The sequence below is a fragment of the Kribbella sp. NPDC050124 genome, assembly GCF_044460355.1.
Classification (GTDB): domain Bacteria; phylum Actinomycetota; class Actinomycetes; order Propionibacteriales; family Kribbellaceae; genus Kribbella.
In genome coordinates this window covers 55,472-109,262 of record NZ_JBITJU010000012.1, presented here as the reverse complement: position 1 = coordinate 109,262, position 53,791 = coordinate 55,472, and the positions used below count along the sequence as shown (strand labels likewise).

Genomic DNA, 53,791 nt, shown 5'->3' with positions numbered 1-53,791 from the left:
GGTTCCACCGCACGCGCCTCGGGGTTGCGGTCAGCCGGGCGTATGCCGTCGCGGCGACGCCGCGGCTGGCGCCGCAGCTCTTCGAGAACGGGCGGGCCGACGATCTCGGCGCGTTCACGCAGCCGATCCTGGAGGGGGACGTCGCGGCCGCGCGGGCGCTGGCGCTCGCGATCGGGGCCCGGCTCAACCAACGCGACGACGCGGTGCTGACCGCACTCGTCGGCGCCGGTCGCGGCGGCGTCGGTCCGGCCGCGGGCCGGATGGTGCTGGGCGTCACGCCGGGGTTCGCGACGCTGCCGGACGCCGAGCAGGAGGCCGCCGTCCGGGCGTTCGCGCAGGACCTCGAGACCGGCTTCGCGGCGCGCGACCTGTCCGGGGCCAGGGCCCGCGAACTGACCGCGGAGGTCGAGAACCGGCGCCAGGACATCGCCGGTGGCGCGGGCGCGGTCGACACGGCGCACCGGCTGGCCGCCACCGAGATCCAGAAGTTGCACGGGTTCCTGGACCAGCTGAACGAGTGGCATCCGGCCCGGCAGGAGCGGGCGCAGAAGATCGCCGGCGTGCAGCGGCCCGAGTCGGTCCACCAGCTGGTGGAGCGCATCGAGCGAGAGGTCGGTGAACTGACCGGCGCTCCGCAGTCGCGATGGGACAAGCGGGAAGAGTCGCTCCAGCTCACCGAGGAGCAGGAGCAGGCCCTGGCCAGGCTGACCGAAGCCAACTCCCTCCGGCCGGAGGAAGTGACGGCTGCCCGCGGCGCGTTCCGCCAGGCTGCCTCGGAACTGGCCCGCATGGCAGTCCCGGGCGAGTACGACTCGCGGTACGAGCAGGCGGCCGTGAGCGTCGCGCCGCGGTTCCTCACGCTCGAACAGGCCGTCAGTACGGCGTTTGCCGAGGACAACGTCAACGAGATCGTCAGCCGGACCCTCCCGGCCACGCTCGCGACCCAGCTCCAGGTGCCGCGGGATGCCCGCGAGGACGGGCTCGCGGCTGCCGCGCGCGGGCTCGCCAGTGCCATCGACTCGGCCAACCGGCGGCCGGCCGGCGAGACCCTCCGGCTGATGGCCGGTCAGGGCCGGGCCGGGATGGCGATGGTGGCGGCGGAACGAATCGCGGCCGCGGTCCCGAACCCCGAGCGGCAGGTCTCGGTCGCGATGATCGCCGACACGATCGACCAGAGCTTCGACGACCTGCCGCCGGTCCGGGACGCACGGGCGTACGGCGAGGATGTCGCCCGGCTGGCCCAGTCCATGGCCGGGACCTTCGCCGAGGAGGCAGTCGAGGTCGCGGCGCCGGAGCGCCTGCAACCGGCGGCCGAGCGGCCCGCGAACATTCGTCAGCTGATGGAGCGCATCAAAGGCAGCGTCGGCGAGCTGACCAACGCGCCGGACTCCCTGGCGACCGACGAGTTCGCGCTGATGCCGCGCGACGGTGTCGCCCCGTCTGCCGAGGGCACGCTGTACATCGACCAGAAAGCTGATCTCGCGATGGTGCAGCTGACCGACGGGGCGGACCTGCCGCTCGTGGCAGCCCTGCGGGACTCCTCGGGCAACCTCACGTACGCGCAACTGGCGGACGCGTACGACGGGATCACCGCGGCCACCGCGTCGTACGCACAGTGGGCGGTGCCCGCCGGGCATACGCGGGAGGACGAGGCACGGGCCGAGGCGGATCCGCAGTACGACGCGCTCGCGGCGTCGGTGCGGAACGCCTTCGTCGAGGACAACCGCGACGAGATCATCGACAGCGTGCTGCCGCCCGACCTCGCGGAGCAGGTGAAGTCGGCCGCGCCGTCGTACGTCGACCAGGCCTGGGCGCCGGTGGCGCGTGGACTCGCGCAATCCATCGACGAGGCCACCGAGGCGGCGCCTGGTACGACGCTCCGGCAGTTGGCGGGGCAGCCCCGGGCCGGGATCGCCTCGGCCGCGGCGGAGGCGCTGGTGGCCGACACCGACATCCCGGAGCCGGACCAGCCGGCCGCCGTACGCGAAGCCGCCGATCGGATCGGCCAGGCGTTCCGCAATCTGCCGATGCAGCTCGAGGCCTGGCAGGAGGACGGTAGGACGGGTGACGACCTGGCGGACAAGTCGTTCGAGTACGGACAAGAGCTGGGCATGGAGGCCAACGACCTGGTCCGCGATCGCGAGGACGGCATGTTCACGATCGCGGCGCAGGCCGATCCGCATCTGCGGTTCGCCAACGACCCGGCGGCGCCGCGTCCGGGCAGCGTCAAGGCGCCGGCGGCCGCTCCGGACGCGAACCGCGCGAGCGGAACTGCCGAGTCCAGGCCCCGCGGTCTGGGCGAGCGGGGCTGATCAAGCCGGGCCGACGGCGAAGATCTTGGTCAGGCGGGCGGCCAGCGCGAGGTCGCCGCGGACCGAGAGGCGTTGTTTGAGGACCGCCAGGACGGGGTCCTCGATGCCGGTGACGACGCGCAGCAGCGTGGCCGGGTCGGTGCGGATCGAGATGTCGGCACCGTCCGGCCGGTCGTCGAGCAGCTGGCAGCGGCCGTCGCTGACCCGGATCCAGAACTCGTCCACGTCGGCTGCGACACCGTTCCCGCCGGCCCCCGTGATCTGCCAGGCGACGACTGCGTCGAACCCGGCAGCCCGGGCGGGTCGGAGGTACTCCGGCATCCGGCGAAAGATCTCGCGCAACGCGACCTCCCGCACGCCCCCGATGAGCCGATGCCGAAGCTCCCGCTCCGACGTCCGGTCGACCAGCCGGGCGAGTTCGATCGCGTCGAGCGAGGTCAGGCCGTCGGACTCCAGCCAGCCCGCGCTGCCTCGATCGGTCATGACGACCTCCCCGAAGGTGTGGAGACCCGGGACCGTAGGCGCATCCCGGTCCGGGTTCCTACCAGACCGTAGGAATTTCCTACGATCTGGTAGGTTTGTCAAGTGGTGGAGGACTCCGAACCGCGCCGCCGGGCGGCCCATCTGGGCCCGGAGCGCCGGCGGCCGATGATCCTGGACGCCGCCCTGCAGGTCTTCTCCGAGAAGGGCTACGCCGGTACGACGATGCAGTCGGTGGCCGACGCCGCCGGGGTGACCAAGCCGGTCGTCTACGCCTCCTTCGGCAACCGCGACGAGCTCCTGCTGGCCCTGCTCGCCCGCGAGGAACAGCACCTGGTCGCCTCGATCGTCGCCGCGCTGCCGGCCGATCCCGGTGTCGGCACTCCCGAGGAGCACGTCCTCGACGGCCTGACCGCCTTCCTGACCACCGCCGCGCAGCACCCGCAGTCCTGGCGGATCGTCTTCGGAGCCCAGTACGGCGCCGCGCCGGTGGTCGCCGATCGAGTGCGAGCCGCCCGGGCGTTCCTGGTCGAGGGCCTGCGGCTGACCCTGATGCAGTCGCTGCCCGGCGTCACGGACCCGGACGCGAACCTGCCGGTCCTGGCGGAGATGCTCGCGTCGATGACCGAGGCGTGCGCCCGGATGCTCGTCGTGGACGGCACCGAACGGACCCCGGCCGAGCTGGCGAAAGTGGTTTCGCGGGTCGTCGGAGGCGGGTTCGGCAACGTCTGACCCGCCGTACTGGCAGGTAGCTCCGGATGGGGTCACGATCAGGCTTCCAGCAGGCGGACCGAGCGGCGCGGGCGTGCGCCCGCCGATAGGGTGGGCGAACGTGACCGAGACCGGTAGTGAGACCCGTACCCGCGCACGGTTCGAGGTGCCCGAAGAACTCCGGGCCGACGTGCGCCTGCTCGGCGAGATCCTCGGCAAGGTGCTCGTCGAGTACGCCGGTCAGCCGCTGCTCGACGACGTCGAGAAACTCCGCGAGCTCACCATCGCCGGTGACGGCGCGGCGGCCGAGCAGTTGGTCGCGTCCTGGCCGCACGAGCGGGCCGAGGACGTGGCGCGGGCTTTCACCTGCTACTTCCACCTGACCAACCTGAGCGAAGAGCTGCACCGCGCCCGGGTGCTGCGCGAGCGCGACCGGGCGGGGAACGCTCCGGTGGTGTCGGAGCTGGCTCAGGCGGTCGAGAAGATCTCGGTGGAGAGCGGCGAGCAGCAGGCCCGGGCGCTGCTGAACGGGCTGGAGTTCCGCCCGGTGCTGACCGCGCACCCGACCGAGGCCCGGCGGCGCGCCGTACTGGCGACGATCCGGCGGATCTCGTCGCTGCTGGAGGAGCGGTCCGACCCGCGCGCCGGCGACAGCGAGCTGGCCGAGAGCCAGCGCCGCCTGATCGAGCAGGTCGACATCCTCTGGCGCACGTCGCAGCTGCGGACCAGCCGCCCGTCGCCGCTGGACGAGGTGCGGTCCGCGATGGCGGTGTTCGAGGAGACCCTGTTCGACGTCGTCGGCAACGTGTACCGCCGGCTCGACGACGCGCTGGCCGGTGACGCCGCCGGGACGAAGCAGCCGGTGGTGGCGCCGTTCGTCCGGCTCGGCTCGTGGATCGGCGGCGACCGCGACGGCAACCCGAACGTCACCGCCGCGATCACCCGCGAGGCCATGCAGATCCAGGCCGACCACGTGCTGCGGGCGCTCGAGCGGGCCACCGACGAGCTCGGCCGGGCGATGACCCTGGACGCGGCGACCACGCCGCCATCCGCGCCGGTCCGCCGCATCCTGGAGGACGCCCGCGCGGTCAACCCGGACCTGATCGCCGACATCGAGACCCGCTCGCCCGCCGAACCACACCGTCAGCTCCTGCTGCTTGCTGCCCGTCGGCTGGCGGCTACGCGCGCCCGGGACGCCGACTTCGGCTACCCGCGGGCCGCCGACTTCCTGCACGAGCTGAAGGTGCTGCAGGACTCGCTGGTGACCGCAGGCGCGCCGCGGCAGGCGTTCGGCGAGCTACAACAGCTCATCTGGCAGGTGAACTCGTTCGGCTTCCATTTGGCCGAGCTGGAGGTCCGCCAGCACTCCTCGGTGCACACCAAGGCACTGGAAGAGGTGCTGGGCGGCGGTGAGCTGTCCGACCAGACCGAAGAGGTGCTCGCGACGCTTCGGGTGATCGGCCAGATCCAGCAGCGCTTCGGCCCCGAGGCCTGCCGCCGGTACGTCGTCTCGTTCACCCGCAATGCCGGTGACCTCGCCGCTGTCTACGAGCTGGCCGACGCGGCTATGGACGGTCGGCCGATCGAGCTGGACGTCGTACCGCTGTTCGAGACCGGTGAGGACCTGCAGAACTCGGTGGAGGTGCTGGACAACGCGATCCAGCTCACCCGGGTCCGGCACCGGCTCACTGCGAACGACCGGCGCTTCGAGGTCATGCTCGGCTACTCCGACTCCGCCAAGGACGTCGGACCGGTGTCGGCGACCCTGGCTCTGTACGACGCGCAGGCGCGAATCACCGCGTGGGCACAGCGCAACGCGATCCGCCTGACCCTGTTCCACGGCCGCGGTGGTGCTCTTGGTCGTGGCGGTGGTCCTGCGAATCGCGCCGTACTGGCGCAGGCTCCTGGGTCGGTGTCCGGGCGCTTCAAGCTCACTGAGCAGGGCGAGGCGATCCCTGCTCGCTACGGCAATGCGGCGATTGCCCAGCGGCATATCGAGCAGGTGACTGCGGCGACGCTGCTGGCGTCCACTCCGGCTGTCGAGGAGCGGGCGGCTGCTGCGGCCAACCGGTTCTCGGTGGTGGAGAAGACCCTCGACGAGGCCGCGCGTACGGCGTACCACCGGCTGGTGAAGGCAGACGGCTTCGCGGAGTGGTTCGGCCGGGTGACTCCGCTGGAGGAGCTGGGTCAGCTGCCGCTCGGATCGCGTCCTGCGCGTCGTGGTGTGGCGGTGTCGTCGCTGGAGGACCTGCGGGCGATCCCGTGGGTGTTCGCGTGGTCGCAGGCCCGTGTGAACGCACCGGGCTGGTACGGCCTCGGTACGGCGCTGGCCGCCGTCGGGGATGTCGCCGTACTGCGGGACGCGAACCAGAACTGGCCGCTGTTCCAGGTGATGCTGGAGAACGCGGAGATGTCGCTGGCCAAGACGGACCGGCGCATCCTCGGCCGCTACCTGGAGCTGGGCGACCGGTCGGACCTGACGCAGCTGATGCTCGACGAGCACGCGCTGACGACCGAGTGGGTGCTCAAGGTGCTCGACCAGGACCGCCTACTGGCCGGACGGCGCGTCCTCGGCCGTGCGGTCGAGCTGCGCAACCCGTACGTCGACGCACTGAGCTACCTGCAGTTGCGTGCACTGCGGACGCTGCGCACAGACGACTCGCTGGACGAGGAGCAGATCGTTCGGACCCGGCGGCTGCTGTTGCTGACCGTCTCTGGTGTTGCCGCCGGTCTGCAGAACACCGGCTGATGTTCAGCGACCTGGAACGGCCGCCGCTCGACGCACGCTTCCTGAGCGGGCGGCTGATACGACCCGGCTCGCTCTGGACGCAGATCGACGTACTGGCCGAGACGGAGTCGACGAACGCGGTCGTGGCCGCTGCTGCGGCTGCGGGTGCTCCTGAGGGGCTGGTGGTCACTGCGGAGCACCAGTCGTCGGGTCGCGGGCGGCTGGGGCGTACGTGGACCACTCCGCCGCGGTCTGCCCTGCTGACATCGATCCTGCTGCGTCCGACGGCTGTTCCCGCGGCGCGGTGGCCGTGGCTCGGGTTGCTGGTGCCGTTGGCGGTGGCGGCCGCCGTACGACGGGTGGGGGAGATCCCGGCTCAGGTGAAGTGGCCGAACGACGTACTGGTCGAGGACCGCAAGCTGGCGGGCATCCTGCTCGAGCGTGTCGACGGACCGGCGGCGGTGGTGGGCATCGGGCTCAACGTGACCCTGCGCGAGTCGGAGAAGCCCCATCCTGCTGCTACGTCGCTGGCGCTGGAGCATGCTGCGACTACTGATCGAGTGACTGTGCTTGCCGCCGTACTGCGAGAGCTTGCGACTCGCTATCAGGCCTGGCGTGATGCCGATGGTGACCCGGAGACGATCCTGCCGGAGTACCGCGAGCACTCCGCGACGCTCGGGCGCCAGGTGCGCGTGGAGCTGCCGGACGGAACGTTCCTGGAGGGCAGAGCGCGCGACCTGGCCGACGACGGGCGGCTGATCGTCGACACCCCCGACGGCGTACGACCACTCGCCGCCGGGGACGTGACGCACCTGCGTACTAGCTCGTGAAGATCTTCGCTGCGGTGATCAGCGTCTGGATGATGCCGTAGCCGAGCAGCACGGCGACCAGCAGCCAGGAGATCACCAGGCGTGGGGTCTGGTTCATTTAGCCGCCTCCATCGTCGGCTCGGATCGTTCGTGGAACCGGGTGGCGACCGGGCGGATCAGCAGGTTCGCGACGAAGCCGACGGCCAGCACACCGACCATCGTGAACAGCGCCGGCCGGTACGCCTCGGCCGTCAACGTGCCCGGTTTCCCTTCCCGGTCGAGGAATCCGTTGATGATCAACGGCCCGGCGATCCCGGCCGCGGACCACGCGGTCAGCAGCCGGCCGTGGATCGCGCCGACCTGATACGTCCCGAACAGATCCCGCAGGTACGCCGGAACCGTCGCGAACCCGCCGCCGTAGAACGACAGGATGACCGCCGCGAGCAGGACGAAGATCACCGTGCTGTTGTGGCCGACCGTGGCCAGCAGGAAGTAGGCGATGATGCCGACGCCCAGGCACATCGCGTAGATCGGCTTGCGGCCGATCACGTCCGACGTACTCGACCAGCCGAACCGGCCGGCCATGTTGAAGATCGACAGCAACCCGACGAACCCGGCGGCCGCGGCGACCGCGACCGTGGACTTGCCGTCCGCGCCGCGGAAGAAGTCCTGGATCATCGGGCTGGCCTGCTCCAGGATGCCGATGCCCGTGGTGACGTTGCAGAACAGCACCACCCACAGGCACCAGAACTGCGGGGTCTTGATCGCGCTCGCGGCCGACACGTGGTTCGTGGTGACGAGCGCCTTCTGCTGCACCGTCGCCGGGTCGAAGCCGTCCGGCCGCCAGTCGTCGACCGGCACCCGGATGTTGAACACCCCGAACATCATGATCACGAAGTAGCCGATGCCCAGCGTCAGGAACAACGCGACCAGCGCCCCGCCGCCGGCCACCGACGCACTGTTGCCGGGGTCGTAGTTGTCGTCGTACAGGCTGAGCAGTTGTCGTGACAGCGGGCTGGCGACGAGCGCGCCGCCGCCGAAGCCCATGATGGCCAGGCCGGTGGCCAGACCGGGGCGGTCTGGTCGCGTACGCCTGGCCGATGCACAGGTGAACGGCGAGCGCAGCCGGCGGGATCAGCCAGCGGCTGTAGCCCGGCGGAGCAACGGTGTGCTCCCGGTCGAGTACCGACAGAATGGCCATCACGGCTCCTTCTCTGCCCCAGTAGTTACTCCTCGCGCATACTGGCGCACTGTATGCATTTTGTGAAGAGTTAAACCACTGGGCGGAAAGGCTGTGGTGCCGGGACGGGACAAGCGAACCCGGGAACTGTGACACTGGGACCATGGCGATCTCGGCGAAGTTGTTGGGTGAGGACGAGTACGTCGTCGTCAGCACCCGGACGCACTGGAAGGCGCTGATCTTCCCGGTGTTCGTGCTGCTCGTGGTGGCGGGCGTGGGTGGCTTCGTGGCCGCGATCGTGCCGTCCGGCAGCCTCCAGACGCCGGCCCGGATCGCGGTCCTCGCGGTCGGCGTGGTGGTGCTGCTGACATTCGCCGCGAAACCGTTCCTGAACTGGTTCTTCTCCACCTACACGCTGACCAACCGCCGTCTGATCACCCGGCACGGCATCCTCACCCGGACCGGCCGCGACATCCCGCTGATGCGGATCAACGACGTCTCCTACGAGCACGGCCTGATCGACCGCATCCTCGGCTGCGGCACCCTGCACATCGAGTCCGCCGGCGAACGCGGTCAGGTGGTCCTGCCCGACGTACCGCACGTGGAGCACGTCCACCTGCAGATGTCCGACCTCCTCTTCGGCGGCCCCGAAGGCCGCCCCGGCGACGGCATCCTCGACAACGAAGAGCCCCCGGAACACATGCGCCGCCGCCCGAACCCCGAGCCTGACTCCGAAACCCTCTTCAGCTCAGACGACAACGACCGCCGCTGACCTCGACTCAGCCGGGCACGTCCATACGCTGTGTGCCGATCACCGAGAGCAGTCGTAGCGCCTCCTCCGCCGGAGAGCCGGGCTCGGCCGTGTAGATCACGACTCGTTGGTCCTGGTCGGTGATGTCGAGGACATCGCAGTTGACGGTGATGGGACCGATGGTCGGGTGGTTGACGGTCTTGCGCAGCGCCGGCCCGGGGTGCACGTCGTGGTCGGCCCACAGCCGGGTGAACTCCGCGCTGCCGGCGAGGAGGTCGCCCACCAGGGTGGCTACCTCGGGGTCTCCCGGATAGCGGGCGGCTGTGGCGCGCAGGTCCCGGGCCGCGGCGCGGGCGAACGCCTCCGGATCGGAGAGGCTGTACGGCAGCTCCCGCGACTGGGGTGCGAGGAAGGCAGCGCGCAGAAGGTTGCGCTCGTGCCGGGTCAGAGCGGAGAAGTCCGCCAGGAGGGCGGTCGCCAGGTCGTTCCAGGCGATCACCTCATAGGTCGCGGACAGCACGATCGCCGCGGCGTGCGGCAGCCGCCGCAGAAGGTCGAGGATGCTCTGCCGTACCTCGCGTGGGGGCCCTGCCGGTTGTGCGCGCGGGGCGCCGGCGAGCTCATGCAGGTGGTTGCTCTCGGCATCTGACAGGCGAAGGGCCCGGGCCAGACCGGCGAGTACCTCACGCGACGGACGCGGGCCACGGGCCTGCTCCAGCCGCGTGTAGTACTCGGTGGAGATGAACGCCAGCTGCGCCACCTCCTCGCGGCGCAACCCCGGAGTACGGCGGCGCCGCCCGGCGGGCAGCCCCACGTCGTCAGGGGCGATGCGTTCGCGCCTGCTGCGCAGGAAGTCGGCCAGCTCTCGTCTGTCCACGTCCCCAGTGTGCGCAGGTGCCGCCGCGCCATCCAGGTACGACTTGTGCCTGGATCGGCCCTGAGCCCGAATGCAGGCTCGCTGCCATGGACATTCCACCGATCACCGATGCCCCCACACCCGTCGCTCATGGCCTACTGGCCGGCAAGGTCGCCTTCATCACCGGTGCCGGCCGGGGCATCGGCGCCGCCGCGGCGCGGCTGTTCGCCCAGGAAGGCGCGCGGGTCCTGCTGGCGGCCCGGACGGAGGCACAGCTCAAGGCCGTGACCGAGGAGGTCCGGGCAGCCGGTGGCACCGCCGACTACGCGGTCTGCGACCTGGCCGACGGGTCCAGCATCCGTGCCGCCGTCGAGCGCGCCGTCAACCTGTACGGACGCCTCGACGTCGCATTCAACAACGGCGCGACCGCTGTGCCGCCCAGTCCCATGGACCAGTCGACCGAGGTCGACTTCGACCACCTGTACGCCGTGAACCTCAAGGGCACGTGGGCGGCGATGGTCGCCCAGATCGCAGCCATCCGGGCAACCGCCGGCACGGGTGCCATCGTCAACAACTCATCCGTCGGCAGCCTCAGAGGCAACGCCCCGCTGCCCGCCTACGGCGCGATGAAGCGGGCGGTCAACAGTCTCACCGAGTCGGCGGCGATCACCTACGGCCCGGAGGGCATCCGGGTCAACGCCATCGCTCCTGGCACCACGTTGACCGACATGGTCCGCGGCTGGGAGGAGCTGTCACCCGGTGTCCTCGACCAGCTCAACGCGCGCACCCCATTGCGTCGTGCAGCCGAGCCCGACGAAGTCGCCCAGGCCGCCGCCTGGCTCCTCAGCGACCGGGCGTCCTACGTCACCGGCACGATCCTCTCGATCGACGGCGGCCTCCAGGCGGCATGAGCCCGCGACGTGTGACAACTCATTCAGGAGGTCTCTCCGTGTTTGCTTGGCTGGGGCGCTTCGCCTACGTGCGCAGGCGCTTGATCCTCATCGCGGCAGCCGTGTTCGTGGTCTTCGGTGGCGCGTGGGGGATCGGGGTCTTCGGTTCGATGATCACCGACGGGTTGGAGCCACCGGACGCGGAGTCCGCCCGCGCCACCGTGCTGCTGGAGAACCACTTCGGGCACCAGCCGGGTGACCTGGACTCGGTGGCGGTCTACACCGACCCCACCGGCGAACTGACGGTCGACGACCCGGCCTTCGAACAGGCTGTGACAGCGGCGCTCAACCGGCTGCCGGAGTCCGAGGTCCTCTCCTCGACCAGTTACTGGAGCCCGCAGCTCACCGCGGAGGAGCGCGCCGCGTTCGTCTCCGAGGACCGGTCGTCCACGATCGTCACGATCACTTTGCAAGGTGCGGACACCACCGAACGCCTCGAGTCGTACGGCGAGATCGAGGGCCTGGTCCGTGCTGACGGCAGTCAACTGGAGACCTACACCGCTGGCGGGTCCACCAGCGTGTACCACCTCCAGGAGCAGGCCACCGAAAGCCTGGCCACCGCCCAGATGATCTCGCTGCCGATCCTGCTGGTCCTGCTGCTGATCACCTTCCGTGGCCTGGTGGCCGCCGCCCTCCCTGTCGGCCTGGGGATCCTGGCGATCATTGGCTCGATGGTGCTGCTGCGCTGCCTGACGTACGTCACGGACATCTCGATCTTCGCCATGGAGATCACCACGCTGCTCGGCCTCGGCCTGGCCATCGACTACGGGCTCTTCGTCGTCGGCCGGTTCCGCACCGAACTCGATCGCCATGGCGACGTGAGCGCAGCGCTCACGGCGACGATGAACACGGCCGGGCGCACGGTGGCCTTCTCCGGTCTGGTCGTCGTCATCGGACTCTGTGGGCTGCTGTTCTTCCCGCAGCCGATCTCCCACTCGTTCGGCTGGGCCGGCATCACGGTCGTCCTCTTCAACATCCTCGCTGCGCTCGTGCTGTTACCGGCCACGCTGGCGGTGCTCGGCCACCGGATCAACGCGCTCAGTCCTCGCAGGCTGCGTCGCCGGCCCGGCGCCGTCACCCGGGAGGACCGGGCGTGGGCCGCGCTGGCCCGCTCTGTCACCCGGCGGCCCCTCCCGTGGCTGGCCGGCGGCCTCTTGGCGCTCTTGGCCGCCGCGGCCCCACTGCTCGCGCTGGAGCCGGGCCTGACCAACCACCGTTACCTGCCCGAAGACAACGAGGCGCAGGTCGTTCCCGTGATCCTGGCCGAGGAGTTCGCCCCGGGCCATGCGGGCGAATCCCGGTTCGACATCGCAATCTCCGGCCCGGTGGAGGAGCAAGCCCTTTCGGACTACCTGCGAGCCGTAGACAGCGTGGAAGGGGCGTCCGATCCTGTCGTCCACCGCGCCGACGGCGAACTGACCTGGGTGACCGTCGACTTCCGGGGCGAGGTGGACGACGCCCACAACCTGCAGATGGTGCGTGACGTCCGGGCACTCGACGCCCCGGCCGGCGCCGACGAGGTCCTCGTCGGCGGTGACGGCACCCCGCCGACCAGCCTCGACAACAACGAGGCGACAACCGATGCACTGCCGTGGGCACTCGTCTTCGTCGGCCTGTCCACCCTGGTCGTGCTCGTCATCTGCTTCCGGTCGGTGATCGTGCCGCTCAAGGCCGTCGTCGTCGCCTTCCTCTCGCTGGGGGCCTCGCTCGGCCTCGTGATCTGGGGATTCCAGGAGGGCGGCTTCCAGGGCGTGCTGGACTTCCACCTGGTGGGCACGACCGACGTGTGGGGCCTGGCTGTCATCATCACCATCGCCTTCGGTCTGGTCACCGACTACGAGATGTTCCTGGTGAGCCGCATCCACGAGGAGTACCGGGCCACCGGTGACAACCGGCGCTCCATCCGGATCGGCCTGCAGAGCACCGGTTCCGTCATCACGCGCGCCGGACTGCTGATGGTCGTCGTGCTCGCCGCCATGGGCTTCGCCGCCACCTCGCTGTTCGTCATGACCATCGGGATCGGGCTGACGCTGGCAGTGGTGATCGACGCCACCGTGGTCCGCTCGATCATCGTGCCGGCCGCGATGCAGCTGATGGGGCGCGCCAACTGGTGGCCGGGGCGACGGCAAGACCGGCCGGACCACCGTCCGGCTCATCACCTCAACACACGAAGGGCATGAACATGAAACTCTCGCTACTGGCAATCCCCACTGCTCTGGCTACCACGATCGGTGCTGCGGTTTTCGCGGTGCAGGGTCCCCACAACGGGGTCGAGGCTACGACCAAGCAGAAGACGTACGCGCTTCTTGACGCCCTCGAGCGGCAGGACATGCCGGCGATCCGGTCGCTGATGGCCTCGTCGGTGACCTGGTCGAACCCGATGGCTCTCACCGGCGACAACGACAACGACGCCACTCGGCACGTCGGCGAGGACGCTGTGATCGGGTACTTCTCCGGGGAGCTGCAGGACCTGATCAAGACGGTCGACTTCGTTGACGAGCGCGTGACCGTCGACGGCCGAACGTCGATGGTGGAGGCGCGTGGCGACTTCGTCACCGCCACCGGTAGGCCCTATCGCAACGTCTACGTCTTCCGCTTCGACTGGCGCGACGGCGAACTCGTGGCCGGGGTCGAATACCTCAATCCCATGACAATCTGCTGGAGCTTCGAACTACCGCTCTGTACGCCACCGGCCTGAAACCTGACCCGATACCTGGCGTCCCAAGTGCTGCTATGTGTAGTGTGAAGTGTCACTACACGTTTCACAGTATGGGAGCCTGCCATGAGAGGTCGAGTCGGCGAGGTGGCGACGCGGGTCGCGCTGGTCGTCATGGGGCTGTTCACCGCGGTGCCGGTGCTGGCGTTGTTCCAGCCGGAGCAGCTCGAGAGCTACGGGATCGTCGATCCCGAGCCGATGGTGCTCACCCTTCTGCAGCATCGCGGCGTCTTTCAGTTGCTGGCGGGTGCGGCTTTGGTGTGGGCAGCGTTCCGGCGTGACGTGAGGCTGCCGATCGCGGCGGGGGTGATCTTGTCGAAGGGCGTCGCGCTGACGCTGACGTTCTCGCGTCCGGAGGCGCAGGAACAGGCCAGCGCGTTCATCCAGGGCTTCGACCTCGTCTCGATCGCGGTCCTGGTCGTGATCATCGCGACCACGGTCGTAGGCTCTCGCTCCGCCGTCCGGAGCCCGGCCGCGAACGTGGCGCCGTGAACCGCGGAAAGCCTCCCCGGCGCCGACGGGTTCGCCGGGTGGCGCTGACCGTGGTCATGGGGATCGCGCTCGTTCCATTGCTTGCCCTGGGCATCTTTCTCGTCGCCGTCTCGCCGCCGGTCGGGGACTTCCGGCCCCAGACCTGGAACCCCGGGCCGGCACTCGAGATCGCCGCGGACCTGCGATCGCCCGCCGTCGCCACACCGATCACCACCGATTCGCCGTACGGCCCGGAGGACATCGCGATCGATCGTGCCGGCGTCGTTCACCTCGGCGACCGGGACGGCAGCATCCGGCGGGTTCGTCCGGACGGCACCACCGAGCGATTCGCCGAAGTCGGTGGGCGTCCACTCGGTCTGGCGTTCGACGCGAAGCAGAACCTGATCGTCGCGAACCACGGCAAGGGCCTGCAATCCGTGGCCCCGGACGGCACCGTGACCCTGCTGGCCGACCAAGCCGCCGGTGAGCCGATCCTGTTCGCGAACGATCTCGTCATCGGATCGGATGGCGTCGTGTGGTTCACCGACTCGAGTTCGCGCTACAACACGACCACGCTCGGCGACGTGCCGTCGTACCTGATGCCCGATTTCATCGATGGGCGCCCAACCGGTCGACTGCTGAGCTACGACCTGGCCAGCGGCAGGATCGAGCAGGTTCTCGACGACCTGTATTTCCCGAACGGCGTCGCGCTCACCGCTGACGAGGACGCACTGTGGATCGCCGAGTCCACCCGCTACCGCATCCTGCGGTACGCGTTCGACGACCGCACGACGGAGGTGCTCGTCGACGGTCTGCCCGGCATCCCCGACGGCATGAACCTCGACGCCGACGGCTCGGTGCTCGTCGCGCTCTACGACCGTACGAGCGCCCTCGACTCGCTCGTCCTGCCGACGAGACTGGGCCGGGAGATCATGATCCGGTTGCCGAACTCGCTCTTCGTGAACGAGGAGGATCCGCTCACCGGTGCAGTGCTGGTTCTCGACCGGGCCGGCCACCCACGACACCTGCACACCGGCCTCGATCCGGCCGCGACGAACGTCGTACCCCATCAAGGACGGTGGTATCTCGGCGCCCTGCTCGGTCACCCCGTACGGTCGATGCCCGCACGACACACCTAGAGTGAGGCTCACTGTTACGTGTAGTCGCACTCGTCATCGAGTCGGCGGGAGATGCGAGGTCGAAGAGATGCGGATGACGGAACTCAGCCGGCGTTCCGGGGTGCCGATCCCCACCATCCGCTACTACATCCGGGAAGGCCTGTTGCCGGCGGGAGAGTTCACCAGCCCGAACCAGGCCACCTACGACGACTCGCACGTCCGGCGTCTCACCCTGATCCGCGCCATGGTGGAGGTGGGCGAGATGCCGATCGCGGCCGTCGGCAGGCTCTTCCGTCACCTGGAGACCAAGGAAGGAGACGAGTTCGCCACCCTCGGACTCGTCCAGTACTCCTTGGTGCGCGAGTTGTCCCCGTCCGACGGGTCAGAGGCGATGGCACAGGTACAGGACCTGCTCGACCGGCTCGGCTGGCAGGTGCGCGACCAGCACCCGGCCCGATCGGTCCTCGCCGCGACGATCCAGACGCTCGAGCGACTGGGGTACGACGACGTCCTCGGACTCCTCGATCGCTACGCGGCCGCGGCCCACGAGTTGGCCGAGGACGAGGTGGACCTCATGCTGGCCAGAGAAGGCCTGGACAACCGAGCCGGAGCCGTCGTGGTGACCGGGGTCCTCGGCGACGCGATGCTCGGCGCACTTCGGCGGATGGCCCAAGAGGACGTGACCGCAGCCAAGCTCCGGCCCGCCAGACGGAAGTCCGCCACCCCACGTCGCAAGCCGGCGAAGTAGGACGAACCTCCTCAGCCGAGGCCTTTCAGCAGTTGGCGGGCCATGACGATGCGCTGGACCTGGTTGGTGCCTTCGTAGATCTGGGTGATCTTGGCATCGCGCATCATGCGTTCGACCGGGTAGTCGTGGGTGTAGCCGTAGCCGCCGAGGAGTTGGACGGCGTCGGTGGTTACGGCCATCGCGACGTCGGAGGCGAAGCACTTGGCGGCGGCGCCGAAGTAGGTGAGGTCGGCGTCACCGCGTTCGGAGCGGGCGGCCGCGGCGTACGTCAGCTGGCGGGCCGCCTCGATCTTCATGCCCATGTCGGCGAGCATGAACTGCAGGCCCTGGAACTCCGCGATCGCCTGGCCGAACTGCTTGCGCTCCTTGACGTACCCGAGCGCGTAGTCGAGGGCGCCCTGGGCGATCCCGAGCGCCTGGGCGGCGATCGTGACCCGGGTGTGGTCCAGCGTCGCCATCGCCGTACTGAAACCGGTGCCTTCAGAGCCGATCATCCGGGAGGCGGGGATCCGGACGTTGTCGAAGTACACCTCGCGGGTCGGTGACCCCTTGATGCCGAGCTTCTTCTCCGGCGCACCGAAGGAGACCCCCTCGTCGGCCTTCTCCACCACGAACGCGCTGATCCCCTTGGACCGCGCGTCCGGGTCGGTGACCGCGAACACGGTGTAGTAGTCGCTGACGCCGGCGTTGGTGATCCACCGCTTCACGCCGTTCAGCACGTAGTGGTCCCCGTCGAGCACCGCCCGGGTCTTCATCGAGACGGCGTCCGAGCCGGCTTCGGGCTCCGACAGACAGTAGGAGAACATCGCGTCGCCCGCGGCCACCGGCGGCAGGTACTTCTGCTTGACCTCCTCGGAGGCGGACAGCAGCAGCGGCAGCGAGCCGAGCTTGTTGACGGCCGGGATCAGTGAGGTCGAGGCGCAGGCCCGGGCCACCTCCTCGATCACGATCACTGTGGCGAGTGCGTCCGCTCCGGCGCCGTCGTACTGCTCCGGGATGTGCGGGGCGTGGAAGTCGGACGCCTTCAGCGCGTCGTACGACGCCTTCGGGAACTCGGCCAGCTCGTCCACGTCACCGGCGTGCGGGGCGACCTTGGCGTCGCAGACGTCGCGGACCGCCGCCCGGATCGCCTGGTGCTCCTCGGACAGCGCGTACAGCTCGAAAGAGTTACTCACGAGTTGCACTGTACGACGAACAACCCGTGGGCGGAGGACGTCGTACGCCGAAAGTGACCAACAGCGCACGTGCCGGCCATGAGCCGGTCACCGGCCGATAACCACGATGGGTAGAGTCCCGGGCATGACTGACGCGACACCCCGACCACTGCGGATCGCCGTCATCGGCACCGGCTACCTCGGCTGCAACACCGCCGCCGGGATGGCCGAGTTCGGTTTCGACGTGATCGGAGTCGACATCGACGAGCACCGGCTGAAGCTGCTGAACGACGGCAAGGCCCCGCTGTACGAACCCGGGCTGGACCCGCTGCTGAAGAGGCACACCGACTCCGGGCGGCTGCGGTTCACCAGTGACTACCGGCAGATCGCGGACTGGGCGGACGTGCACTTCATCTGCGCCGGCACCCCTCAGCAGGAGGGCGCCGAGGCAGCCGACCTGTCCCAGGTCAACGGCGTCGTCAGCATGCTCGCCCCGCTGCTCACCCGGCCGACCCTGGTCGTCGGCCGCTCGACGGTCCCGGTCGGTACGGCGCAAGCCGTCGAGGACCGCTTCCACGCCGAGTCCCCGGCCGGTACGGCGGTCGAGGTCGCCTGGCAGCCCGAGTTCCTGCGCGAGGCGCACGGCGTCGACGACACGCTGCACCCGGACCGGCTGGTGTTCGGGGTCGAGACCGCGACCGCCGAGACCCGGCTGCGCGAGGTGTTCGCGATCCCGATCGCCGAGGGTTCGCCGGTGGTGGTCTGCAACCGGCCGACCGCGGAGCTGGTGAAGGGCGGCGCGAACGCGTTCCTGGCCACCAAGATCTCGTTCATCAACGCGCTCGCCGAAATGGCCGACGCGACCGGGGCCGACGTCACCCAGCTCGCGGACGCGCTCGGGTACGACAAGCGGATCGGCCGCGGCATGCTCAACGCCGGCCCCGGGTACGGCGGCGGCTGCCTGCCGAAGGACCTGCGCGCCTTCATGGCCCGCGCCGGTGAGCTCGGCGTCGAAGAGGTGATCACGCTGCTGCGCGAGGTGGACGACATCAACCACCACCGCCGGGCCCGGATCGTCGACCTGACGCACGAGGTGCTCGGCGCCGAGTGGGTCGGGCGGAACGTGACCGTCCTCGGCGCCGCCTTCAAGGCCGGTACGGACGACGTCCGCGACTCACCCGCCCTCGACATCGCCGGACGGATCCAGTTGCACGGCGCCAACGTCACGGTCTACGACCCGGAGGCGATGGACAACGCCCGCAAGGTCCGCCCGACGCTGCGGTACGCCTCGTCCGTCCTCGAGGCCTGCCAGGGTGCGCACGCCGTACTGCACCTGACCGAGTGGCCCGAGTTCCGCGAGCTGGACCCGGTGAGCCTGAAGCAGGTCGTCGACACCCCCGCGCTGGTCGACGCCCGGCTGCAGCTGGACTCGGTGCGCTGGCGTGCCGCCGGCTGGACCTACCGGGCCCCCGGCAAGCCTTAGTGCCCCGCGGACACTAGGTCCTACGCAACGGTCGCGCTGCGCAGGACGGGTCTCGTCAGCACGACGATGCCCGTCAGCGCGGCGGCGACCGAGATCCCCAGGCAGACGCCGGTGATGCCGACGCTGTTCAGGTCCGCGAGGGTGCCGAGGATCGGGTTCATCACCACGAGGGCCAGGCTCTGGCAGAGCACCACGACCGACTGCAGCCGGGACTGGTAATCCCGCTCGACCGAGTTCATCAGCAGCGGCAGCACGTGACCGGTGAACGTCCCGACGCCGATCCCGCTGAGCACACCGGCGGCGAAGGCCAGCGGCAGCGGGTCCAGGACCGCCAGGCCGAGCAGCCCCGCCGCAGCCACGAGCAGACCTAGCGCGGCGAAGATTCCCGGCCGCGGGAACGCTCCGCGCATCAGGATGCGCAGCGCGATCACCCCGACTCCCAGGCTTCGACTGGCCACCAGCAGGCCCGCGGTCTTCGCGTCCCACCCGTGTGACCGGGCCAGCAGCGGGAACAGCAGCGCGTCCAGCGGCATCAGCAGGCCGGCCGCCACCGTCATCGTGATCAGCAACGCCCGGGTGAGCGGCCGCCCGAACGCGACCTTGATCCCGGCCGCGATCGACCGGAGCATCCCGGTCGGCATCTGGCCGGGCGGAGCGATCGTCTTCCCGAGCAGGACCAGTACGACGATCATCACGCCGAAGGTCAGCGCGTCGAAGGCGGACGCGGCGGCGAGCCCGGCCCAGCTGACCAGCACACCGCCGACCGCCGTACCGCTGACGGCGAAGACGACACCGGTGACCTGGAAGCTGGCCAGTGCCCGCGGCACCTGCTCCGGCGGGACGAGCAGGCGCGGCATCGAGCGGGACGACGGCAGGAAGAACGCGTCGATCACGCCGACCACCAAGGCCAGTGCGAGCAGCAGCCAGATCGGCTCGCCGGCCGCAAGTGTGACCGGGACCAAGGCGGCCGTCACGACGAACATCGCCGTACAGCTGACCAAGAGCACGCGGGGTGCGCCGAACCGGTCGCCGACCGCGCCGCCGACCAGCAGCAGGGCGGCCCGGGGCGCTGCGGCGAGCAGCAGGACCAACCCGGCGACCCGGCCGCCGTGTTGGGTGGCCGACCATCCGATGGCGAACGTCATCGTCAGGTCGCCGAGCAAGGACACGGCGGCACCGAACAGCCAGATCCAGTACCGGACCGGGATGCGCTGCGTGTCCGATTCAGCGGGCGGAGTCACGATCCATGACCTTAGACGACGGCGGTTGGGATCTCACGACTACCCGGCTCGGCCTGGTGGAAAACAGGCTGTGATCAGCCTTTACGGAGTTGTTCGGCGCCATCACGGACCGTGCTCCCCTTGGCCCGGGCGAGGTCGGCCAGCGACTCCTGGAACGCGACCATCCGGTCGCGCAGTTTCTCGTCCGACGCGGCCAGGATCCGGACCGCGAGCAGGCCCGCGTTGCGGGCGTTCCCGATCGACACCGTGGCCACCGGGACCCCGGCCGGCATCTGCACGATCGACAGCAGCGAGTCCATCCCGTCCAGGTACTTCAGCGGCACCGGTACGCCGATCACCGGCAGCGGAGTCACCGACGCCAGCATGCCCGGCAGGTGCGCGGCACCGCCGGCGCCGGCGATCAGCACCTTCAGCCCGCGCTCGTGCGCCGACCGGCCGTACTCGATCATCTCGGCCGGCATCCGGTGCGCGGAGATGACGTCCGCCTCGAACGGCACGTCGAACTCCGTGCACACCTCGGCCGCCGCCTTCATCGTCGGCCAGTCCGAGTCCGACCCCATCACGATTCCCACACTCATGCCGCAGTCCTTACTCGTCGATGGTGCCGGTCAGGTACGCGGCCGCGTGCCGGGCGCGTTCACGGACGTCCTCGAGGTCGTCGCCGTACGCCGTGACGTGGCCGACCTTGCGTCCGGGCTTCACGGACTTGCCGTAGAAGTGCACCTTCAGCCCGGGATCGCGGGCCATGCAGTGCAGCAGCCCGCGGTGCATGTCCTCGACGTCACCGCCGAGCACGTTGACCATCACCGTGTACGGCGCTCGCGCGGCGGGCGACCCGAGTGGCAGGTCGAGCACGGCCCGGAGGTGGTTCTCGAACTGCGACGTCACGGCGCCGTCGATCGACCAGTGGCCGGTGTTGTGCGGGCGCATCGCCAGCTCGTTGACCAGCAGGCGGCCGTCGCGGGCCTCGAACATCTCGACCGCGAGGACGCCGACCACACCGAGCTCGCCGGCGATCTTCAGCGCGGTCTGCTGGGCCTGGGCGGCCTTGTCCGGGGCCAGACCGGGCGCGGGTGCGGTGACCTCGACGCAGATGCCGTCCTTCTGCACGGACTCGACGATCGGGTAGGCGACCGCCTGGCCGTGCGGCGACCGGGCCACGATCGCGGACAGCTCGCGGACGAAGTCGACCTTCTCCTCGGCGAGGATCGGCACGCCGCTGCCGAACGCGGCCGCGACCGTCTCGTCGTCGGGGCCGTCCGCGAACCAGACGCCCTTGCCGTCGTACCCGCCGCGGGTGGTCTTCAGGATCACCGGGAAGCCGCCGATCCGCTTGGCGAAGTCCTCGACGTCCGCGGGGGACTCCACCAGCTGGTGAGCGGGTGCGGGCGCGTCGAACGTGTCCAGCCGGCTGCGCATCACCGCCTTGTCCTGGGCGTGCACCAGGGCGTCCGGGCCCGGGAAGACCTTCACGCCCTCGGACTCCAGTGCGTGCAGCAGGTCGGTCGGGACGTGCTCGTGGTCGAACGTGACCACGTCGCACTCGGCGGCGAACCGCCGTACCGTCTCCGGGTCGCGGTAGTCGCCGACGGGCGCGTCGGCCACCGCCTGGGCGGCCGACACCGTGGGGCCCTCGGCAAGCACCCGGAGCTGGATGCCGAGCGCGATCGCGGTCTCCTGCGTCATCCGGGCCAGCTGGCCGCCGCCGACCATGCCGACGACCGGCGTACCGACGGGGAGGTCGTTGCGTTCGAACTTCACAGCCTGGAGCCTAATGTCCATACATCAGGCGGGTGGCAGCGGGCCGCAGTGACGCGCGGGGACGCGCGGGCGATTTCGGAGTCGGACCAGTCGCCGGGTACCGTGGGAAGCTGCCCTCCCCGTCGCGGTGTGATCACAGAAGGTTCCGGAGACCGTTGAAGCTCGTCACCACGCTGTACCGCCAGGTCGAGCACCTGGTGCACGAAGTGGCCAAGTTCGGTCTGGTCGGCCTGCTCGGCATGGCGGTGGACCTGCCCATCTACAACTGGCTGGTCTTCAACAACCCGCTGGTCATCGCCGACTCCGGAGTCGGCATGCTGCACCACAAGCCACTGACCGCGAAGGTCATCTCGGTCACGGCTGCCACCGTCGCGACGTACCTGGGCAACCGGCACTGGACCTGGCGGCACCGGGAGCGCTCCGGACTGCACCGTGAGTACGTGCTGTTCTTTGTGCTGAACGGGATCGGCCTGCTGATCGCGGCCGCCTGCCTCGGCTTCTCGCGCTACGTGCTGGACCTGCACAGCTGGCTGGCCGACAACATCTCCGCGAACGTGATCGGCCTCGGTCTCGGCACGCTGTTCCGGTTCTGGTCCTACCGCAAGTTCGTCTTCAAGGAAGAGATCGAGCTCGAGGAGGCCGAGCACACACCGGCCCCCGAGTCGCCGGCCGGACTCGATCCCGAGTCGACCGGCGACCTTCCCGCCGTCCGCTGATCACTCCCCGTTGAGCGGCGCGCCCGGGTCCTTCCAGCGGAAGTAGACGGGGTCGCCGAAGGTCACCGGGACTTTGCCGCGGGACTGGATGACCGTGGTGGTGCCGGTGGCGCGGCCGACGGCGTACAGATAGCCGCTCTGGGTGTCCTTGTCGATGCCGAGCAGCAGCGTGCCGTGCAGGCCGCACTTCTCCGCCAGCAACGCCTCGAACCCCTGCCAGGTCCGCCTGCGGACCTGCTTGACGACCGGCTTCATCGGGGCCGTGGTCGGGACGTGGATCGTGTAGAGCGCACCGCCGTGGGTGTTCGCGAGGAACGTGTCGTACGTCGCGGCCTTGCTGATCAAAACCATCGACTTGACCGCGGCGAAGCCTGGCGCGGACACCCGGTTCTGCCAGGCGCCGTTGACAATCGTCCAGCGGAAGAGCGTGCCGTCGCTGCGGAGAGCGTAGGTGTTCCGCCTGCTGATCCCGGCTTGGGTCGGTCCTTGATACTCGGCTTCCTCCAGCGCGACGTAGCCGGCCCAGCCGCCGCCGATCCGGGTCACGCCGCCGTTCACCGTGTTGTTCGCCGCATGGTATCCGAACCGGTAGAGCCCGTCGCCGATGACGACGTACCCGTTGGCGGAGATGCCGCCGAATCCGTCGCCCAGGACCTCGGCCGAACTGCTGAGCTTCACCTGGCCGGGCGTGAAGAACCCGGGCGCGAAGACGTCGCGACCGCTCGTGTCCGGCGGCAAGGTCGCGACGACCCCTTGCGACGTGTGGTCTCCGGTCGCGGTCACCGACCCGACTCCGATGGCACAACTCGCCGACTCCGCGGCTGTCGCCGTACCTGGTGACAGGATTCCTGCCACCAGCACCGCTGCTGTCCCGATCGCCTTGATCATCTCGCCACCACCCCTTCTACCGAGCTTGATGAACGCGGCAGACCGTTTGTTGCTAACGGGGCCAGAGCAGCGGCTGGATCGCGGGGTCGGTGTAGTCGGGTCCGTTGGTTTCCGGGTCGGTGCGGACGAGGGCGTCGTTGGGGTGGGACGCGCCGGGGCGCCAGCGGTTGGTGGTGGGCTGGAGGTGGATGGCCAGCGATCGGCGGGGCTCGGTGCCGCGGTTGGGGGAGCTGCCGTGGACGGTACGGCAGTGGTGGAAGCTGACCTGGCCACGGCGCATTCGTGGTGTGAAGGGTGTTGGGTCGAAATCCTGGGCAACGAGTGCCGCGTCGAGGGATGCAGTGTCCTGGGAGAAGAAGTCGAGACCCGTCACGTCCCACCGGTGACTGCCGGGCAGGAACGAGACCGCGCCGTTGACCTCGTCGACGTCGTGGAACCCGACCCAGGCGGTGAGCATGGTGTCCGCCGTACAGGACTGCCAGTACTGGCGATCCGTGTGCCACCCGACGCGCGCGGACCCGCCCGGTCGGTCGACCGGCTTCCGAAGGAGCTGGTCGTGCCACAGACGGATGCCGTCGGCACCGGACAGCGCGGCTGCCGTGGCGGCGATGGCCGGGTGCCGGACCAGCGCCGCCAACTCGTCGACCCGCAGCGACGCGTAGTCGTTCTTGCGCAGTACGTCGCCATCCGCCGGCTGCCATCCGCGAGTCACCGGAACGTCCGGCAGCGCGTGGTCGTGGTCGCCGGCGTAGAAGCGCTCCATCCCGCGCTCGGCCGCGTCGAGCACCTCAGCGGGCACGATCACCGGCGAAATCCAGTAGCCGTGCTCGCGGTAGAAGTCGATGTCATCAGATTCTGGCTGCATGTCTCGACCTTAGGGAGGACCTGGCCGCCGAGGCGTTGCCGATGTTCAGGCGACTGGACACAATCTTCAGGTGTCTCTGAGTCGACCGGACGGGCTGCGTGCGGGCTTCCACGCCGAAGTTCATGACCCGGTCAGCGGGCTCGTGCATGCGGGTGAGCAGTGGGTGCCGGAACGGTTCCTGATCGAGCCTCACGAGCACCCGGTCTGGGAGATCTACCTGCAGTTGCACGGCGTCACGCGGTGGGTCGCCGGTGGGGAGAGCTATCTGCTGCAGCCCGGGCACCTGTTCGCCGTACCTCCGAAGCTCGAGCATCACCTGGCCGGGCGGTCGGGCAACCATCACTTCTACTTCGCCGCGGTCGACCTCGATCCCGTCGTACGGCGGCACCCTTCGCTGGCCGTGGACTGGCCTGCGGTCGTGGTGCATCGCGAGGCGGGTGAGCTCGCGTATGCCTTCGCGCAACTCGTGCGCGAGCTGACCACGCGGTACGAGTACGCCGACACCGGCCTGAGTCTCGCGGTCGACCACCTGGTTCTCGCAGTCAACCGGGCGATGACGCCGACCGCCGCGCCGCAACTCGCGATCCACCCGGCGGTGCGGACCGTCAAACGCCTGCTGGATCAGGAGTTCGACCAACGCTGGACGCTCCGCCGGCTCGCCGATCGCGTCGGCCTCGCACCGTCGTACCTGGCCGAGCTCTTCACCGACCACCTCGGCCAGCCCCCGCACCGCTACCTCAACGAACGCCGCATCGACCGCGCCCGCCAACTCCTGGACAGCACCGACCTCACCATCACCACCATCGCCCATTCCCTCGGCTACAGCTCCAGCCAACACTTCGCCCGAACCTTCCGATCCCACACCGGTACCACCCCCACCGCCCACCGTCAGGGCACGCCGGCGGGCGGGGCGTCAGATGGTGGCGATCGCGGTGATGCCGATGGTGATGCCGACGATGTAGGTGCCTAGGGCCCCTATGTCGCGGAGTGGGCCGTGGGAGGCCATCGACTTCGACGTCAGCATGCCGACGGCGTGTGTGGTCCGGACGAAGAGGGCCGCGACGGCCAGTGCGTCGACGAGCCAGCTGTCGGTCAGCGTGGAGCAGACCAGCAGCAGGACGATCATGGTCGGGATGTACTCGGCCGCGTTGCCGTGGGCACGGATCGCGATCAGCAGCGGGTCGGCCGGATCGGTCGGCGCCTGGTTGCCGCCGCCGCGGATTGCGCGATGCCTGGTGACGTTCGCGCCGAGCAGGAAGATCAGGATGCCCATTAGGGCCATCGAAACAATCGTCAACGTGCTCATGCGAGGACTCCTTCGTACTGGGTGATCAGGCGGCTCACCATCGAGTGGCTGAGCCGGGTGCCGAGCAGGGCGTCGGTCTTGTGCATGCCGCCGGGACAGGTCACGTTGACCTCGATCAGCCGGCCGCCGATGACGTCGGCGCCGGCGATGGCCAGGCCGTGCTGGACCAGCAGTGGGCGAAGTGCGTCAGCGATCGCCCGATCGTCGTCGTCGATCGCGGCCGGTGCGACCGGCGGTCCGATCCGGAAGTCGTCGGCGCACGGCCGCCGCAGCACGGCGCCGGCGATCTCGCCGTCGAGCAGGAACAACCGCTTGTTGCCGTACTCAACGGCCGGCAGGTACTGCTGTGCGATCACCTGCCGGCGCCCGCCACGCGTCGCCGACTCCAGCAGCGTGGCTGCGGTCTGGTCGTCGTGGACGAGCCAGACATCCAGCCCGGCGAACCCGTCGACCGGCTTCACCACCGCCGTCCCGACTCGCTCGACGAACGATCGCAGTTCGCTGACCGACGTACCGACGTACGTCGGCGGGCACAGCTCGGGGAACCGCAGCGCGACGAGCTTCTCGTGGACCGCGCGGATCCCATCGGGCCTGTTGACCACGCGGGTGCCTGCCAGATCGAGCAGGTACGTCGTGTGCAGGTAGCGATCGTCGACCGGCGGATCGATCCGCAGGTGCACCACCTCGAAGCCGGCCACGTCGACGATCGCGAGCTCGACCTCGTCCCACCAGGTCGGGTCGACGCTCCAGCGGTGGTCGGCGCCACTCGGGTACCGCGGCCGCAGCCGGATCTGGTGGGCGCGGGCCTGCAGCCGGCCGTCCACGACGGCGAGCTCCTCCGGTTGGCAGCACCACACGTCGAGGCCGAGCTCCTGGCTCGCGTGCATCAGGCCGATCGTGGCGTCGATCTCGGCGTGCAGCCCGGCGAGCGGGTCGGTGACGAACAGGATGCCGTTCATGCGACGAGCTCCACTTCGGGAACAAGTTCGTGACCGCGAGCCGCGGTGGCGGCGTCACCGGCAGCGGCCGAGCGCCAGTGGTCAGCCAGGTGCGCACGCTCCGGCTCGAGTGCCCGCAATGCGGTGCGCCGGCGATCGTCGTCGTACACCAAACTCGTCAGTGCGCTGACCACCTCACCGATCGCATGTGGCTCCTGCACGTCGAGGAAACGGACCTCAAGGTACGTCGACCGCGGTCGGACCGGCGGGAACAGTGTGGTGAGGTGCTCGACCGGACCGCCCGTCGTGAAGACGGTGGCGCCGGCGGCGAAGTCGGTGTACGCCGCGACCGGGTCATCGCCGTACAGCAGGCGATCGTCGAATCCCGTCCGCGCCGGGTCTGTGTCGAGCCAGGTCGTGAGCCGCCCGTGCGGCCCGGAGCTGCGCGCGAACGCGGCGGCGAGGAACGGACCTGCGAGGTTGAGGACCCGCCATTGCTCGGCGCCGGCGCGGCCCGGCCACCAGTCGAGGCAGACCTGCGTGGACGCCGTACGACGCATCATTCGTCGCCCGGCGGGGCCGATCGAGTCGAAGTGCCGGTGCATCGCGACGTACCTCGGCGTGACGAGCTGCAGCGGGACCTCGTGCTCCGGCCGCGGGTCGACCGGAAGCGCGTAGATGCTGATGTGGTCCGCGGCGAGGTGACGCTGGAGGTCGTCGGTGAGCGTGCAGACCTGCGTGACCGGGTCGGTCGTGCACGGCAGGCTCAGCTCGAGCTGGCCGCCGGGCTCGAATCCGACGTACGGCGTGGCGGTCGCAGCCGCGGCCGCCTGCCGAACCCGTTCGATCGGTACGACGGCGCCGGTGGTGCTGTCCGCCACCAAGAACTCCTGCTCCACGGCGACCTGGACGGTCCGGCGACGGGCACGGGTGAACAGGCCGGCGACGATCGGGCGAAGCTCCTTGGGTTCCATGGATCCTCCTGATACTGTAAGGATGCCTGTCGAAATATTGAAAGGAATCCTTACGGATGTCAAGAGTCGAACTCGCCCGGCTCAGCCGTAAGCCGTTGATCGCCATCGTCGACCGGGCCAACCGGGCTTTGCAGGCGGACATGGTCCGGCAGGGGCACCAGGATGGTCATCCGGAGCTGAAGCTGGCTCACAACGCCGTCCTCGGGACGCTCAGCATCGACGGCTCGCGCGCGGCGGACATGGCCGTGCGAGCCGGGATCACGCGGCAGTCGATGGGCGAGGTGATCCGCGAGCTGGTGAGCCTCGGCATCCTCGAGATGCGTCCCGACCCCGAGGACGGGCGGGCCAAGCTGGTCACCTACAGCGAGCACGGCCGCGAGGTCGCCGCCGACGGGTACGCACACCTCCGCGACCTCGAGGAACGCTTCGAGGCGGAGTTCGGCCCCGAGGACTACGAGGTCGCGCGCGACGTCTTGTCCCGCGTTGCCGAGCTGCTCGACCACTGGGCTGCGGAGCGGTCTGAAGAGGCTGCGTCCGGATAAATGCCGCGAAAGTGTCCGCGGGCCGTGTGAGGATCTGAGGATGACCGAGCGGATCGCCGTACGACCGGCTGTGAGTGAGGACTACGAGGAGTTCCGGGCCTTGTTCGCCCGGGCGCTGATGTTCGACCTCCCGGCCGGCAATGACGTGGGCCGGGCCCTGTTCGAACCCGAGCGCGCACTCGTTGCGACCGATGGCGACGAGATCATCGGTACGACGCGCGCACTGACAAGGGATCTGTCCGTGCCGGGCGCGGTGGTGCCTGCCGCGCATGTCACCGGGGTCGGGGTGCGGGCGACGCACCGCCGGCGCGGGGTGATGTCCGAGCTGATCACCCGGCAGTTGCGCGAAGTGCCGGAGGCGATCGCGGTCCTGTGGGCCAGCGAGTCGGACATCTACGGCCGGTTCGGCTATGGACCGGCGGCTTGGGGCGTCTCGTACGAGGTTGATCTGCACCGGGTGGGACCGCCGGACGTGCGCGTGCGACCTGGGGAGTTCGGCCTGCTGGCTGCGGCGGATGCCGTCGAGCAGCTCGCGCCGCTGCTGAAGAGACTGCAGGAGCGACGGCCTGGCGTCTCCGGGCGATCCGAGCTCGGCTGGCAGCAACAGCTGCAGGACGAGCCGGAGTCACGCGGCGGGAAGACCTCCCGGCAGATCGTGGTGCACCGCGACGAGACCGGCGCCGTGGATGGGTACGCCTTGTGGCGCGGCAAGATGAACTGGGAACCGGTCGGGCCCTCGAACGAGGTCTCGGTCGAGGAAGTGGTCGCGATCGAGCCGGCCGCCTACCGGGCGCTGTGGCACTACCTGCTGACCCTCGACCTGGCCGCCAAGCTCGAGTACGGGCATGCCGCGGTCGACGAGCCGCTGCTGCAGCTCGTCACCACTCCGACCGCCCTGAACCGGCGGGTAAGCGAGTCCTTGTGGGTCCGCGTGACCGACGTACCCCGCGCGCTGGCCCAGCGCCGGTACGCCGCCCCCGTCGACCTGGTGTTCGAGGTGACCGACGACCTCATCCCCGCGAACGCCGGCCGCTTCCGCCTGACCGCCGACGGCCCGTCCACCCCCGCGAAGTGCCACCAGACCGACGACCCGGCCGACCTCACCCTGTCGGTTCGCGACCTCGGCGCGATCTACCTCGGCGGCCGCCCCCTCACCGAGTTCGCCGCCACCGGCCGAGTCACCGAACACCGCCCCGAAGCCCTCACCACCGCAACCACAGCCTTCACCTGGCCAACCCCACCGGTCAGCATCGAGATCTTCTGAGGGCGTTCAGGACGCCTTGGTGAAGCGCGGGAGTGCGGCCGCGCCGAGTGCCAAGGCGGCGATGATGGCGATCTGCACGGATTCGACGGTGGCGAAGGCGTGCGGCGTGTTCCGCTCGGCACCGCCCAGGTACAGCGTGCCGAGCGTCGCGCCACCGAGCGCCAGTCCGCTTTGCTGGAGAGTGATCAGTACGCCGCTGCCGACACCGCCGAGGTGGGTCGGCACATCGGCGAGCACACTGCGGAACAGGCCATCCACCGACGTAGTCAGGTTTCGTCTTGCGCCGGCGGCAGCGTGGGGTAGTCGAGGATGGGGTAGAGGCCGACGGTGAAGCCGTAGGTGGTGTCGCCGGAGCGGGGGAGTTGGTCGAAGGTGTGGATCAGGCGGTCGACCCCTTGCCAGAACTCGGCGGCGCGTTCCTCGGGGATGCGGGCGTGCCGGATGAAGGAGCGGAGTTGGCCGGCGTCGTAGGCGGAGGTCGACTCCTTGGCCGCGACCTCGAAGTCGTTGAAGTCCGGCGGCAGTTGTTCGCCGTCCGGTCCTGAGCGACCGAGTCCGACGTAGAACATGCGTGCCGCCCGGCCGTAGAAGCGTTCCTCGATCGCGCGCACCCGCCGGGTCCGGACCACCCGCAGGATGCCCGCGTCCGCCAGCACCTTCACGTGGTGCGCGACTGTGCTCTTCGGCCGTTTCACCGCAGCCGCGAGCTCGGTCACCGTCGCGGCGCGCTCGTGCAGCAGGCCGAGAATCGTCGTCCGCAGTGGGTCGCTGATCGCCCGGACCTGCTCGGCCGTGGTCAGCTCGATGGTGTCCTCGAGCTCGTAATCCGGCACCGGCCCCTTGATCGGCATGATCGGATCAGACTAACATCGCCAATCGTTCGAAATATTTGGATCATTGGAGCTGATCATGGCCGAGGTCGTGCTGTACCACCACGCGCAGGGACTCACCGGCGGCGTGCGGGCGTTCGCCGACGAGCTACGCCAGGCGGGCCACACCGTCCACCTGCCTGACCAGTACGACGGCCACACCTTCGCGACCCTGGAGGAGGGGCTGGAGTACGCCAAGAAGGTCGGCTTCGGCACGCTCCTGGAGCGCGGTGTCGCGGCCGCCGAGAGCCTGCCGGAAGCGCTCGTCTACGTGGGCTTCTCGCTCGGCGTGATGCCGGCGCAGCAGCTGGCCCAGACCCGTCCAGGCGCCAGGGGTGCGTTGTTCTACTACTCCTGCCTGCCCGTCGAGGAGTTCGGCAGCTGGCCGGACGGCGTCCCGGTGCAGATCCACGGCATGGACCAGGACCCGTTCTTCACCGAGGAGGGCGGCGACCTCGACGCCGCGCGCGCCCTCGTCGCGGCCACCGACCAGGCCGAGCTCTTCCTCTATCCCGGCAAGGAACACCTCTTCGCCGACTCGTCCCTCCCGTCGTACGACGAATCAGCTGCCGCCGTCCTCAGGCAGCGGACTTTGGTGTTCCTGGCCGGAATCGAGTGAGACAGGTGTCAGAGGGCGTGCAGCTTGGCGAACGGGGCGAGGACACGCATCAGCTTGCCACCACCGAAGTCGACGACGACCGCGTGGCCGCCGTCGACCGTGCTGATCCGGCCCAGGCCTTCCTTGTCGTGGGACACCCGCTGGCCGACCTCGAAGACTTTGATCGGGTCCGGCACGCGGGGTTTGAAGGGACTCGTGGACAGGTGACGACGCGTCGTCGCGCGAGATGAATCCATCAGGGTCCCAGTATGCGCCACATCCCGCCGCTGGGCGCCTTCTCCGTCAGGAAACCGCGGCTCGGGTGGTCTCGGCCTCGGATCGAGCCGGGGACTCCGCGGTGGACTTGCGGGTGGGGATGAAGGAGGCGACGGCCAGGGCGGCCAGGGCTGCGGCGGCGCCGATGATCAGGACGACGCGGAAGCCGTTCTGCGACGGGAGCGTGTAGCCGCCGAGGTTGATGGTGAGCTGAGCCAGGATGACACCGGCGACGGCGCTGGAGACCGAGGTGCCGATCGAGCGCATCAGGGTGTTCAGGCTGTTCGCGGCCGCGGTCTCCGACACCGGTACGGCGGCCATGATCAGCGCGGGCATGGCGCCGTACGCGAGACCGATGCCGGCGCCGATCAGGACGGAGACGAGGACGAGCTGCCAGACGGCGGACATCAGTACGACGCCGACGCCGTACCCGGCGGCGACCACCACGGCGCCCAGCATCAGGGTCACCTTCGGGCCGCGAGTCCGGGAGATCTTCGCCGACAGTGGTGCGGTGAGCAGCATGACCAGCCCGGACGGGCCCATCACCAGGCCGGCGCCGAGCATCGACTGGCCGAGCCCGAATCCAGTTGCCTTGGGCATCTGAAGGAGCTGTGGCAGGACCAGCGACATGGCGAACATCGCGAACCCGAACACCATCGACGCGAGGTTCGTCAGCAGCACCTGAGGACGGGCCGTGGTCCGCAGGTCGACCAGCGGCTCCGGCGTACGGCGTTCCCACCAGCCCCACGCCAGTAGCGCGACCACGGCCAACGTGAACAGGCCGAGCGTGCGCCCGCTGGTCCAGCCCCAGTCGGCGCCCTGTGAGATTGCCAGCAGCAACGAAATCAGACCGGCCGACAAACCGACCCCACCGAGTACGTCGAAGCGGCCGCCGGAGCGCACCGCGGACTCGGGGACGAAGCGCAGGACCAGGCCGAACACGACCATGCCGAGCGCGGCGGAGATCCAGAACAGCGTGTGCCAGTTGAAGTTCTCGGCCAGCAACGCGGCCGCGGGCAGACCCAGAGCGCCGCCGACTCCGAGGGACGCGCTCATCTGCGCGGTCGCCGTACCGAGCTTCTCGGGCGGCAACTCGTCGCGCATGATGCTGATGCCCAGCGGGATCACGCCGGCGGCGAGGCCTTGCAGCGCGCGGCCGACGATCATCGGGGTCAGCGAGTCGCTGAGGGCGGCGACGATCGAGCCGGTGACGAGCATGCCCAGGCTGAGCAGCAGCATCCGGCGCTTGCCGTACATGTCGCCGAGCCGGCCGACGATCGGCGTGGCCACGGCGGCTGCGAGCAGCGTGGCGGTGATCGCCCAGGCGGTCCCGGCGGCCGAGGCGTTCAGCAGTCTGGGCAATTCCGGGACGAGTGGGATCACCAGGGTCTGCATCAGCGCGACCGTGATGCCGGCCGACGCGAGCACCGGTACGACGGCATCGGTGCGCACAGGCGCTGGTGGCGCCTCCACCGATGAGGGGACTGCGGACATCACAAGCCTCCGAGTAGGACGAGTTGAATAGTTGGTTTATGCAACTAGACTGTAAGTCAGGCAGTTGACTTAAACAAGCCCACCGGGCAAGCTGGGATGACATCAACTCGGAGGTGATGTCCGATGACACACAGTGAGCAGACTGTGGACTCGGCATGATGATGGCGAAGGCGGAACGGTCCGAGCGCGTGCATGCGACCCGTGAGCTGATCCTCAAGACGGCGGAACGGTTGTTCGCGGAGCACGGTGTGCACGAGGTGTCCAACCGGCAGATCAGTGAGGCGGCCGGCCAGGGCAACAACACGGCCGTCGGCTACCACTTCGGGACCAAGACCGACCTGGTCCGGGCGATCGTGCGCAAGCACTCCGAACCGATCGAGGCGCGGCGCCGGGAGTTGCTGGCCGAGCTCGGCAGTGACGCGGACGTCCGCGACTGGGTGACCTGCCTGGTGCGGTCGGCGACCGACCACATGGGCAGTCTGGGCAACCCCAGCTGGCTCGCGCGGTTCAGCGCGCAGCTGATGACCGATCCGTCGCTGCGTCAGATTCAGATCGAGGAGTCGCTCAACTCGCCGACGCTGCGGCAGATCCTCGACGGACTCAACGAGTGCTTGGCCGACCTGCCGGTGCCGGTGCGGATGGAACGCGGCGACATGGCCAGGCACCTGATCATCCAGATGACCGCCGAGTTCGAGCGCGCACAAGCCGAGGGCGTGCCAACCGCGCGCGCCACCTGGCAGGAGATGGCCGACGGCCTCATCGACGGCATCGTCGGCCTGTGGACCGCGCCGGTCACGACTACGTGAGTGTGCCGATCGTCGTCATCGAGGACTGAAGGCGTCGGCGTTCCGGTCGGCCCACTCGTGGAAGCTGCGCGCGGGTCGGCCCGTCAGGTCGCGTACGGCGGGGCTGACGAGATCGGACCGTGGGCGGTTCTCGGCGCTGTCGACGAGCGCCTCGACCAACGCCGGCGGACGACCGTCGGCGAGCAGTTGCGCTCGTGCCTCGTCGAACGGGGTCGGGTCGAAGGTGAGGCTGCGGCCCAGCGCCGAGGGCGCGGACCTGATCCGCGGGCAGTTGCGCGATGAGCTCACGGCCGAGGTTCCCGGTGGCGCCGGTCACGAGGATCATCTCGACCACAACCCGGCCGCGGTCGCGCGGTATTCCGGCCGCGTAGGTTCGGGGGCATGCGAGAGTTCAGGATCGACGTCCCGGACGAGGCGCTGGACGCCTTGGCCGAGCGGCTGCGGCGCGTTCGTTGGCCGCGGCAACTGCCCGCCGCCGGGTGGGAGCGTGGGGTCCCGGTCGAGTACCTGCGGCAGCTCGTCGAGCGCTGGCAGTCGTTCGACTGGCGGACCTGGGAAGCGCGACTCAACGAGTACCCGCAGTTCACCACCCGGATCGACGGGCAGACGATTCACTTCCTGCACGCGCGATCACCCGAGCCAGACGCACTGCCGCTGATCCTCACGCATGGCTGGCCGGGCTCGGTCGCCGAGTTCCTGCCGATCCTCGGTCCGCTCACCGATCCCGCGTCGTACGGCGGTGATCCGCGCGACGCCTTCCACGTCGTCGCGCCGTCGGTGCCCGGCCACGGCTTCTCGGTGCCGCTCGAGTCGCCGGGCTGGAACCATCGGCGGATCGCGCAGGCGTGGGCCGAGCTGATGGCGCGCCTCGGCTACCAGCGGTACGGCGCCCAAGGCGGCGACACCGGATCGGTCGTGTCACCACTGCTCGGGCATGTCGATCCGGCGCACGTGATCGGCGTACACATCAATGGGGGCTTGGCATTCCCGCCGATCGAGCCCGGCGACGTCGATCAGTTGACCGAGGTCGAGCGGGAACGGCTGGCGGCGGCTGAGCGGCTGCGTGAGGTCGGGACCGGGTACGCCGTACTGCAAGGCACGCGGCCGCAGACGGTGTCGTTCGGGTTGAGCGACTCGCCGGTCGGGCAGCTGGCCTGGATCGTCGAGAAGTTCTGGGAGTGGACCGATCCAGCCCGGGCGCTGCCCGAGGACGCGGTCGGCCTCGAGCACCTGCTGACCGATGCGTCGATCTACTGGTTCACCAACACCAGTGCGTCGTCCGCCAACCTGTACTACGAGAACCGCGTGGCGGCCGACGATCCGGCCGAGCCGTCCGGGGTGCCGACCGGGGTCGCGGTGTTCCCGACCGATCCGGCGATCCGGCGGGTGCTAGAGCGCCGCCACCGCATCGTCCACTGGTCGGACTTTGCCCGCGGCGGTCACTTCGCCGCGCTCGAGGCGCCAGACCTGCTCGTCGGCGACATCCGGGCGTTCTTCCGGGAGCTTCGCTGACACCAGGAAGTTGACCAAGGCGCCCTCGCGTTCGACCGTGGCGTCCGGCCAGCGGCGCCGGATCATCCGGAGAGTCCGGTCGTTGGCCGGGCTGACCACGAACAGGAACCGGGTCGCACCGGCCGCGATCGCATCCGCGGCGGCGATCGACAGCATCCGTACGCCGAGACCGCGCCGCTGCTCGGGTTCACTGATGACGGCGGCCAGCTCGGCGGTCTGTTCGTCGTACCCGATCGCCCAGGCCCACATCGCGTGGCCGACGACTCGGTCGTCGCGGGTGGCGACCCACGATTGGCCGGACGGGCAGAGCATGCGCAGCACCAGCGCGGGCCGCGGTGGGCGGCCGATGGCGGTCTGGAACCGGAGGTAGAGGCTGAGGTCGGTCAGCCCCGTGAGCATCGTGGTCAGATCCTCCGCGTCGGGTTCGCCGGCGCGCCGGATCATCGGCGGCTGAGTCTGGTTCACGGATTCAGCCTTGCCTGACTTGGCTGAGTCTGTCAAGCGGACTTATCCTCGGGATATGACTGCGCAGGTGCCCGAGGCGATGAACTGGTCGACCGAGAACTGCACGATCTCGCGGACGATGCAGATCCTGGGTGACAAGTGGACGTTCCACGTGCTGCGTGAGCTGTTCGTCGGTGTCCGGCGGTTCGAGGACATCCGGGTCCGGGCCGGGATCCCGCGGCAGGTGCTCACCGAGCGGCTCGCGGCCCTGATCGAGCGCGGGCTGTTGCGGCGGCATCCGTACCGGCTGCCCGGGCAGCGCGAGCGGTACGAGTACCGCCTCACCCAGGCCGGGCTCGACCTGTACCCGGTGCTGGTGGCGATGATCCAGTGGGGCGACCAGTACCTCCCGCTCGACGGCGGTCCGCCGATCGTGCCGCAGCATCGCGAGTGCGGTGAGCAGGTCAGCGTCGTACTGCGCTGTGAAGCCGGGCACGAGCCGGGAGCCCGCGAGATCGCCATCCGCCCCGGCCCCGGCGCCAAACCCCGAGCGCTCGCCGGCTGACTCCCTCTGGTTGGCTGACCCACCAGGGTGTGGGTTCGCACTCCAGGATCCCGTTGGCCAACCCGCCTTCTGGTGGGTCAGCCAACCAGAGGGGCGGGGTTAGAGCAGGTCGATGGCGTTGCGGATGAGGCGTTCGGTCTCGCGGGGCTGGGCGGCCGAGATCGACAGGGTGTCCATGGTGATGGTGTAGCCGTCGACTTCGTCGCGCTTGTCGACGTAGACGGCGCTGGTGAGGTGCTCGATGTAGACGATGTCCGGCAGGTCGGCGTCGTTGAACCGGAGCAGGGTGAACGCGCCGCCGGTCGCGCCGTACCCGCCCTTGTCGAACGGGATGACCTGCAGCGTGACGTTGTGCCGCTTGGACGCGACGATCAGGTGCTCGAGCTGCGCTTTGAGGATCTGCTTGTTGCCGATCGGGCGGCGCAGCACGGCCTCGTCCACGACCGCCCACAGCCGGGCCGGATTCGTCCGGGTGAGCGCCTGCTGGCGCGACATCCGCAGCGTGACCAGGCGTTCGCGCTCCTCCGGCTGCATCGGCTTGTCCCGGCCGAGCTGGAACACGGCCCGCGCGTACTCCGGCGTCTGCAGCAGGCCGGGCACGAACTGGAGCTCGAAGGTACGGATCAGGTCGGCCGCCATCTCCAGGCCGAGGTAGGAGTGGAACCAGGTCGGCGTGACGTCGTCGTACCGCTGCCACCAGCCGGGGTTGTTCGCCTGCCGGGCCAGGTCGAGCAGGCGCTCGCGCTCGGCCGGGTCGTCCAGCTTGTAGAGGGTGAGCAGGTCGTCGACGTCGCGGACCTTGAAGCCGACCCGGCCGAGCTCCAGCCGGCTGATCTTCGACTCCGAGCCGCGGATCGCCCAGCCGGCGTCGGTGCGGGTGATTCCGGACTCCTCGCGGAGCCGGCGCAGGTGGGCGCCGAGCATGATGCGCAGCGCGGTCGGCCCGCCGTACGCGCCCGGCTCAGTCACCCTCGCCTCCCCAGATCGTCACATCACGCCGATCGATCATTTCACAACAGAATGTGACCCGGTCCAACCCCACGCGTGTGCACCCCGTGTTCACCGGCCCCTACGGTGAGTAGAGTCGTCCCACACACATCCCGACAGCTGCGAGGTTCGCCGATGCCCGATGCCACCAAGGCGCCCAGTTCGATTCCGGTCGGTGTGGACACCACCCGGGCCAGCATCGCCCGGGTGTACGACGCCGCGCTGAACGGCAAGGACAACTACGAGATCGACCGCGAGGTGCTGCGTCAGGTGGCCACGGTCGCCCCGCAGGTGAACGACCTCGCCTGGTCGAACCGGAACTTCCTGATCCGGGCCTGCCGCTTCCTGGCCGGCCAGGCGGGTATTACGCAGTACCTCGACTGCGGCTCCGGCTTGCCGACCGCGGAGAACACCCACCAGGTGGTGCAGCGGCTCAAGCCCGAGGCGAAGGTCCTGTACATCGACAACGACCCGGTGGTGCTCGCGCACGGCCGCGCGCTGCTCGAGGAGAACGAGAACACGCTGTTCGTCAGTGCCGACATCTTCGAGCCCGACGAGGTGCTCGGGCTGCCCGAGGTGAAGGACTTCCTGGACTTCTCGCAGCCGATCGCCGTGATCCAGAACGGCACCCTGCACCACTACATCGGCACCGAAGGTCCCGCGATCATGCAGAAGTACGTCGACGCCGTGGTGCCGGGGTCGTACACGGTGGTCGCGCACTTCTTCGACCCGCAGACCCCGGAGCATTCCGAGATCGCGCGCAAGATGGAGGAGAAGTTCACCCACAGCCCGATGGGCAGTGGCGTCTTCCGCACCCGCGAGCAACTGCTGGAGCTGTTCCCCGACCAGGAGCTGATCCCGCCCGGCCTGGTGCTGTGCGACGACTGGTGGCCGGACGGCCCCCGGGTCAAGCCGCTCAACCAGGTCGAGGAGTGCATCGCCGGCGGCGTCGGCCGCAAACTGTAGTTAGTTGCCTAAGGCATCGATAGCGGGTTGTGTCACCGCTGGCGTGCTGTAACCCGCCAGCGGTGACGGAACCCGCCAGCCGTCACACGTGCTCCGAGACCAGGACGGCTGAGGTGTTTTCTTCCAGGGCTTGGAAGAGGTGGGGGTGGTCGCCGGGGTAGGCGACGTAGTCGCCTGGGTTCAGCTCGATCGGGGACTCGATGGGGCCGACGAGGGCTCGGCCTGAGCTGAGGACTACGTGTTCGACGACGCCGGGCATGTGGGGTTCGGACTTGCGTCCGGGACCGGGGGCGACGGTGATGCGGTAGATGTCGCGGCGGGCGTTCGGTGGGCAGGAGGCGACCAGCGTGGCGGCGTACTCGGCCTGGTCGGAGTAGATCACCGGGCCCTCGCCGGCCCGGATCACCTGGACCTGGGGGCGGGGCGGGTCGAGCAGCGCGGCGAACGGGGTGTCGAGCGCGACGGCCAGCGCCCACAGGGTTTCCACGCTCGGGTTGCCGGTGCCGGACTCCAGTTGGGACAGCGTCGACTTCGCGACGCCGGCGCGCTTGGCCACCTCGGTCAGTGACAGTCCCGCGCGGGCCCGATGCCGGCGCAGGGAGGCCGCGATCACGTCGAGCGGTGCCTTGCTGTCCATCGATGTTCGCTCCATCGGTCTGTTTGTTCGGCTTGACGAACGGGCGGCCTGTTGTTCATCATAATGCCCATGCGTTCGATCTGGCGAACACTCGACCGTGGGCTGGCCCGGGACATCGGGCTGGTCTGTCTCGCCGACGGCGTGGTCGGGCTCTCGTACGGCGCGATCAGCGTCGGCGGCGGCCTGCCGCTGTGGGTGCCGGTGGTGTTGTCGATCGTGGTGTTCGCGGGCGCCTCGCAGTTCCTGTTCGTCGGGATCGTCGCGGCCGGCGGCAGTCCGATCGCGGCGATGATCGCCGGGTTGCTGGTGAACACCCGGCACGTCGCGTTCGGCCTGGCGGTCAGCGACGTGATCGGCAGCGGCTGGCGCCGGGTACCGGGCAGCCACCTGATGACCGACGAGAACGTCGCCTTCGCCCTCGGGCAGGACGAGCTCCGGCAGCGGCGGGCGGCGTACTGGGCGGCCGGGATCGGGATCTTCGTCTGCTGGAACCTCGGCGTCCTGGTCGGTGGCCTGGCCGGGACCGTGATCACCGACACCGACGTGTTCGGCCTGGACGCCGCCTTCCCCGCCGTGCTCCTTGCGCTGGTCCTGCCGGCCCTGCGCGACAAGTCGACACGTACGGCGGCCCTGGTGGGGACCGTGGTCGCACTCGCGGCGACGCCGTTCCTCCCGGCCGGTCTGCCGGTCCTGCTGGCCCTGGTCGGCCTGCTGTTCTACCGCGCGGACAAGCCCGCCTTGGAGGTGTCGAGATGACGACCAACACACCCGTGCTGCTGGTCGCTATCGGGGTGCTTGCTGTTGGCACCTTTTCGTTGCGGTTTGCCGGGCCGTTGATGCGCAGCCGGTTCGAGGTGCCGGAGCGGGCTCAGCAGTTCATCGCCGCCGCGGCTGTCGTCCTCCTTGCTGCCCTGGTGGCGACCGCCGCCCTGATGGACGGCCACGGTCCGGCTGGGGTCGCCCGCCCGGCCGGTGTGCTCGTCGGTGGCATCCTGGCCTGGCGCAAGGCCCCGTTCGTGCTCGTCGTGGTGGCCGCCGCCGCGACCGCGGCGGGCCTCCGGTTGCTCGGCGTGCCGTAGCCCGAGCTGACGCTACCGTTCAGCCATGAGCGAGCGCAGCGAGGTCATAATTCAACACAGCGCACCCCGTGCCTCATCCGCGCCCGGAGCGAAGCGAGGACGTGGATGAGCACTTATTCCGGGCAGGCGGAGCCGAAGAAGAGCAAGACGCTGACCTGGATCGCGGTCGCGTGTTTCGTGATCGGGATCGGGCTGACCGGGTTCTTCGTCTACCGGATCGTCGTCACCGCGCCGCGGACGCCGCAGCCGATCGGGGATGGCGTCGTCCACCTGGACAAGGAAGGGCTGACGATCTACTCGTCCATCCCGGTGCTCACACCGCCGTGCGAGGCGAGGACCGCCGACGGCGCCGACGTCCCGCTCAAGCCGGTGAGCGGGTCCGAGCAGATCACCATCAACTCCGACACCTGGTACGTCGTCGCCCGCTCGGTCGAGACCGTGCCCGCCGGTGACTACAGCATCTCCTGCACCGACGACGAGACCAGTGCGACGTACTTCGCCGGGCCGAAGATGTCGGTGCTCGCGTTCGTGGTGTCGATCCTCGGCACGGTGTTCTCGCTGCTGATCTTCCTTGGTCTCGGGATCACTTTCCTGACCATCGGCGCGGTCAGGAACCGCCGCCGCAACCGGCCGGGCTCCACGTTCCCGGGCGGCGGCCCGGGACAGGGATTCCCAGGACAAGGTGCCCCGGGCAACTATCCGCCGCCCGGGAACACCTTTCCGACTCAGCCGGGCGGCGGCTTCCCGCCGTACCACCCCGGGCCGAACCCGGAGCGGCCGCAGGACCGCCCGCAGGATCGCTAAGTGCGGATCGCGGTTCGGACCTTCGGTGTCAGGATGAACGCCCCGACGTAGAGCAGCGCGGCGACGATCAGCAGCCCGTCGAAGCCGATCAGCAGCGCGGCGTACTCCAGGCAGCCGCCGAGCATCGCGCCGAGCAGGTTCGCGCCGAACGACGCGGTCCCGTCCGCGGTGTCGGTGAACCGCTTGGCGAAGATCACGTTCGCCGCGAAGATCGGCAGGAACGCGATCAGCACCGCGACCACCGCGCGCAATCCGACCGGCATCGCCAGCAACCAGTCGTCGGGGAAGATCCACGACAACGCCAGGCCGCCGAACAGGACGACGTACATGGCCTTCAACGGTGGTGTCCGGAACCGTCTGGTCACTTCGACAGCGGCCAGGACGGCGACCAGGACGCCGGCGAACACGATCGCGTTCACCACCCACGTCGTACCGAACAACAGCGCGAAGCCGGTGATGCTCTTGGTCTCCAGCAGCATGAAGCCCGCGCCGAGCAGGAACAGGTCCGCGTACGGGCGCATCCGCCGGTACGACGAACCGCCGCCGGCGATCCCGACCCCGATCAGCCCGGCCACCATGATCAGGCCGAGGGTGACCAGGTAGAGCGACGGGATCCGGTCGGTGAACAGGTACAGGAACGGCCGGTTGTCGGTCGCCGGCGGCGGCGTGATCGACGACGGGCCGGCCCACGCCTTCTCGCCACAGGTCTGGTCGGCCTCGGTCAGCCCGACCGTCACCACCGCCTGCTGCAGGTCGTCACCGACCTGGTCGACACACGGCTTGTGCCCGAACGCGGACTCCGCGGTCGACGCGAGCCGGTCGATCAGCCAGGTCTCGCGGTAGTAGTTGTACATAGCAAACGAGCCACCGGGGTTGAGGTGCTCCTTGGCGCTCTTGAACGCCTCCTCGGTGAACAGGTAGCTCTCCAGCCGCAGCGAGCTCGCGCCGTTCACCAGCGTCAGCGAGTCCGGCAGGGCCAGCAGGATCAGGTCGTACTTCTTGTCCGTCCGGGACAGGAACGCGCGCCCGTCGTCGATGTGCGACGTCACCCGCGGGTCCTGGTACGGCCGGTCCGGGTGCAGTTGCTTGCCCAGGTCCCGGATCCGCGGGTCGATCTCGACCGCGTCGACGTGCTGCGCGCCCTTCTTCAGCGCGATCGCCACGTCCGAACCCGAGCCGGCGCCGATGATCAGCACGTTCTTCGGGTCCTTGCCGGCGTTCGCCCGCTCGTACGGCAGGCCGTACTGCGGTTCCCACTGCAGCCGCGAGTCCGCCGGGATCGCCTGCTGGTGCGGGACGCCGTTCACGGTGATCGTCAGCAGCGGAACGCCTTGCCAGGTGTAGCTCTTGGTCTGCACCTTGTAGTACGGCGACCAGCTGTTCTCCGGCTGCCTCGACTCGTGGAACAGCACGCCCAGCATCACCAGCAGCGGTGACAGCGTGATCGCCGCGCTCAGTCCGATGGCGACGGTCCGGCGCCCCGACTCGGCGGTCCGCGGGATCATCAGCGCGCCGAACATCCAGGTGACGATCACGCCCCACCAGATCGGCGGCGCGCCCAGGAAGGACAGCCCGGTGAAGGCGCCGATCCCGATCAGGCTGCCGATCAGGTCGAACCGGTACGCCGTCAGTCGCGGCAGCTCGGCGAAGCACCGGCCGACCAGCTCAGCCGGACCGGCGAGGATCACGGCGGCGGCGACGAAGACGATCGGCAGGATCACCCAGGTCGGCGGGCCGGTGGTGTTCAGGCTGGTGAAGTAGATGACGCTCTCGGAGCTGCCGCGGTTGACCGTGACCGGCTTCCAGGCGATCACCAGGACCAGCAGGCCCAGCATCACCGGGGAGTAGTACGGCAGCCGCTTCGCCCGGCTGGACCGCAGGATGCCGATCCCGATACCGAGGAAGGAGCCGAGCAGCACGAAGTTCGAGAAGTAGCTGAGGTGGACCACGTTGGAGCCGGTCCAGCGGATCAGCGCGAGCTCGAGGAAGAGCATCAGCGCACTGGACGCGACCAACCGGGTCCGGACCCCGAAGGGGCTGGGCCAATTCGTCGTACTGACCTGGTCGGTGGAGGAGTCGACTGCCATGCGCCGCGACGTTACCGGATCGGCCGTGTGATGCGTCACTCCACCGGTGTCAGGCGCGTACGGCGACCACGCGCGGTGGTCGCCGTACACACTCGGTCAGCGGCGGGCGGCGGGCTTGGGGAGCTGGCAGCCGGACTTGTTCAGGTCGATCGCGCGGTTGGCGGTCAGGCAGGTGTAGATCCACCAGGTCTGCTGGCCGTAGGCGGCGCCCTGGTCGACCGTGATGTTGCCGTCGGCGTCGACTTCGCACGGGTTGTTCACCGTGCAGCGCTCGCCGTCCTCGTTGCCGGTGTTGTTGACACCGATCACCTCACCGTTCGAGGTGCTGACCACCGGCGAGCCCGACGTGCCGCCGATCGTCTCGCAGCCGGGCTGCTGGTACTTGATCGAGTCCTGCCAGGTCCAGTTGCCCTCGCGCAGTTGCGGGATCGTCGCCTGCACCGAGCACGTGTAGATGCGCTTCCAGTAGCCGGACACGACCGACATGCCGGCGCCGTTCGCCGGGCCCTGCTTGGCCAGCGTCAGCGGGGTGACGTTGAGCCGGGACCTGATCGACGCGTACGACTCGTTCACCTCGTACACGAGCATGTCGGTCTTGGTCATCGTGCCGAAGAGGATCCGCCTGGCCCGGACGGTGCCGGCCCGGCTGGAGTCCGGCCGGAGCAACGTGATCGAGCGGCTCGACGCCCGGTTCACCAGTACGACGCCCGGGTTCAGGAACCCACCTTCGTAGCAGTGCCCGTTGGTGAGCACGAGGGCCCGGTCGGCGTCGACGGACTCGGCGTACCGGACCAGCGACGCCGAACAGTTGCTGAGGGCTGCGATCCCGGTGAAGTCGGCGCCGGGTGCGGCAGCCTCGGCGACCTCGGCAGCTTGAGCCGTGGCGGTGCCGAGCAAGGTCATGGTGGCGGCTGCAGTGGCAGCCAGGAGGGTACGGAACAGTTTCATGGGGCGGTTTCCTGTCCTCACTGAAGGTGGTTGCAGCACTTCGTAACGCATCGATCGGACGTCCACCATCACAACTGCGTGAAACCGGCTGTCCACAGGGTGACTGCACGGGTTTTCCTGCGCTGTGTGAGAGGGCTGCTACTCTTCGTCTCCGGATCCGCCTCTGCTCGAACCATCTCACCGCCCGGCACGTCGTACCGGGTGGTGATGGGGACGACAAGGTACGGTCGGCAGCAGCCGCGCCGTACGGAGAACGGAAGGGACGTCATGCCGCAGGAGAAGCCTGACCTGCGCAGTCTCAGCGAGCCGGTGCGGTTCAAGCGGGCGTTGGCGCTGGTGCTGATGACCTTGGTGCTGCCCGGGTCCGCGCAGATCGTGGCCGGCAGCAAGTCGGCCGGCCGGTGGGCCTGGCGGGTGCTCGCCGGGCTGATCGCGATCGTCGTCTTCCTGGTCCTGCTGTCGCTGGTGTGGCGGTCCGGGACGATCAACCTGATGGCCCGGCCCGGCACCCTGCGGATCGTCCAGATCCTGCTGATCGTGCTCGCGATCGGCTGGGCCGCGCTGTTCGTCGACGCGTACCGGCTCGGCCAGCCGCTGACGCTGGAGCGCAACCACCGGCTCGCCACCAGCATCCTGGACGCGGTGCTGGTGTTCGCGGTGGTCGGCGCGCTGATCTACGGCAGCGTGCTCGTGAACACGCAGCGCGACTTCGTCGCCAGCGTGTTCGGCAGCGGGCAGAAGTCGAAGGCCGAGAAGGGCCGCTACAACGTGCTGCTGCTCGGCGGCGACTCCGGCGCGGACCGGATCGGCACCCGGCCGGACAGCATCACGCTGGCCAGTGTCGACGCCGACACCGGCCGGACCGTGCTGATCGGCCTGCCGCGGAACATGGCCAAGGTCCCGTTCCCGGCCGGCACGGCGATGGCCAAGCAGTTCCCCGAGGGCTTCACCTGGGAGAACTGTGCGTCGAACTGCCTGCTGAACGGCGTCTACATGTACGCCTCCGAGCACAAGAGCCTGTTCCCGGGCGACCCGAACCCCGGCGTGACCGCGACCCGGCAGGCGGTCGAGGCGATCACCGGGCTGAAGGTGAACTACTACGTGCTGATCGACCTGGCCGGGTTCCGCGACCTGCTGAACGCGGTCGGGGGGATCACCCTGGACGTCGGCAAGCGGGTCCCGATCGGCGGCGGCAGTTCGCCGATCAAGGGGTACATCGAGGCCGGCAAGAACCAGCACCTGGACGGCTACCACGCGCTCTGGTTCGCCCGGTCCCGGGAGGGATCGACCGACTACGAGCGGATGACCCGGCAGAAGTGCGTGATGTCGGCGATGCTGAACCAGTTGTCGCCGCAGACCGTGCTGACCAAGTTCCAGGGCATCGCGAAGGCCAGCAAACAAGTGGTCCAGACCGATATTCCGGCCGGTGAGCTGGGCACCTTCACCGACCTCGCGCTGGACGCGAAGAAGCTCCCGGTGTCAAGCTTCTCCGCGGTCCCGCCGTTGATCCGGACCGGCGACCCCGACTTCGCGCTGATCAGGACCAAGGTCGCGGAGGCGGTCGGAAAGTCGGAAGCGCTGGACAAGGCGGCCCCGGAAGGAGACGGTAAGACCTCGAGTACTCCGCGTAGTACTCCGAGCAAGCCGACCACCAGCACCACCAAGAAGACCCCGAAACCCAGCAGCTCACCGTCCAAACCCACCACCGACGTCGACGACGTCGCTTCGATCTGTAAGGCCTGACCTGATATGCCGCTGTCCCACTGGCCGCCCGTGTCCGTCGTGATGCCCGTGCTGAACGAGGAACGCCACCTCGAGGAGGCGGTCGGCCGCGTCCTCGACCAGGACTACCCCGGCGAGCTCGAGGTCGTGCTCGCCATCGGCCCGAGCAAGGACCGGACCCAGGAGATCGCGGAGAAGCTCGCCGACCGTGACCCGCGGATCGCGATCGTGCCGAACCCGACCGGCAGGACGCCGGCCGCGCTGAACGTCGGCATCGCGCACGCCAAGCACGACATCCTGGTCCGGGTCGACGGCCACGGCGCCCTCACCGACGGGTACATCACCCGTGCGGTCGAGGTGCTCACCGAGAGCGGCGCGGACAACGTCGGCGGCGTGATGGCGGCCGAGGGCCGGACGCCGACCGAGATGGCGGTCGCCTGCGCGTACCGCTCCCGGCTCGGGCTCGGCGCGTCCACCTTCCACCAGGGCGGCAAGGCGGGTCCGGCGGACACCGTGTACCTCGGGGTGTTCCGGCGGGCCGCGCTGGAGCGGGTCGGCGGGTTCGACGAGACCATGCACCGGGCCCAGGACTGGGAGCTGAACTACCGGATCCGCAAGACCGGCGGCCTGATCTGGTTCAGCCCGGACCTGTCCGTCACCTACCGGCCGCGGTCGTCGCTGTCCGCGGTGGCCAAGCAGTTCTTCCACACCGGCCAGTGGCGCCGTGAGGTGATCCGCCGGCACCCGGAGACCGCGAACAAGCGGTACCTGGCGCCGCCGATCGCGGTCATCCTGCTGGCGGTCGGCACCATCCTCGGCATCATCGGCCTGGCCACCGGGAACAGCTGGCTCGACCTGGGCTTCCTGGCCCCGCTCGGCTACGGGCTCCTGCTGCTGGCCGGATCGGCGTTCGAGGGCCGCTACCTGCCCTGGAAGGCCTTGTTCTGGATGCCGCTGGTCTGCGCGACCATGCACGTCTCGTGGGGCCTGGGCTTCCTCGTCGGCCTGCGCGAGAAGCCGTCAGCCGCGGGTTGATGTGATGTAAGCGGCGACGACCTCGTCGGCGGGGCCGTCCATGCGGAGCGTGCCCTGGTCCAGCCAGATGGCGCGGTTGCACGTGTCCAGGACGACGTCCAGGCTGTGGCTGACCAGGAAGACCGTGCCGGCCTGGTCGCGGAGCTCGCGGATCTTCCGCTCCGACCGGACCCGGAACTCGGCGTCCCCGGTGGCCAGCGCCTCGTCGACGAGCAGGATGTCGTGCGTCTTCGCCGACGCGATCGCGAACTTCAGCCGCGCCTGCATCCCGGACGAGTACGTCGACATCGGCAGGTCGATGAAGTCGCCGATCCCGGAGAACTCGACGATCTCGTCGTACCGGCGGTCGACCTCGGTGGGAGACATGCCCATCGCGAGGCAGCCGAGGACGACGTTGCGGTCGCCGGTCAGGTCGTTCATCATCGCCGCGTTGACGCCGAGCAGTGACGGCCGGCCACCGGTGTAGATGGCTCCGGACGCGGGTGGCAGCAGCCCGGCGACCGCGCGCAGCAGTGTCGACTTGCCGGAGCCGTTGCGGCCGATCACGCCGATCGCGTCCCCGCGGTAGGCGGTGAAGGTGACGTCCTTGACCGCGTGCACCTCGCGGATCGTCGGCCGGTCCTGCCGCTTCAGGATCCGCCGGAACGCGGTGGCCGCCGTACCCTTGCCGCCCTGTCCGGCGATCACCTTGTAGATGATGTTCACCCGGTCCGCGACGACCGTAGGCTCAGCCTCTCCCATAACGGTCCTCCGCCTGCCAGAAATAGAGCAGTCCGCCGGCCAGGACGACGAACGACCAGCCGATCGCGATCGGCCACGCGTACGGGAGCTGGTTGGCCTCGTGCTCGGAGAGCAGCGAGCGCCGGACGATGTCGATGTACGCCGAGATCGGGTTGAGCGCGAGCAGGTGGATCACCCAGTCCGGCGCGTTCGCCTCGGTCAGCTTGGCCGGCAGCGAGAAGAAGATCCCGGACGCGTACAGCCAGGTCCGGGTGACGAACGGCAGCAGCTGGCTGACGTCGGAGACGAACGTGCCGATCCGGGCGAAGATCAAAGTGATCCCGACGTTGAACATGCTCTGCAGCACCAGCGCCGGTACGACGAGCAGCCAGCGCCAGGCGAGTCCGTCGGTCACGCCGACGATGACGAACAGCAGGCCCATCGAGACCAGCATCTGGTTGAGCTCGTTGAGCACGTAGGCCAGTGGGAGCGTGGCGCGCGGGAAGTGCAGGGTGCGGATCAGCGACAGGTTGAGGGCCAGCGATCGGGATCCCTCGGTCATGCAGCGCTGCGTGTAGGTGAAGACGAAGATGCCGCTGAGCAGGAACGCGACGTAGTTGTCGATCCCGTTCTTGGTGCCGAGCAGGACGCCGAACGCGAGGTAGTAGACGGCCGCGTTGAGCAGCGGCGTCAGCACCTGCCAGAGCGAGCCGAGGCGGGCCCCGGCGTACATGGCGTAGGTGCGTGCGGTGGCGTAACTGAGCACGAACCTGCGGCGGCTCCACAGCTCACGCAGATAGGCGGGAAGCGTCGGCCGTTGCGAGCTCTTGGTCAGCCCATAACGTTCGGCCAGCGCCGCCGGGCTTGTCACTCCGGTCGGCTCGGCGGCGGTCGGCATGCCGGCCAATGTACTGCGCTCAGTGACCTGGATGTGACTCAGGTCAGGCGCTTGCGCAGCCGGTCCAGGTCGTCGGTGGTGAGGCCGCCGTGCCGCAGGTACGCCTCCGGGCCGCCGTACTTGTCGTCGAGGTGGCGCAGGATCGCGATGATCGACTCGGCCCGGGTGTCGCGGAACTCGATCATCTCGGGATGTTTCGAGGTGTCCGGCTCGTCGGCCAGCTGCTCCGCGAGCCAGGCCGCCAGCTGTCCCTGGGTCCGGAAGTAGTCGGCGGCGATCTCGTCCTCGGGTACGCCGGCGATGCTCAACGCCAGCGCGACGACCATGCCGGTGCGGTCCTTGCCGCCGTGGCAGTGCACGACCACCGCGCCGTCGGGCGCATCCGCGATCGCCTTCAGCGCGGCCGCGAAGAGCTCCGGGCGCCGGTCCAGCATCCAGGTGCACGCGTCGACGATCGTCGCCTGCCCGTGCTCCGGGTCGGCCGGGTCCTGCAGCGCCTGCCGAATCGCCAGCGGGTCGTCGGTGAACGGCGTCGGAAACAGCGCCACCTCGCCGTCGCCGCGCAGGTCCAGGATCCGGCCGACGCCGGAACGCCGTACCACCTCGACGCGGTCGGCGGACAGGAACTGCAGGCTGTCCGCCCGGATCAGCACGCCCTCCCGGATCCGCCCACCGTCAGCGGTCGGCAGCCCACCCACATCCCGGACGTTTCGGCACCCCGGCCAGTCAAGATCCACGACAGCCATCCAAACAGAGCCGTCAAGTGTCGAGGCTGCGTCCTTCCGGGGTGATCCTGGGCTGGGTGATCCGGACGTAGGCGTGGTCGTTGAAGTCGGCGACCTTCAAGCTGATGCGTTCCGGGGTCAGGGCGGCTTCCTCGAGGACGGTGAAGCGGCCGGGTCTGGTCTGTGGCGCGTAGGCCACGATCTCGGCGAACTCGTCGAGCGTGAAGCCGAGGTCGGCGGGACGGACCGGGAGGCCGTGGCGGTACAGGCAGTCGACCGTGGCATGGAAGTGGTCGACCTCGCCGCGCAGGAACCAGGCGAAGGCCGCGCCGACGCCGACTTGCTCGCCGTGGAAGCCTTGCCGGCCCGGGTGCAGCAGGTCGATCGCGTGTGAGATCTCGTGGCAGGCGCCGGAGCAGGGCCGGGACGACCCGGCCACCACCATCGAGATCCCGGACAGCACCAGACCTTCGGCCAACGTGGTGAGGAACGTGTCGTCGCCGATCCCGCCCGGGTGGTTCATCACCGCCTGCGCGGCGGACCGGGCCAGCGAGGCGGCCAGCCCGTCGATCGACTCGCCGCGCAGGAAGTGCGAGGTCTCCCAGTCCGCGATCGCGGACAGGTTCGAGACGATCTCGCCGATCCCGCTGCGCACCGCCCGGGGCGGCGCCTGGCTGATCAGGTCCAGGTCGACCAGGACCGCGATCGGCGCCGGGACGCCGTACGAGCCGCGGCCGGCGTCGTTGCCGAGCGTGCAGATCGGCGACGCGAACCCGTCGTGGGCGAGGTTCGTGGCGACCGCGACCATCGGCAGCCCGAGCCGGGCGGCGGCGAACTTGGTCACGTCCAGCACGGTGCCGCCGCCGATCCCGACGATCGCGTCGTACCGCTGCAGCTTGACCTCCTCGACCAGCTTGATCGCGGCGTCGAGCGTGCCGCCGCCGACGGTGAACCAGTCCGCGCCCGGCAGGCCGTGGTGGAACTTCTCCCGCACCACCGGCCCGTACGTCGCCCCGACCGCGACCGCCATCCGGCCGGACGACGAGATGCGCTGGTCGGCCAGCACTTTGCGCAGGTCGCCGAGCGCGCCGTGCCGGACGTCGACCAGGATCGGCGCCGGGATCATCCGGGCTAGGTAGGACATACGATCTCCCGGGCCCGGGCCAGGTCGTCGTGGTTGTCGATCTCGACCCAGGCGACGCTGCCGATCGGGGTGACGTCGATCCGGAATCCTTGGTCCACGAGAATCTGGTACCCATCTTCGTAGTACAGGTGCGGGTCGCGTGCCCAGGTTTCTCGCAGAGCTTCGGTGAGGTCTGCGGCGGCCGTCGGCTCGATCAGGGTGACGCCGATGTACTCGCCGGTGGCGGTGGCCGGGTCCATCAGTTTGGTGATCCGCTCGACCCCTTCGGCCTCGGACCAGATCACCTTCATCTCTTCCTCGGCCAGCGTCTTCTCGGTGTCGAGCGCGAGGATGATCCGCCGGCCGTCGCCGCGGGCGTCGAGCAGGGCGCGCTGGACCGAGGCCGGGTGCACGGTGTCACCGTTGGCGAGCAGGACGCCTTGCGACAGAACGTCGCGGGCGCACCACAACGAGTAGGCGTTGTTCCAGGTCTCGGCCTTGTCGTTGTGGATCAGCTCGAGGGTCACGCCGTACCGCTTCTGGAAGGCCGGGACGCGGGACTCGATCGCGTCGGCGGCGTACCCGACCACGATGGCGACGTCGGTGATGCCGACCTCGGCGTAGTTGGCCAGCGTCAGGTCGAGAACGGTCGTCCGGGAGTCGATCGGGACGAGTGCCTTGGGCAACGTGTCCGTGTACGGGCGGAGGCGGCGGCCGGCTCCGGCGGCGAGCACAAGTCCTTTCATTGCCTGATGGTACGGGTTCGGCCCGTCTGTGCGCCCTGGATTGTGGGGTGGTGGCAGGATCGAGGACATGACGTGGCTCGTGACTGGTGGTGCCGGATACATCGGGGCGCATGTGGTGCGCGCGTTCCTCGCGGACGGGATCGACGTGGTGGTGATCGACGACCTGTCCAGCGGGAAGGCCGAGTTCGTCCCGGACGGCGTCCGGTTCGTGCGGTCGAACCTGCTCGACGGCACGGCGGTCCGCGACGCGCTCGACGGGGTCGACGGAGTGGTGCACCTGGCCGGGTTCAAGTACGCCGGGGTGTCGGTCGAGCGCCCGTTGCACACCTACACGCAGAACGTGACCGCGATGGTGTCGCTGCTGGAAGCGATGGCGGACAAGGCGATCCGCAACATCGTCTTCTCGTCCAGCGCGGGTGTCTACGGGACGCCGAAGGTCGAGGTGGTGACCGAGCAGACGCCGCCGGACCCGCAGAGCCCGTACGGCGAGTCCAAGCTGGTCGGGGAGTGGCTGCTCGCGGACCAGGCTCGCGCGGTCGAGTTGCACCACACGTCCCTGCGGTACTTCAACGTGGTCGGCTCCGGTGACGTCTCGGTGTACGACTCCAGCCCGTACAACCTGTTCCCGATCGTCTGCGACCTGCTGACGCAGGGGAAGATCCCGCAGATCTACGGCACCGACCACCCCACCCCGGACGGCACGTCGGTCAAGGACTACGTCCACGTGGCCGACCTGGCCCGCGCGCACGTCGCGGCCGCCCGGGCGCTCGAGGGCGGGCGGCCGCTGGAGCGCGTCTACAACCTCGGCAGCGGCACCGGCACGTCGGTCCGCGAGATCATGGACGCCGCCCGCCGGGTCACCGGCATCGACTTCACCCCCAGCGAGGGCCCGCGCCGCCCCGGCGACCCCTCCCGAGTCGTGGCCGCCGGCGACCTCGCCGCCCGCGACCTCGACTGGAAGAACACCTACACCGTCGACGACATGTTCGCGACAGCCTGGGAGGCCTGGCCGAAACCGTAACCACCCCGCCGCCGAAGGCGGCTGTTCTCAGTACTCCTTCGGGAAGGCGCCGGTGGGGGTCAGGTTGAGGACGCCGGGGCCGGTGAGGACGCCGCCTTCTACCGGGAGGGTGTGGCCGGTGATCCACGAGGCGTCGTCGGAGGCGAGGAAGGCCACGGCGGCGGCGATGTCCTCGGGCTCGCCGACCCGGCCGAGCGGGTACATTTCGGCGAACCGCTCGAGGGTGTCGGGTTGCTTGTCCCAGTTGGGCGTCCGGATCGTGCCGGGGGCGACCACGTTGAAGCGGACGCCCATCCCGCCGTACCGGGCCGCGTAGTTCACCGTCATCGCGATCTGCCCGGCCTTCGCGGCCGAGTACTCGATGTTGCCGAACGCGGCGAGGCCGTTGACCGAGCTGATCGTGACCACGTTGCCGCGGGTCTTCACCAGGTGCGGGAGCGCGGCCTGGATGCAGCGCGCCGCTCCGACCAGCGTGAGGTCCAGTTGCTGGTGCCATTCCTCCGCGGTCGCGTCCTCCGGCACCGACGTGACGATGCAGCCGCCGGCGTTGTTCACCACCACGTCCAGCCGGCCGAACCGCTCGACCGCCGCCGCGACCGCCGCGTCCACGTCGTCGCGGTTCGTCACGTCGACCCGGAGCCCGATCGCCCGCTCACCGAGCTCCGCGACGACCTCGCCGACCTTGCCCTCTTGCAGATCGGTGACCACCACGGACCCGCCCTCGTCCGCGATCCGTCGCGCCACCGCCGCGCCGATTCCTTGCGCCGCCGCGGTGACCAATGCCACCCGTCCTTCGAACCGCTGCACGTCAGCTCCCCACCACTCGATCGACCTTTTCGTCCGCGATCCGCCGCTCCAGCTTCGACTCGTCCAGGTTGCGGCAGAGCACGATCGAACCACCTCCGGCGATCACCCCGACAAGCAGCCCGGCTCCGTCGCGGCTGACCAGGTCCTGGGTGACCAGGATCCGGTCGGTGACGGGTTCCGCCGTACCGATCAGGTCGTCGTGGGTCAGTTCGTCGTACGCCGGTGACGTCGGCGACGGTGGATCGAACGGGACGAACACGTCCGGGTGGTTGTAGACCTCGGCGCCGTAGTCGTGGACGCCGTCCGGCAGCGGTTCGCGGAACCGGCCGCCGAGCGGCAGCAGCGCGGACGCGACGGTCTCCCGCTCGCCGCGGATCGCGAAGTCCGGGCCGGTGATCGCGAGCGTCCCGGTGCCGCTGGTCAGCGCGGCGCCGGCCGACCAGGCCGACAGCGCCCAGACGACGCCGAGCCAGTGCGGCGGCAGCCCGATCGCGACCGTCTCGCCGGGCTCCAGGTCGTACTCGTCGACCAGCAGGTTGGCGGTCTTGGCGACCCAGTTCGCGGTGGTGACGGCGCTCAGCTCGATCCGTTCACCCGTCGCGTCGTCGTAGTAGGTGAGGAAAGGGGCGCCGCCGTCGCGGCGGACCGCGGCGGCGAAAAGTTCCGGCAGAACTCGTGACATATGGCCCACCCTACGGTTCGCGCACCGGCCTACGGTGACGGGGGATTTCCGGAAAGAAGGCCTGCCATGGTTCCACTGCTCGAGCTGCCCCAGGGCGGCGAATGGGTCGTCATCCTGATCATCGTGGTGCTGCTGTTCGGCGCGAAGAAGCTGCCCGAGCTCAGCCGGAACGCCGCCCGCGCGATGGTCGAGTTCAAGAAGGCGACCGCCGACGAGAACGGGAAGCCGGCGTCCCTGGAGTCAGGAGGCGCCGACCTCGACGGTGGCGGTGCGCAGAGCGTCGGCGAGGAGCGCCGCGGCGGCTGACTGCCGCCCGGGCATCCGGGCCAGGACGGTACGTCGCAACTCCTGCGGCCCGCCGTGGACAGCGAGCACGCGGACGCCGGGCGGCGCCGCCGAGACCATCGAGGCCGAGATCGTGGTCAGTCCGGCGCCGGCGGCGACCAAATGCAGTTTCGCGAGCCAGTCACGGACCGTGTGCGCGATCTCCGGCCGTTCGTCGAGTCCCGGCCACTCTCCCATCAGCAACTCCTCGCCGGACGGGGGCCCGGCGATCCAGCGCTGCCCACGCAGCTCGGACACGTCCACCGAGTCGTGCGCGGCCAGTGGATGACCGGCCGGCACCGCCAGGAGCAGGCTGCGCTCCGCCAGCGTCTCCACCTTCAGTGCGGGCGACTCGGCGTCCGGGGGCCGGAACGGCGGCGCCGAGGCCAGCAGCGCGAGGTCCACGCTGCCGGCCCGCAGCGCCCGCACCAGCGCCGGCGTGGAACCCTCCCGCGTCGTCACCGTGATCGACGGATGGGTCCGGCGCAACGCACTGATTGCCCTGGGCAACACCACTGCGCCGGCACTCGGGAACCACCCGAGCCGCACGGTCCCTCCCGTCTCGGGCAACCCGGCCAGCTCGCGCGCGGTCGCGTCGAGCTGATCCAGCACACCGGCGGCGCTCCGCAGTACGACCTGGCCTGCTGCTGTCAGCCGCACTCCTTCCCGGCGCCGCTCGAGCAGTTGAGCACCCGCCGCGCGCTCGAGCGAAGCGATCTGCCGGGACACCGCCGACTGCGTGTACCCGAGCGCGGTCGCCGCCGACGTGAACGTCCCGCGCTCCGCGACCTCGCGGAACACCCGTAACGCGACCATCGAGACATCGGTGAAGTCCATGACGTTTACGCATACTACGTGTGCCCAGGTCTCGTTGGAGTCATGAAGGATCCGAACCTAGGTTGGCCGCATGACACCACCTCGCACAGCACTCGTCACCGCGCCAACCAAGGCATC

Annotated in this window: 58 protein-coding genes and 1 pseudogene (2 of these 59 cut by a window edge); 29 read left to right on the top strand and 30 right to left on the bottom strand. The window is 69.4% G+C overall.

The window, feature by feature from the left end:
* Positions 1–2,312, top strand: the 3' portion of a protein-coding gene (locus ACIBL3_RS26275; RefSeq protein ID WP_396356221.1) for a hypothetical protein. The gene continues 313 nt to the left of window position 1, outside the view; only the last 2,312 of its 2,625 coding nucleotides appear in the window; its start codon lies off the left edge, out of view; its stop codon occupies positions 2,310–2,312.
* On the opposite strand, the gene ACIBL3_RS26270 is transcribed toward ACIBL3_RS26275, so the two are convergent.
* Entirely contained in the window at positions 2,313–2,795 is a 483-nt protein-coding gene (locus tag ACIBL3_RS26270) for an SCP2 sterol-binding domain-containing protein (RefSeq protein WP_396356220.1), read from the bottom strand.
* A gap of 102 nt (positions 2,796–2,897) precedes the next feature.
* Here ACIBL3_RS26270 and ACIBL3_RS26265 point away from each other — a divergent pair, with 102 nt between their 5' ends.
* From ACIBL3_RS26265 to ACIBL3_RS26255, 3 genes are all read left to right on the top strand, one after another.
* Complete coding sequence (locus ACIBL3_RS26265) at positions 2,898–3,524, top strand: TetR/AcrR family transcriptional regulator (protein WP_396356219.1); 627 nt, start codon at positions 2,898–2,900, stop codon at positions 3,522–3,524.
* A gap of 100 nt (positions 3,525–3,624) precedes the next feature.
* Entirely contained in the window at positions 3,625–6,252 is a 2,628-nt protein-coding gene (locus tag ACIBL3_RS26260) for a phosphoenolpyruvate carboxylase (RefSeq protein WP_396356218.1), read from the top strand.
* Entirely contained in the window at positions 6,252–7,061 is an 810-nt protein-coding gene (locus ACIBL3_RS26255; protein WP_396356217.1) for a biotin--[acetyl-CoA-carboxylase] ligase, read from the top strand. The genes ACIBL3_RS26260 and ACIBL3_RS26255 overlap by 1 nt, the downstream gene beginning before the upstream one ends.
* Positions 7,062–7,154: 93 nt before the next feature.
* On the opposite strand, the gene ACIBL3_RS26250 is transcribed toward ACIBL3_RS26255, so the two are convergent.
* Positions 7,155–8,087 carry an MFS transporter gene (locus tag ACIBL3_RS26250; protein ID WP_396356216.1) on the bottom strand — a complete coding sequence of 311 codons (933 nt, stop codon included), beginning with the start codon at positions 8,085–8,087 and terminating at the stop codon, positions 7,155–7,157.
* A gap of 296 nt (positions 8,088–8,383) precedes the next feature.
* On the opposite strand from ACIBL3_RS26250, the gene ACIBL3_RS26245 reads away from it, so the two are divergent.
* The gene (locus tag ACIBL3_RS26245) at positions 8,384–8,992 is read left to right on the top strand and encodes a PH domain-containing protein (protein WP_396356215.1); all 609 of its coding nucleotides are present in this window, start codon (positions 8,384–8,386) and stop codon (positions 8,990–8,992) included.
* 7 nt (positions 8,993–8,999) lie between these two features.
* Here the strand turns inward: ACIBL3_RS26245 and ACIBL3_RS26240 are convergent, their stop codons facing one another.
* Positions 9,000–9,848, bottom strand: a complete 849-nt coding sequence (locus tag ACIBL3_RS26240; RefSeq protein WP_396356214.1) for a helix-turn-helix transcriptional regulator — start codon at positions 9,846–9,848, stop codon at positions 9,000–9,002.
* Positions 9,849–9,934: 86 nt separating this feature from the next.
* Between ACIBL3_RS26240 and ACIBL3_RS26235 the strand changes: the two genes are divergently transcribed.
* The 6 genes from ACIBL3_RS26235 to ACIBL3_RS26210 all read left to right on the top strand — a co-directional run bounded on the left by ACIBL3_RS26235 (position 9,935) and on the right by ACIBL3_RS26210 (position 15,830).
* Complete coding sequence (locus ACIBL3_RS26235; RefSeq protein WP_396356213.1) at positions 9,935–10,738, top strand: SDR family NAD(P)-dependent oxidoreductase; 804 nt, start codon at positions 9,935–9,937, stop codon at positions 10,736–10,738.
* A gap of 38 nt (positions 10,739–10,776) precedes the next feature.
* Positions 10,777–12,957, top strand: a complete 2,181-nt coding sequence (locus tag ACIBL3_RS26230) for an MMPL family transporter (RefSeq protein ID WP_396356212.1) — start codon at positions 10,777–10,779, stop codon at positions 12,955–12,957.
* The gene (locus tag ACIBL3_RS26225) at positions 12,954–13,475 is read left to right on the top strand and encodes a nuclear transport factor 2 family protein (RefSeq protein WP_396356210.1); all 522 of its coding nucleotides are present in this window, start codon (positions 12,954–12,956) and stop codon (positions 13,473–13,475) included. The genes ACIBL3_RS26230 and ACIBL3_RS26225 overlap by 4 nt, the downstream gene beginning before the upstream one ends.
* Before the next feature lie 84 nt (positions 13,476–13,559).
* The gene (locus ACIBL3_RS26220; protein ID WP_396356209.1) at positions 13,560–13,985 is read left to right on the top strand and encodes a hypothetical protein; all 426 of its coding nucleotides are present in this window, start codon (positions 13,560–13,562) and stop codon (positions 13,983–13,985) included.
* A 38-nt stretch (positions 13,986–14,023) separates the two neighbouring features.
* A complete protein-coding gene (locus ACIBL3_RS26215) occupies positions 14,024–15,103 on the top strand; it encodes an SMP-30/gluconolactonase/LRE family protein (protein ID WP_396356208.1) in 1,080 nt (359 codons plus the stop codon).
* Between the two features lie 73 nt (positions 15,104–15,176).
* Complete coding sequence (locus ACIBL3_RS26210; RefSeq protein WP_396356207.1) at positions 15,177–15,830, top strand: MerR family transcriptional regulator; 654 nt, start codon at positions 15,177–15,179, stop codon at positions 15,828–15,830.
* 11 nt (positions 15,831–15,841) lie between these two features.
* Here ACIBL3_RS26210 and ACIBL3_RS26205 read toward each other — a convergent pair whose 3' ends face one another.
* Positions 15,842–17,005 carry an acyl-CoA dehydrogenase family protein gene (locus ACIBL3_RS26205; RefSeq protein WP_396356206.1) on the bottom strand — a complete coding sequence of 388 codons (1,164 nt, stop codon included), beginning with the start codon at positions 17,003–17,005 and terminating at the stop codon, positions 15,842–15,844.
* A 124-nt stretch (positions 17,006–17,129) separates the two neighbouring features.
* Here ACIBL3_RS26205 and ACIBL3_RS26200 point away from each other — a divergent pair, with 124 nt between their 5' ends.
* Positions 17,130–18,467 carry a UDP-glucose dehydrogenase family protein gene (locus ACIBL3_RS26200; RefSeq protein ID WP_396356205.1) on the top strand — a complete coding sequence of 446 codons (1,338 nt, stop codon included), beginning with the start codon at positions 17,130–17,132 and terminating at the stop codon, positions 18,465–18,467.
* Between the two features lie 20 nt (positions 18,468–18,487).
* Here the strand turns inward: ACIBL3_RS26200 and ACIBL3_RS26195 are convergent, their stop codons facing one another.
* The 3 genes from ACIBL3_RS26195 to ACIBL3_RS26185 all read right to left on the bottom strand — a co-directional run bounded on the left by ACIBL3_RS26195 (position 18,488) and on the right by ACIBL3_RS26185 (position 21,469).
* Entirely contained in the window at positions 18,488–19,708 is a 1,221-nt protein-coding gene (locus ACIBL3_RS26195) for an MFS transporter (RefSeq protein WP_396356204.1), read from the bottom strand.
* A gap of 74 nt (positions 19,709–19,782) precedes the next feature.
* On the bottom strand, positions 19,783–20,286 hold the full coding sequence (gene purE, locus ACIBL3_RS26190; RefSeq protein ID WP_396356203.1) for a 5-(carboxyamino)imidazole ribonucleotide mutase: 504 nt from the start codon (positions 20,284–20,286) through the stop codon (positions 19,783–19,785).
* Between the two features lie 10 nt (positions 20,287–20,296).
* Positions 20,297–21,469 (bottom strand): 5-(carboxyamino)imidazole ribonucleotide synthase, encoded by a 1,173-nt coding sequence (locus tag ACIBL3_RS26185; RefSeq protein ID WP_396356202.1) that lies wholly within the window; start codon positions 21,467–21,469, stop codon positions 20,297–20,299.
* A 155-nt stretch (positions 21,470–21,624) separates the two neighbouring features.
* Here ACIBL3_RS26185 and ACIBL3_RS26180 point away from each other — a divergent pair, with 155 nt between their 5' ends.
* Positions 21,625–22,185, top strand: a complete 561-nt coding sequence (locus ACIBL3_RS26180; RefSeq protein WP_396356201.1) for a GtrA family protein — start codon at positions 21,625–21,627, stop codon at positions 22,183–22,185.
* On the opposite strand, the gene ACIBL3_RS26175 is transcribed toward ACIBL3_RS26180, so the two are convergent.
* Complete coding sequence (locus ACIBL3_RS26175) at positions 22,186–23,073, bottom strand: hypothetical protein (RefSeq protein WP_396356200.1); 888 nt, start codon at positions 23,071–23,073, stop codon at positions 22,186–22,188.
* 52 nt (positions 23,074–23,125) lie between these two features.
* Positions 23,126–23,938, bottom strand: coding sequence for a phytanoyl-CoA dioxygenase family protein (locus ACIBL3_RS26170; RefSeq protein WP_396356199.1), 813 nt, complete (start codon positions 23,936–23,938; stop codon positions 23,126–23,128).
* Positions 23,939–24,008: 70 nt separating this feature from the next.
* Between ACIBL3_RS26170 and ACIBL3_RS26165 the strand changes: the two genes are divergently transcribed.
* Entirely contained in the window at positions 24,009–24,908 is a 900-nt protein-coding gene (locus tag ACIBL3_RS26165) for a helix-turn-helix domain-containing protein (protein ID WP_396356198.1), read from the top strand.
* Here ACIBL3_RS26165 and ACIBL3_RS26160 read toward each other — a convergent pair.
* From ACIBL3_RS26160 to ACIBL3_RS26150, 3 genes are read right to left on the bottom strand one after another with little or no spacing between them, the layout of a single operon-like run.
* Positions 24,852–25,244, bottom strand: a complete 393-nt coding sequence (locus ACIBL3_RS26160) for an MAPEG family protein (protein ID WP_396356197.1) — start codon at positions 25,242–25,244, stop codon at positions 24,852–24,854. The genes ACIBL3_RS26165 and ACIBL3_RS26160 overlap by 57 nt on opposite strands.
* Complete coding sequence (locus ACIBL3_RS26155) at positions 25,241–26,203, bottom strand: hypothetical protein (RefSeq protein WP_396356196.1); 963 nt, start codon at positions 26,201–26,203, stop codon at positions 25,241–25,243. Before ACIBL3_RS26155 ends, ACIBL3_RS26160 begins: the two co-directional genes overlap by 4 nt.
* Entirely contained in the window at positions 26,200–27,156 is a 957-nt protein-coding gene (locus tag ACIBL3_RS26150) for a glutamate-cysteine ligase family protein (RefSeq protein WP_396356195.1), read from the bottom strand. Before ACIBL3_RS26150 ends, ACIBL3_RS26155 begins: the two co-directional genes overlap by 4 nt.
* A 56-nt stretch (positions 27,157–27,212) precedes the next feature.
* Between ACIBL3_RS26150 and ACIBL3_RS26145 the strand changes: the two genes are divergently transcribed.
* Positions 27,213–27,698, top strand: a complete 486-nt coding sequence (locus ACIBL3_RS26145; RefSeq protein ID WP_396356194.1) for a MarR family winged helix-turn-helix transcriptional regulator — start codon at positions 27,213–27,215, stop codon at positions 27,696–27,698.
* A gap of 40 nt (positions 27,699–27,738) precedes the next feature.
* Positions 27,739–28,962: a GNAT family N-acetyltransferase gene (locus ACIBL3_RS26140; RefSeq protein WP_396356193.1), complete on the top strand. Its 1,224-nt coding sequence runs from the start codon at positions 27,739–27,741 to the stop codon at positions 28,960–28,962.
* 6 nt (positions 28,963–28,968) lie between these two features.
* On the opposite strand, the gene ACIBL3_RS26135 is transcribed toward ACIBL3_RS26140, so the two are convergent.
* Both ACIBL3_RS26135 and ACIBL3_RS26130 read right to left on the bottom strand, forming a co-directional pair.
* Positions 28,969–29,220 carry a hypothetical protein gene (locus tag ACIBL3_RS26135; RefSeq protein WP_396356192.1) on the bottom strand — a complete coding sequence of 84 codons (252 nt, stop codon included), beginning with the start codon at positions 29,218–29,220 and terminating at the stop codon, positions 28,969–28,971.
* A gap of 8 nt (positions 29,221–29,228) precedes the next feature.
* The gene (locus ACIBL3_RS26130) at positions 29,229–29,813 is read right to left on the bottom strand and encodes an ArsR/SmtB family transcription factor (protein WP_396356191.1); all 585 of its coding nucleotides are present in this window, start codon (positions 29,811–29,813) and stop codon (positions 29,229–29,231) included.
* A 58-nt stretch (positions 29,814–29,871) separates the two neighbouring features.
* Here ACIBL3_RS26130 and ACIBL3_RS26125 point away from each other — a divergent pair, with 58 nt between their 5' ends.
* Positions 29,872–30,450: a dienelactone hydrolase family protein gene (locus ACIBL3_RS26125; protein WP_396356190.1), complete on the top strand. Its 579-nt coding sequence runs from the start codon at positions 29,872–29,874 to the stop codon at positions 30,448–30,450.
* An 8-nt stretch (positions 30,451–30,458) separates the two neighbouring features.
* On the opposite strand, the gene ACIBL3_RS26120 is transcribed toward ACIBL3_RS26125, so the two are convergent.
* Complete coding sequence (locus tag ACIBL3_RS26120; protein ID WP_396356189.1) at positions 30,459–30,686, bottom strand: hypothetical protein; 228 nt, start codon at positions 30,684–30,686, stop codon at positions 30,459–30,461.
* Positions 30,687–30,732: 46 nt separating this feature from the next.
* Complete coding sequence (locus tag ACIBL3_RS26115) at positions 30,733–32,157, bottom strand: MFS transporter (protein WP_396356188.1); 1,425 nt, start codon at positions 32,155–32,157, stop codon at positions 30,733–30,735.
* A 197-nt stretch (positions 32,158–32,354) separates the two neighbouring features.
* Here ACIBL3_RS26115 and ACIBL3_RS26110 point away from each other — a divergent pair, with 197 nt between their 5' ends.
* Positions 32,355–33,005, top strand: a complete 651-nt coding sequence (locus ACIBL3_RS26110; protein ID WP_396356187.1) for a TetR/AcrR family transcriptional regulator — start codon at positions 32,355–32,357, stop codon at positions 33,003–33,005.
* 15 nt (positions 33,006–33,020) lie between these two features.
* On the opposite strand, the gene ACIBL3_RS26105 is transcribed toward ACIBL3_RS26110, so the two are convergent.
* On the bottom strand, positions 33,021–33,293 hold the full coding sequence (locus ACIBL3_RS26105; protein ID WP_396356186.1) for a hypothetical protein: 273 nt from the start codon (positions 33,291–33,293) through the stop codon (positions 33,021–33,023).
* Between the two features lie 93 nt (positions 33,294–33,386).
* Here ACIBL3_RS26105 and ACIBL3_RS26100 point away from each other — a divergent pair, with 93 nt between their 5' ends.
* Complete coding sequence (locus ACIBL3_RS26100; protein ID WP_396356185.1) at positions 33,387–34,517, top strand: epoxide hydrolase family protein; 1,131 nt, start codon at positions 33,387–33,389, stop codon at positions 34,515–34,517.
* Between the two features lie 69 nt (positions 34,518–34,586).
* On the opposite strand, the pseudogene ACIBL3_RS26095 reads toward ACIBL3_RS26100, so the two are convergent.
* Positions 34,587–34,829: pseudogene (locus tag ACIBL3_RS26095) on the bottom strand (GNAT family N-acetyltransferase); the annotation flags it as partial.
* A gap of 208 nt (positions 34,830–35,037) precedes the next feature.
* On the opposite strand from ACIBL3_RS26095, the gene ACIBL3_RS26090 reads away from it, so the two are divergent.
* The gene (locus ACIBL3_RS26090; protein ID WP_396356184.1) at positions 35,038–35,526 is read left to right on the top strand and encodes a winged helix-turn-helix transcriptional regulator; all 489 of its coding nucleotides are present in this window, start codon (positions 35,038–35,040) and stop codon (positions 35,524–35,526) included.
* 99 nt (positions 35,527–35,625) lie between these two features.
* Here ACIBL3_RS26090 and ACIBL3_RS26085 read toward each other — a convergent pair whose 3' ends face one another.
* Entirely contained in the window at positions 35,626–36,495 is an 870-nt protein-coding gene (locus ACIBL3_RS26085; protein ID WP_396356183.1) for a helix-turn-helix domain-containing protein, read from the bottom strand.
* Between the two features lie 153 nt (positions 36,496–36,648).
* On the opposite strand from ACIBL3_RS26085, the gene ACIBL3_RS26080 reads away from it, so the two are divergent.
* Positions 36,649–37,479 carry an SAM-dependent methyltransferase gene (locus tag ACIBL3_RS26080; protein WP_396356182.1) on the top strand — a complete coding sequence of 277 codons (831 nt, stop codon included), beginning with the start codon at positions 36,649–36,651 and terminating at the stop codon, positions 37,477–37,479.
* Between the two features lie 82 nt (positions 37,480–37,561).
* Here the strand turns inward: ACIBL3_RS26080 and ACIBL3_RS26075 are convergent, their stop codons facing one another.
* Positions 37,562–38,116, bottom strand: coding sequence for a helix-turn-helix domain-containing protein (locus ACIBL3_RS26075; RefSeq protein WP_396356181.1), 555 nt, complete (start codon positions 38,114–38,116; stop codon positions 37,562–37,564).
* A 69-nt stretch (positions 38,117–38,185) separates the two neighbouring features.
* Here ACIBL3_RS26075 and ACIBL3_RS26070 point away from each other — a divergent pair, with 69 nt between their 5' ends.
* The 3 genes from ACIBL3_RS26070 (at position 38,186) to ACIBL3_RS26060 (ending at position 39,999) form a co-directional block, all read left to right on the top strand.
* Positions 38,186–38,872, top strand: coding sequence for an AzlC family ABC transporter permease (locus ACIBL3_RS26070; protein ID WP_396356180.1), 687 nt, complete (start codon positions 38,186–38,188; stop codon positions 38,870–38,872).
* On the top strand, positions 38,869–39,195 hold the full coding sequence (locus ACIBL3_RS26065; protein WP_396356179.1) for an AzlD domain-containing protein: 327 nt from the start codon (positions 38,869–38,871) through the stop codon (positions 39,193–39,195). The genes ACIBL3_RS26070 and ACIBL3_RS26065 overlap by 4 nt, the downstream gene beginning before the upstream one ends.
* 105 nt (positions 39,196–39,300) lie before the next feature.
* Positions 39,301–39,999: a DUF3824 domain-containing protein gene (locus tag ACIBL3_RS26060; protein ID WP_396356178.1), complete on the top strand. Its 699-nt coding sequence runs from the start codon at positions 39,301–39,303 to the stop codon at positions 39,997–39,999.
* Here ACIBL3_RS26060 and ACIBL3_RS26055 read toward each other — a convergent pair.
* Entirely contained in the window at positions 39,996–42,086 is a 2,091-nt protein-coding gene (locus ACIBL3_RS26055) for a spermidine synthase (protein WP_396356177.1), read from the bottom strand. The genes ACIBL3_RS26060 and ACIBL3_RS26055 overlap by 4 nt on opposite strands.
* Positions 42,087–42,182: 96 nt before the next feature.
* Positions 42,183–43,034, bottom strand: a complete 852-nt coding sequence (locus ACIBL3_RS26050; protein WP_396356176.1) for a serine protease — start codon at positions 43,032–43,034, stop codon at positions 42,183–42,185.
* A 207-nt stretch (positions 43,035–43,241) separates the two neighbouring features.
* Between ACIBL3_RS26050 and ACIBL3_RS26045 the strand changes: the two genes are divergently transcribed.
* Positions 43,242–44,777, top strand: a complete 1,536-nt coding sequence (locus ACIBL3_RS26045; RefSeq protein ID WP_396356175.1) for an LCP family protein — start codon at positions 43,242–43,244, stop codon at positions 44,775–44,777.
* Between the two features lie 6 nt (positions 44,778–44,783).
* Entirely contained in the window at positions 44,784–45,791 is a 1,008-nt protein-coding gene (locus ACIBL3_RS26040) for a glycosyltransferase family 2 protein (RefSeq protein ID WP_396356174.1), read from the top strand.
* Here the strand turns inward: ACIBL3_RS26040 and ACIBL3_RS26035 are convergent.
* Genes ACIBL3_RS26035 through ACIBL3_RS26015 form a run of 5 tightly spaced genes read right to left on the bottom strand, consistent with a single transcriptional unit; the run spans position 45,777 to position 50,003 of the window.
* The gene (locus ACIBL3_RS26035; protein WP_396356173.1) at positions 45,777–46,532 is read right to left on the bottom strand and encodes an ABC transporter ATP-binding protein; all 756 of its coding nucleotides are present in this window, start codon (positions 46,530–46,532) and stop codon (positions 45,777–45,779) included. The genes ACIBL3_RS26040 and ACIBL3_RS26035 overlap by 15 nt on opposite strands.
* Positions 46,519–47,409: an ABC transporter permease gene (locus ACIBL3_RS26030; protein WP_396356172.1), complete on the bottom strand. Its 891-nt coding sequence runs from the start codon at positions 47,407–47,409 to the stop codon at positions 46,519–46,521. The genes ACIBL3_RS26035 and ACIBL3_RS26030 overlap by 14 nt, the downstream gene beginning before the upstream one ends.
* A gap of 38 nt (positions 47,410–47,447) precedes the next feature.
* Positions 47,448–48,146 (bottom strand): tyrosine-protein phosphatase, encoded by a 699-nt coding sequence (locus ACIBL3_RS26025; RefSeq protein WP_396356171.1) that lies wholly within the window; start codon positions 48,144–48,146, stop codon positions 47,448–47,450.
* A gap of 22 nt (positions 48,147–48,168) precedes the next feature.
* Complete coding sequence (locus tag ACIBL3_RS26020; protein WP_396356170.1) at positions 48,169–49,278, bottom strand: iron-containing alcohol dehydrogenase family protein; 1,110 nt, start codon at positions 49,276–49,278, stop codon at positions 48,169–48,171.
* Complete coding sequence (locus ACIBL3_RS26015) at positions 49,266–50,003, bottom strand: sugar phosphate nucleotidyltransferase (RefSeq protein ID WP_396356169.1); 738 nt, start codon at positions 50,001–50,003, stop codon at positions 49,266–49,268. The genes ACIBL3_RS26020 and ACIBL3_RS26015 overlap by 13 nt, the downstream gene beginning before the upstream one ends.
* 67 nt (positions 50,004–50,070) lie before the next feature.
* Here ACIBL3_RS26015 and galE point away from each other — a divergent pair, with 67 nt between their 5' ends.
* Positions 50,071–51,024, top strand: coding sequence for a UDP-glucose 4-epimerase GalE (gene galE / locus ACIBL3_RS26010; protein ID WP_396356168.1), 954 nt, complete (start codon positions 50,071–50,073; stop codon positions 51,022–51,024).
* A gap of 27 nt (positions 51,025–51,051) precedes the next feature.
* Here galE and ACIBL3_RS26005 read toward each other — a convergent pair whose 3' ends face one another.
* Together ACIBL3_RS26005 and ACIBL3_RS26000 are read right to left on the bottom strand one after the other, a co-directional pair.
* Positions 51,052–51,831, bottom strand: a complete 780-nt coding sequence (locus ACIBL3_RS26005; RefSeq protein WP_396356167.1) for an SDR family NAD(P)-dependent oxidoreductase — start codon at positions 51,829–51,831, stop codon at positions 51,052–51,054.
* A gap of 1 nt (position 51,832) precedes the next feature.
* Positions 51,833–52,513, bottom strand: a complete 681-nt coding sequence (locus ACIBL3_RS26000; RefSeq protein ID WP_396356166.1) for a TIGR03089 family protein — start codon at positions 52,511–52,513, stop codon at positions 51,833–51,835.
* A gap of 66 nt (positions 52,514–52,579) precedes the next feature.
* On the opposite strand from ACIBL3_RS26000, the gene tatA reads away from it, so the two are divergent.
* Positions 52,580–52,819 (top strand): twin-arginine translocase TatA/TatE family subunit, encoded by a 240-nt coding sequence (tatA, locus tag ACIBL3_RS25995; protein WP_396356165.1) that lies wholly within the window; start codon positions 52,580–52,582, stop codon positions 52,817–52,819.
* On the opposite strand, the gene ACIBL3_RS25990 is transcribed toward tatA, so the two are convergent.
* Positions 52,754–53,674: a LysR family transcriptional regulator gene (locus ACIBL3_RS25990; RefSeq protein ID WP_396356164.1), complete on the bottom strand. Its 921-nt coding sequence runs from the start codon at positions 53,672–53,674 to the stop codon at positions 52,754–52,756. The two genes, tatA and ACIBL3_RS25990, sit on opposite strands and share 66 nt — an antisense overlap.
* 42 nt (positions 53,675–53,716) lie before the next feature.
* On the opposite strand from ACIBL3_RS25990, the gene ACIBL3_RS25985 reads away from it, so the two are divergent.
* A protein-coding gene (locus ACIBL3_RS25985) for an SDR family NAD(P)-dependent oxidoreductase (RefSeq protein ID WP_396356163.1) crosses the window boundary here: on the top strand, positions 53,717–53,791 show its 5' portion. 774 nt of this gene lie beyond the right edge of the window; 75 of the gene's 849 nt are visible here — the first part of the coding sequence; its start codon is at positions 53,717–53,719; the stop codon falls past the right edge of the window.

Coding starts and splice junctions, on each gene's coding strand:
- ACIBL3_RS26210 (WP_396356207.1), top strand. CDS start 15,177: ATGACGGAACTCAGCCGGCGTTCCGGGGTGCCGATCCCCACCATCCGC.
- ACIBL3_RS26000 (WP_396356166.1), bottom strand. CDS start 52,513: ATGTCACGAGTTCTGCCGGAACTTTTCGCCGCCGCGGTCCGCCGCGAC.
- ACIBL3_RS26235 (WP_396356213.1), top strand. CDS start 9,935: ATGGACATTCCACCGATCACCGATGCCCCCACACCCGTCGCTCATGGC.
- ACIBL3_RS26020 (WP_396356170.1), bottom strand. CDS start 49,278: ATGTCCTACCTAGCCCGGATGATCCCGGCGCCGATCCTGGTCGACGTC.
- ACIBL3_RS26200 (WP_396356205.1), top strand. CDS start 17,130: ATGACTGACGCGACACCCCGACCACTGCGGATCGCCGTCATCGGCACC.
- ACIBL3_RS26035 (WP_396356173.1), bottom strand. CDS start 46,532: ATGGGAGAGGCTGAGCCTACGGTCGTCGCGGACCGGGTGAACATCATC.
- ACIBL3_RS26125 (WP_396356190.1), top strand. CDS start 29,872: ATGGCCGAGGTCGTGCTGTACCACCACGCGCAGGGACTCACCGGCGGC.
- ACIBL3_RS26050 (WP_396356176.1), bottom strand. CDS start 43,034: ATGAAACTGTTCCGTACCCTCCTGGCTGCCACTGCAGCCGCCACCATG.
- ACIBL3_RS26030 (WP_396356172.1), bottom strand. CDS start 47,409: ATGCCGACCGCCGCCGAGCCGACCGGAGTGACAAGCCCGGCGGCGCTG.
- ACIBL3_RS26170 (WP_396356199.1), bottom strand. CDS start 23,938: ATGCAGCCAGAATCTGATGACATCGACTTCTACCGCGAGCACGGCTAC.
- ACIBL3_RS26080 (WP_396356182.1), top strand. CDS start 36,649: ATGCCCGATGCCACCAAGGCGCCCAGTTCGATTCCGGTCGGTGTGGAC.
- ACIBL3_RS25990 (WP_396356164.1), bottom strand. CDS start 53,674: ATGGACTTCACCGATGTCTCGATGGTCGCGTTACGGGTGTTCCGCGAG.
- ACIBL3_RS26140 (WP_396356193.1), top strand. CDS start 27,739: ATGACCGAGCGGATCGCCGTACGACCGGCTGTGAGTGAGGACTACGAG.
- ACIBL3_RS26155 (WP_396356196.1), bottom strand. CDS start 26,203: ATGAACGGCATCCTGTTCGTCACCGACCCGCTCGCCGGGCTGCACGCC.
- ACIBL3_RS26120 (WP_396356189.1), bottom strand. CDS start 30,686: ATGGATTCATCTCGCGCGACGACGCGTCGTCACCTGTCCACGAGTCCC.
- ACIBL3_RS26150 (WP_396356195.1), bottom strand. CDS start 27,156: ATGGAACCCAAGGAGCTTCGCCCGATCGTCGCCGGCCTGTTCACCCGT.
- ACIBL3_RS26160 (WP_396356197.1), bottom strand. CDS start 25,244: ATGAGCACGTTGACGATTGTTTCGATGGCCCTAATGGGCATCCTGATC.
- ACIBL3_RS26015 (WP_396356169.1), bottom strand. CDS start 50,003: ATGAAAGGACTTGTGCTCGCCGCCGGAGCCGGCCGCCGCCTCCGCCCG.
- galE (WP_396356168.1), top strand. CDS start 50,071: ATGACGTGGCTCGTGACTGGTGGTGCCGGATACATCGGGGCGCATGTG.
- ACIBL3_RS26070 (WP_396356180.1), top strand. CDS start 38,186: ATGCGTTCGATCTGGCGAACACTCGACCGTGGGCTGGCCCGGGACATC.
- ACIBL3_RS26110 (WP_396356187.1), top strand. CDS start 32,355: ATGATGATGGCGAAGGCGGAACGGTCCGAGCGCGTGCATGCGACCCGT.
- ACIBL3_RS26060 (WP_396356178.1), top strand. CDS start 39,301: ATGAGCACTTATTCCGGGCAGGCGGAGCCGAAGAAGAGCAAGACGCTG.
- ACIBL3_RS26220 (WP_396356209.1), top strand. CDS start 13,560: ATGAGAGGTCGAGTCGGCGAGGTGGCGACGCGGGTCGCGCTGGTCGTC.
- tatA (WP_396356165.1), top strand. CDS start 52,580: ATGGTTCCACTGCTCGAGCTGCCCCAGGGCGGCGAATGGGTCGTCATC.
- ACIBL3_RS26175 (WP_396356200.1), bottom strand. CDS start 23,073: ATGATCAAGGCGATCGGGACAGCAGCGGTGCTGGTGGCAGGAATCCTG.
- ACIBL3_RS26255 (WP_396356217.1), top strand. CDS start 6,252: ATGTTCAGCGACCTGGAACGGCCGCCGCTCGACGCACGCTTCCTGAGC.
- ACIBL3_RS26090 (WP_396356184.1), top strand. CDS start 35,038: ATGACTGCGCAGGTGCCCGAGGCGATGAACTGGTCGACCGAGAACTGC.
- ACIBL3_RS26055 (WP_396356177.1), bottom strand. CDS start 42,086: ATGGCAGTCGACTCCTCCACCGACCAGGTCAGTACGACGAATTGGCCC.
- ACIBL3_RS26075 (WP_396356181.1), bottom strand. CDS start 38,116: ATGGACAGCAAGGCACCGCTCGACGTGATCGCGGCCTCCCTGCGCCGG.
- ACIBL3_RS26225 (WP_396356210.1), top strand. CDS start 12,954: ATGAACATGAAACTCTCGCTACTGGCAATCCCCACTGCTCTGGCTACC.
- ACIBL3_RS26065 (WP_396356179.1), top strand. CDS start 38,869: ATGACGACCAACACACCCGTGCTGCTGGTCGCTATCGGGGTGCTTGCT.
- purE (WP_396356203.1), bottom strand. CDS start 20,286: ATGAGTGTGGGAATCGTGATGGGGTCGGACTCGGACTGGCCGACGATG.
- ACIBL3_RS26040 (WP_396356174.1), top strand. CDS start 44,784: ATGCCGCTGTCCCACTGGCCGCCCGTGTCCGTCGTGATGCCCGTGCTG.
- ACIBL3_RS26270 (WP_396356220.1), bottom strand. CDS start 2,795: ATGACCGATCGAGGCAGCGCGGGCTGGCTGGAGTCCGACGGCCTGACC.
- ACIBL3_RS26130 (WP_396356191.1), bottom strand. CDS start 29,813: ATGCCGATCAAGGGGCCGGTGCCGGATTACGAGCTCGAGGACACCATC.
- ACIBL3_RS26045 (WP_396356175.1), top strand. CDS start 43,242: ATGGGGACGACAAGGTACGGTCGGCAGCAGCCGCGCCGTACGGAGAAC.
- ACIBL3_RS26100 (WP_396356185.1), top strand. CDS start 33,387: ATGCGAGAGTTCAGGATCGACGTCCCGGACGAGGCGCTGGACGCCTTG.
- ACIBL3_RS26250 (WP_396356216.1), bottom strand. CDS start 8,087: ATGGGCTTCGGCGGCGGCGCGCTCGTCGCCAGCCCGCTGTCACGACAA.
- ACIBL3_RS26145 (WP_396356194.1), top strand. CDS start 27,213: ATGTCAAGAGTCGAACTCGCCCGGCTCAGCCGTAAGCCGTTGATCGCC.
- ACIBL3_RS26245 (WP_396356215.1), top strand. CDS start 8,384: ATGGCGATCTCGGCGAAGTTGTTGGGTGAGGACGAGTACGTCGTCGTC.